Here is a 56,676-nt window from a genome sequence, read left to right on the forward strand (position 1 = left end):
GGGGCGCTTCACATCGGGCCTCTCACGGCGATCACTGACCCGCCAGACCGGTGTGGGCGACGCCCGCCACGATCTGGCGCTGGAAGAAGACGAAGACGATGATCAGCGGGAGTCCCGCCATGAGGCCGCCGGCCATGAGCTGGGCCCACTGGATGCCGTAGGAGTTCATGACGGTCGCGATGCCGTTCGGCATGGTCATCAGGTCGGGGTTGTTGGTGACCATGTAGGGCCACAGGAAGTTGTTCCAGGAGCTGATGAAGGTGAAGATGCCGACCGCCGCGAGGGAGGGGCGGGAGAGCGGCACGATGATGGTGAGGAAGACACGCCAGCGGCCGGCGCCGTCGATGAAGGCGGCCTCCTCCAGTTCGCGGGGGACGCCCTGGAAGAACTTGTAGAGGATGTAGACCATCGCGGCGGGCGCGCACTGGGGCAGGATCATGCCCCAGTAGGTGTCGACCATGCCCATCTGCTGGACGGTGGTGAACAGGGGGACGCCGAGGACGGCCGGGGAGACCATGAGGCCGGCCATCACCACGCCCAGCAGGACGTTCTTGCCGCGGAACTCGGTGCGGGCGAAGCCGTATCCGGCGAGGGCGCTGGTCACCAGCACGATCGCCGTCACGCACACGGACACCACCAGCGAGTTCACGAACCAGTTGGTGATGTTGCCGGTTTCGAAGATGGCCGTCCACGCCTGGCCGGTCCACTCCTTCGGCAGCCAGTGCGTCGGTACCTCGACGGCCTCGGTCTCCGACTTCCACGAGGTGAACAGGGCCCAGGCGAGCGGGGCGAGGAAGACGACGGAGACGGCGGTGCCGAGGAGGGTGAGGACGATCTGGCTGGGTGTCCAGCTCCGGCGGGGCCTGACCCGTGTCTGCTGTGCGGCGGTGGTCATCGGACGCCCTCCTCACGGTTGCGCAGCAGCCACATCCGGGCGAGGGCGACGGCCGCGATGATCACGAAGAAGATGATGGAGACGGCGGAGGCGTAGCCCACGCGGTAGCTGGTGAAGCCCTGTTCGAGGGTGTACTGCACGAAGGTGCGGGTCGAGCCCTCCGGGCCGGGGCCGAAGTCCTGGATCACCACGGCCTGGTCGAAGACCTGGAGCGAGGCGAGGATCTGCAGGGCGACGACCAGGCCCGTGACGTGGCGCAGCATCGGCAGGGTGATGTGGACCACGCGGTGCCAGGCGTTCGCGCCGTCGAGCTCGGCGGCCTCGTAGAGGTGTGCGGGGATGCCCTGGAGGGCGGCGAGGTAGAGCAGGAAGCTGAAGCCGACGGTCCACCACAGGGTGGTGATGACGATGGCCGGCATGGCGTACGACTTGTCGGTCAGCCAGGGCGTCTCGAGACCGAAGACGTGGTTGATCATGCCGGTGCCGGGGTTGAACAGCCACTGCCAGAGGTTGGCGGCGACGGTGGACGGCAGCAGGAACGGCATGAAGAAGCAGAGCCGCCACAGCCACTTCCCGCGCTCGATGTGGTGGGCGAGCATGGCGAGGAGGAAGGCGAGGACGGTGATGCAGGGCACGACCAGGAGCGTGAAGTATGCGCTGTGGCCGAGGGACTCCCACACCAGGGGGTCGTCGAGGGCCTCGGTGTAGTTGTCGAGGCCGATGAAGCTCGTGCCGTCGCCGGAGATGTTGGCGTCGGTGAGGCTGAGGTAGAGACCGCGCAGCAGCGGCCAGATCACGAAGAGCGCGAACAGCACGAGGAACGGGGCGGTGAACCAGACGCCGTGCTGGAAGCCCTGCCCGCGGCGGACGGCGGGACTGCCGGCGGCGGTCTTGGCGCGTGCCGGGCGGATGACGGTCTCGGCGCTGGTCGTCGTCATGCGACGGCACCTCCCTGCGCGGCGGTCCTGCCGTCCATGGGGTTCTTCGAGGCGAGGAGCGTGGTGAGTTCGCTCTTCATCCGGCGGGCTACGGCGTCGGGCTCGGCGGAGCCCATCGTGGAGGAGACGACGATGGGGCCGACACGCTGGGCGAGGATGCCGGTGGAGCCGGCGAACCACGCCTTGGGTTCGGTGGCCTGGTGGTCCATCGCGGAGACGTACTCGCTCTGCGGCTGGAGCTTCCGGTACGCGTCCGTGGTCAGGGTGGGGGTGTAGGCGGGGATGTGTCCGCCGGCGGCCCACTGCTGGGCGTGCCGGACGATGTAGGCGGCGAGCTGGTGGGCGGCCTCGTCGGTGGCGCCGCCGCGGCCGGACTGGTGCGGGAGCACGAAGGCGTGCGACTCGGCGTGGGTGGCCTGCTCACCGAAGACGGGCGGCAGCGGGGTCGCCCCGTACTCGACCTTCGCGGTGTCGAAGACCGGCACCGACCAGTTGCCCTCCCAGGCGAAGGGGGCGCCATTGACGAACTGTTCGGCGCCCGCGCCGCCGCCGAAGTTCGGGTTGGCGTACCCGTCGGTGATGTGGCGGCGCAGGAACTCCAGGACCTGGGTGGCCTTGTCGGTGTCGAAGGTGACCTCGGTGTGGGCGTCGTCGAACCAGGTGCCGCCGAGCTGGGTGTAGAAGGCGACGAAGAACCACCACTGGAAGTTCTGGTCGTTGAGCCACAGGCCGATGGTCTGCAGCCCCTTCCCGGTGGCCTTCTTGGCCTCCTTCAGTACGTCGAACCACTGGTCGGCCGACGTCACCCGGACCATCCGGCCGTCGGCGCCGAGCAGGCCGGCCTTCTTCAGTACGTCCTTGCGGTAGTAGCAGAGCTGGACGTGGATATCGAGCGGGAGGGCGTAGAGCTTGCCGTCGATGACGGCGCGTTTCCACAGCTCGGGGTTGAAGTCGGCTTCCCTCACGCCGTACTTGGCGAGCAGCTCCATGTCCCAGGGGTCGAGGAGACGGCCGGGCGAGAAGCCGGTGACACGGCCCAGGTGCATGACACCGAGGTCGGGTGCGCGGTTGCCCGCGGCGGCCATGGCGAGCTTGGTGTAGAAGGGACTGCCCCACTGGAGGGTGGAGTCCTTCACCTCGATGCCGGGGTGCTCCGCGCGGAAGGAGTCCAGCATCGCGATCATGTTGTACCCGTCACCGCCGCTGAAGAGGTTCCAGTAGCGCACGCGGGTGTCCGCGCCGGAGGCGAGCGCATCGGCCCCCGTTCCGAGCGCCGCGAAGCCGAAGCTTCCGGCGACCGTCAACCCGCCTAATCCGGCGAGGAGTTGCCTGCGGTTCAGGCCAGGTCGTCCCATGCCGTGCCCCATCTGCTCATGGATCGTGCCAACCCATTCACTCGACCCTTGGCGTTCGATATCTCGAATGGCGCTCGTAACTTCGAACGGGACCGTAGGTGTGATGCGCCAACGCGTCAATGGTTCGGACAAGAACTCCGGCAAGAACCCGCGGCGGGACGGCCCGCGCCCGCGCATCGCATGACGCGGGCACTCCCGGCCGCGTAGGCTCGAACGACCCTGTGTGCGGCGGCAGATGAGAGTGAGGGGACACGATGGGGTTCGCGGACGCGGCCATGGGCCCCGCCTCGTCCCTCAGCGCCTTCTACACGTCCTTCTGGTGGATCCCGGCCGGCGTGCTGGCCGCCGCCCTGGCGATCAAACTGCCGACGATCATCCGGCTGTGGACGGACCCGCTGCTGCGCGCGGTCGGCGGACTGCTGCTGCTCGCCTGCGCCGTGTTCGTGTTCGTCGCCCCGTCGACCATCGCCCGGGTCAACCGGGTCACCGGCGTGCCGAACATCTCCGCACCCCTGGTCTACTCACTGCTGACCGCCTTCTGCGCGTCCTGCCTGCTGCTGATCATCGCCTGGCGCGACGGACTGCCCGAGCACTCCCCCTCCACCCGCCGCGCCACCCGCTGGGTCGTCTCCGTCTACGGGGGCGTCATCGCCGCGCTGTGGGTGCTGTTCGCCCTCGCCGACGTGCCGGTGGAGCGGACCCGCGACCTGGACACCTACTACGCCAACACGCCGTTCATGCGCGAGGAGATCCTGCTGTACCTCCTCGCGCACACCACCGCCGTCCTCATCACCTCGAAGCTGATCTGGAACTGGATCCGCACCGAGGGACTCGACGCCTGGCTGCGCTGGGGACTGAAGTTCCTGGGCATCGGCTACGCGCTGAACCTCGCCTTCGACGCCGCCAAACTCACCGCCGTGGGGGCCCGCTGGAGCGGCAACGACCTGGACTGGCTGAGCCTGCACGTGGCCCCGGCCCTGGCCTGCCTGTCGGCCGTGTCGATCGCGGTCGGCTTCATCCTGCCGCACGCCGGCCAGTACCTGCACGAGCGCTGGCGGATCCGGGTGGCCCACCGCCGGCTGCGGCCGCTGTACCTGCTGATGCGCACCGCGCACGGCTCCGGCCTGCCGCTCGTGCTGCGCGCCGGAGCCGAACTGCGGCTGACCCGGCGGGAGACGTTCATCCGCGACGTGCTGCTGCCCCTCGCCCGGCGCACCGACGAACGGCTGCGCGAGCGCTCCTACCGGGCCGCCCTCGGCCTGGGCCTGACGCCGGAGCGGGCCAGGGCGGTCGCCGCGGCCGTGGTGATCCTCGACGCGGTGGACGCCGGGGCCGGCCGGGACGAGGGCGGCCACGAGGCCGACACCACCGAGCTGCTCCGCGAGATCGGGGCGGTCTCCCGCGCCCTGCGCCACCCCGACCTCGTCCGGGAGGTCCGCGCCCGCGCCCTGGCACCCGGGGACACCGTGGCGGTCACCGAGTGACCGTGCCGCACGGGGAACTGGCCGGGACGGCACCCGTCTTGACATATTGCACAGGTGACCGAGCGACGGCCGGCGGAACGAGGAGACAGCGGTGCGTACCAGGAAGGAGATGCGTCGTCTCGCTGACGCCCTCATCGACCCCATCGACGTGGCGGTGCCGGCCGACCCCGACGTGCTGTTCGACGCGCTGGTCGCCTCCGTCAGCGCCTGGCGGGGACGCGAAGTCGTCGTCCACCGGGCCGCGTTCCCGCCCCGGACCGCGAGCGGCCTGTGGCTGGAGCGGGAGGGCCACGACGACGTGGTGGTGGACGAGCGGGCCGCCGTGTGGCACCAGATCGTGATCTTCTGCCACGAGGTGTGGCACATGAACCGCCGGGAGGCCGACCGCGAGGCGGGTGCGCATCCGGGGCCCGTCGCCGCGCGCACCGACTTCAGCCTGGCGGAGGAGCAGGAGGCCGACCGCTTCGGCATGCTGATGGGCCGGCGGCTGCGCACCTGGCTGGAGACCCCCACCGGGCCGGGAGAGACCCCCCGGGCCGGCGACGGGGACCCGGAGGACCTCGCCGGACGCATCGGGGCCGCGCTCAACTACCGCGGGACCAAGAGATGAGCGGCCTGATCAACTACGTCAGCTGCGGGGTGCTGTGGCTCGGGCTGCTGGTGAAGGCACCCGATCTGCTGCGGCACCGGCGCGACCCGTACCTGCGGGCGATCTGCGCGGTGCTGGGCCTGGCGGGGCTGTGCTTCTTCCTCGGGGCGCCGCCGACGGTCGGCGCCGTCAACCGGCTCGGCGGCGTGCCGAACCTGGCCGCCCCCCTCACCTACGCGGCGATCACCGGGTACTGCGCCGCCTCCCAGGTCCTGATCGTGCACTGGCGCGGAGGGCCCCGGGTCCGCCGCACCGCCCGCCGCTGGGTGCTCGCCTACGCCCTCGTCGTCCTCGGCATCGCGGTGACGTTCGCCCTCGGGGACGCGCCGGTGGAGCGCCGTACCGACCTGGACACCTACTACGCGACGACGCCGTTCATCGCACAGATGATCCTGCTGTACCTGCTGGCGCACCTCACCACCGTCACCGTCACCACGGTGTCCGCGCTGCGCTGGGCGCGCCGGGTGCGGGGCGGGCTGCGGGCGGGGCTGGTGCTGCTCGCCACGGGCGCGCTGTGCGGGGCCGGTTACAGCGTGACCAAGCTGATCGCGGTGGGCGCCAACTGGTCCGGCCGGGACTGGTCGGCGCTCGGCACGACCGTCTCCCCGGCCGCCGCGGGACTGGGCGCCCTGCTGACGGTCGTCGGGGTGCTGGTGCCGCTGGTGGCGCCCCGGGCCGACGAGTGGCGGCGGGCCCGGCGGACGTACGCGCGGCTCGCGCCGCTGGAGCGGGCACTGGACGAACTGCTCACCCGCCGGGCGCTGCGGCTGCCCCGTCCCCGGCTCGCCTCTCCCACCACCCGTCTGATGTGGCGCCGCACCAGCATCCACAACGCGCTCGGCCACCTCGACGCCTGGTTCGACCGGGAGGTGTACGACCGGACCCTCGCCGGTGTGCTGGCGGCGACCGGGGACCCGGAGCGGGCGGAGGCCGCCGCCTGGGCCGCGGTGATCACCACCGCGGCGCTGCGGGAGGCGGACCCGGCGGAGCCCCTCCCCGCCGGCGGCGGCGCCCGGCTCCCCGGCCGGGTGCCGGACCCGGCCGTGCTCGACCGGATCGCCGACGTGCTGGCCGGGACCACCCCCGTGCCGCCCGCCCCCGCCGTCGCGAGCGGTACGACGACGGCGGGGACGGCGTGAACCGGCACCCGGCGGAGAGGAGCCGGCCGGCATGAGCCTCGTCGTGTACCTGGCGGCCTTCGTCTTCGGGATGACCCCCGTGCTGCTGTTCCGCCGCCCGCGCAGAGCCCTGCGCAACCCGCTGACCGTCTCCACCTGCGCGGCGATCGTCCTCGGCGCGCTGGTCTTCGTCTGCGCCGCCCCGGCCACCCTGGCCACCGTCAACGAGCTGACCGGCGTCCCCAACTTCGGTGCCCCGCTGACCTACAGCGTCCTGTGCGCGTACAGCTGCGCGGTGCTGGTGCTGCTGATCAACTGGCGCGGCGGGTCCCGCGAGCTGGTGCGGCGCCGGGTGCTGCGCACCGTCACCGCCTACGGCCTGCTGATGACCGCCATCGTGGTGCTGTTCCTGCTCGCCGAGGCGGACACCGAGCGGCTGCGGGACCTGGACACCTACTACGCCAACACACCGTTCATGCGGGAGATGATCCTGCTGTACCTGCTCGGGCACAGCGCGGCGATGCTGGTGATGTGCGCGGTCTGCGTGAAGTGGGGGCGCGAGGTCGGCGGCCCGCTGCGCACCGGGCTGCGGCTGATCCTGGTGGGCGCGCTGCTGGACCTGGTGGGCTTCCAGGTGGCCAAGTACACGGCGATCGTGGCCCGCTGGAACGGGCACGACCTCGACTTCCTGTCCACCACGCTCGCCCCGCCGATGGCCTCGCTGGCCGCGCTGCTGTGCTCGGCGGGGTACCTGCTGCCGTCGGTGGCCGCCCAGCGGCGGGCGTGGACCGACCACCGGCGACTGGCCCCGCTGTGGTCCCTGGTGCGGTCGGTGTCCACCGCTCCGAAACCCCCCACCGCGTGGTGGGAGCTGCCCCGGGCCCGGCTGCAGTGGCGCGAGGTGTCGATCCACGACGCGCTGCTCGCGCTGGCGCCGTACTTCGACCACACGGTCCGCGAGCGGGCGCGGGACGCCGCCCTGCGCGCCGGCCGCTCCCCGCACGGGGCGCGGCTGACCGCGGAGGCGGCCATGGTCGCCGACGCGGCGCGGCGGGCCGCCGCCGGCGAGGAACCCCCCGAGAGCGCCGGCACCTACCGGCTGCACGCCACCGAGGTCCTGGGCACCGGCGGGCTGGTCGAACTGGCCCAGGCGCTGCACCGGTCGTCCGCCCCGGACGCCACACCCGACGGCGCGGTGCCGTCTCCCCTTCCTGGAACCCTGACCGAACCCGAGGAGCCCCATGTCGCGTAGAGCTGTCGTCATCGGTGCCGGTCTGGCCGGCATGCTGGCCGCGGCCGTCCTGTCCGCCGCGGGGGCGGACGAGGTGGTCGTGCTGGACCGGGACGAGCTGCCCGAGGGCCCGGACCACCGCAAGGGGCTGCCGCAGGGGCGGCACGCGCACCTGCTGATGCCGGGCGGCATGGAGGCCATGGAGGAACTGCTGCCGGGCGCGCACCTGCGCAAGCGGCTGCTCGCCGCCGGGGCGCACGAGATATCGCTCAGCTCGGGGATGCTCGCCCTCACGCCCGAGGGCTGGCTGCGGCGGTGGCGGCGCGAGGGCCCCGTCATGCTGACGTGCAGCCGGGCGCTGGTGGACTGGGTGCTGCGGGAGACGGTCCGGGAGCAGACCCCGGTGGAGATACGCCGGGGGGCCGTGGTGGGGCTGACGGGTTCCGCGGGGCGGGTGCGCGGGGTACGGATCGCGGCGCCCGGCGGGGACACGGACCTCGACGCGGACCTGGTGGTGGACGCGAGCGGGCGCGGGACGCGGGTGGTCAGCTGGCTGGACGGGCTCGGGCTGACCGGTGTGCGGGAGCAGGCCGTGGACTCGGGACTGGTCAACGCCTCGCGCGTGTACCGGGTGCCGGACGGGGCGGAACGTTTCCCGCTGACGATCGTGCAGCCCAATCCGTACCTGCGGCGCCCGGGCCGGAGCGCGATGGTCATGCCCATCGAGGGGGGCCGCTGGCTGGTGAGCTGCGGCGGCTCCCGCGGGGGTGAACCGCCGGCCGACCCGGAGGGCTTCCTGCGGTACGCGCTCGCCCTGCCCGACCCGATCGTGGGGCGCCTGATCTCCGGTGCGGAGCCGCTGACGGACGTCCACCTGAGCAGGTCCACCAGCAACGTACGGCGGTACCTGGAGGAACTGCCGCACTGGCCGGAGGGGTTCGTGGTACTGGGGGACGCCCTGGCCACGTTCAACCCGGCCTACGGGCACGGGATGTCGGTGGCCGCGTTCGGCGCGCGGGTGCTCGGCCGTGAGCTGGGCCGTGAGCCGGGCCGCGGCGGTGGCCTCGGCTCGCCCGGTCTGGCGCGGCGGGTGGTGCGGGGCGCGGCGCGCGCGGCGGACGCCGCGTGGTCGATGGCCGTCAGCCAGGACGTGCTGTACCCGGAGGTGCGGGGCGGCCGGCCGTCCGCGGGGGGCCGGGTGCTGACGGGCTACACCCGCCGGATGATGCGGGCGGCCACGGGCTCGTACCCGGCGGCCTCGGCGATCTGGGACGTCACCAGCCTGCTGGCGCCGCCGACACGGATGTTCCGGCCGGGTGCCGTGCTGGCCGCCGCCGCGGGGTCGCCGCTGCCGCCGTCCGTCTCCCCGCCGCTGACGGCCGCGGAGCGGGAGGTGCTGCGCTCGCTGGACCGTACGGGGATGTGACCGCCGGAGGGTTCTCGCCCCCGCTCCTCAGCCGGCGAAGGGGGGCTGGGGGAAGCCCTGGCCCGCGTCGGGGACCACCAGGAGGGAGCCCGCCAGCGGGTGCGGGGCGGTCAGCCCCACCCGGGCCGTGGTGATGTAGAGGTCGGTCAGCGAAGGCCCCCCGAAGGCACAGGCCGTCACCCGCGGCACGGGCAGCCGGATCTCCCGGTCCAGCTCCCCGGACGGGGTGTAGCGGCGGACCGCGCTTCCGTCCCACAGCGCGACCCAGACACACCCGTCCGCGTCCACGCACAGCCCGTCCGGGAAGCCCGCGCCGTGCTCGACGGCGACGACCGAACGCCGGTTGCCGATGCGGCCGTCCGCCTCGCCCACGTCGAAGACGTCGAGGCGGCGGGTCGGTGAGTCGACGTAGTACATCAGCCGCCCGTCGGGGCTCCAGCCGGTGCCGTTGCTCACCGCCACGTCGTCCAGGAGCACCTTGACCGTCCCGTCGCCGGAGACCCGGGAGAGGGTGCCGCCGCACGGGGCCTCGTCGTAGCGCATGGTGCCCGCGAAGAGGCTGCCGTCGGGGGCGACCGCGGCGTCGTTGCCGCGGCGGCCGGGGACGGGCTCGCGGTGCAGCCAGCGGAAGGTGCCGTCGGGCTCGGTCAGGCCGATGCCGTCCCGCAGGTTGAGGACGAGGCCGCCGCCCGCTCGGGGCTTCACCGCGCCCACGTGCTGCTCGGTGCGGCGCACCGTGCGCCGGCCGGTGGCGGGGTCGTAGGTGTGGACGCGGGAGCCGAGGATGTCGATCCACAGCAGGCGTTCCGCGGCCGGGTCCCAGGTGGGACCCTCGCCGAGGGCCGCCTCCGCGCGGACCGCCACGTCGAAGGTGCTCGTCATGCCGCGCTCCTGTGGCCCAGCCGCTCGGACAGTTCGGCGGCGCCCTCGACGGCGAGCCGTTCCAGCTCGCCCAGCCGCTCGTCGCTCCAGCGGATCATCGGTACGGAGATGGACAGGGCGGCCACCACCTGTCCCGTGCGGTCGCGCACCGGCGCGGCGACGCAGGAGACGTCCGGGTTGGACTCGCGGCTCTCCACGGCGACGCCCCGGGCACGGATCCCGGCGAGGGTCTCGCGCAGGGCGGCCGGGTCGGTGATGCTGTTGGGGGTCATCGCGGCCAGCTCGGCGTCGTCGGGCAGGCGCGCGGCGATCTCCTGTTCGGGAAGGGAGGCCAGCAGCATCTTGCCGACGGAGGTGCAGTGGGCGGGCAGTCTGCGGCCGGCCGCCGACACCATCCGCACCGCGTGGGTGGAGTCGACCTTGGCGATGTAGATGACGTCGGTGTCCTCGAGTATCGCCACGTGCACCGTCTCGTCACAGGTCTCGGCGACGGAGCGGGCGACCTGCTGGCCCTCGGCGGCGAGGTCGAGGTGTTCGGCGTAGCGGGCGCCGAGCTGGTACGGGCGTACGCCGAGCCGGTAGCGTCCGGGCTGGCCGGCCACCGGGACGATGTACTTGCGGGCGGCGAGCGTGGTCACCAGCTCGTGGACGGTGGTGCGCGGCAGTTGGAGCCTGCGCACGATGTCCGGGGCGGAGAGCGTCCCGTCCCCGTCGAGGAAGAGCTCGAGAATGTCGAGAGCCCGGGTCACGGCTGGTACGAGGCGTCCCACGACCGGCCCCCTCCCTTGTGTGTCTCAGGCGCCTGCCCTCGTTCGAGATTTCAACAGGCGATCGGCATGACGAACACAGGCTAGCCACAGCCCGCTCGGAGGGGCAATGGGTGAGCGGCCGACGGCGCGGGACGTGGAGATAGTGTGTGCCCGTCTGATCATCATCATGAGGCTCCCTGGGGGGGAGCTTTCCCGAGCTGGAGTGGTGAATGAAGCAGGATTGCTCCGCGTCGCGCCGTGTCCGTCTCCGCGCCGGCGCGGCCGCCGTCGCCGTCGTCGCGCTGACCGTGTCGGGCGGCTGGATGTCCGTACCGGCCACCGCGGCCGGTGCGGCGCCGACCGGCACGGTGTGCACGCCCACCGAGGGTTTCGTCGGCTGCCGGCTGTTCACACCGCCCGTCACCGGCGACGGCAAGGGCACCTTCGCGGTCCCGGCGAACGTCGAGGCGCTGGACGTACGGGTCTGGGGCGAGGGCGGAGCCGGCGGCCCCGGTACGACGGGCGGCGCGGGCGGTCTGGTCCGGGGCACGCTGAAGGTCACGCCCGGCGAGTCGCTGACCGTCGCGGTGGGCGGGCGCGGCACGGGTGACGCGTTCGGCGGTGCCTCCGGCGGCTCCCACGCGAGCCGGGGCGGCAACAGCAGCGCCATCCGCACCGCGGACGGCGCGGCCCTCGTCGTCGCCGGTGGCGGCGGCGGAGGCAGCAGCAACGTCTCCTCGGGCGGAACGGGCGGCAACGCCGGCGGCGAGAGCGGCACGGACGCCACCGAGGCCGAAGGCGGCGGCAAGGGCGCCGTCAAGGGGACCGGCGGCGCCGGGGGCGGCGGCGGTGCCGCGGGCAAGGACGCCTCCGAGGGCGGTGCCGGCGGCGCCGGCGAGAAGACCAGCCGTTACGGGGGCGGCGGCGGTGGTGCCGGTTACGCGGGCGGTGGCGGCGGTGCCGGGTCGGCCGAGGACGACCGGCGCACCGCCGGCGGTGGCGGCGGCTCCAGCTACGCGCACCCGGAGCGGATGAGCGACGTGCGCCTGCTGACCGGCGAGGGCAGCAGGGCGCCCGCGGAGGACGACCCGTTCTGGGAGCCCTCCGACAACCCGGTCGACTCCGGCGTCGCCGAGGGCGGCCCGAACGCCCCGGGCGGGCCCGGGCGGGTGGTGCTGCAGTGGAAGGGCACCGTCCCCACGGAGCTGAGCGCCGTCTCCGGTGACAACCAGGTCGTCGACCCGGGCCACACGATCGAGCCCCTGGCCGCGCTGGTGCGGGACAAGGACGGCAAGCCGGTCGAACGGGCCTCCGTCACCTTCGAGATCGAGGACCCGGACAAGCTCGGCGTCACCTTCGAGGACGACCGGCTGAGCAGGAAGGTCGTCGTCGCGACCGACGCGCAGGGCCGCGCCGGGACCCCGCACATCTCAGCCGCCCGCACCGAGGGCGCGTTCACCGTGCGCGCCACGTCCGCGGGTCTGACGAAGGTGTTCGAGCTGCGGGTGAAGACCCAGGCCAACGAGGTCGAGGCGGTCGGCGGCGACGGCCAGCGGACCCTGCCCGGGCAGCCGTTCCCCGAGCGGCTCCAGGTCCTGGTGACCGACGACGGCGAGCCCGCCCCCGGCGCCCGGGTCGACTTCCTCATCGAGGCGAGCCGCTTCGACGGCGCTCCCGTGTTCAGGGGCGGCGTCTCGGGTGTCGCGGCCACCGCCGACGCCGAGGGCCGGGCCACCGCCCCGCGGGACATCGTCGCCGGTGACGTCCCGGGCACGTACACCGTCACCGCGAAGGTGCCGGGCGGCGCCGGAACGACCTTCACCGTCGAGGTGGTGGACAAGACGGCGGAACCGTCCGCCACACCCTCCCCCGGCGCCTCCGACGGCACGGGCGGCACGGGCGGCGACGGTGACCAGGGCGGCACCGGCGGCACGGGTGACGGCACCGCCGGCGGCGGCTCCGGGGACGGCGGCTCCTCGACCGGCCTGCTGGGCGGTCTGGCCGACACCGGTGCCGGCGGCATCGGCCTGCTGGTGACGGCCGCCCTCGGCCTGGCCGCCGTGGGCTTCGCGGCCGTGCGGTTCTCCCCGCGTCTGCGGCCGCGCTCCCGCCGCGGCTGACCCGCCGGCCGGGGCGCGGGACACGACCGTGTTCCGCGCCCCGGCCGTCTCACGGGCTCGGGGCGCCGAGGGCGCCGCGCAACCGCTGGGCGCGCAGCACCAGTTCCAGTTCGAAACGGCGGTCCGGATCGTCGATCGCCTCGCCCCACAGTTCGCGGATCTGCCGCAGGCGGTAGCGGACGGTCTGCGGGTGGACACCCAGCCGGGCCGCGACCTCGGGTGCCCCGCCCCGGGTCTCCAGCCACGCCAGCAGCGTCTCCGCGAGGCGCCGCCCGTGCGCGGAGCCGCAGTGCGCCAGCGGGGCCAGGCACCGCGCCGCGAGGTCCTCGATCAGCTCCTCCGGCTGGAGCAGCACCAGCGCCTCGGTGTGCTCGGTGCAGTACAGCACCTCACCGGCGGGCAGCAGCCCGCGCCGCATCAGCTTCACGGCCGCCTCCGCCCAGCGCAGCGACTTCGCCGCGTCGGCGACCGGTACGGGCGGTCCGATCGCCCCGGACCAGCCGGTGAGCGCGCGGTGCAGCAGTTCGGGGCGGCCGGCCGCGTCCGGTTCGGGCACGACCATGCGGGGCTGCTCGTACTCCATGTCCAGCAGCACCCCCTGCCCCACCGCGGGCGCCATCGCCTCCCGCGCCGGGCGCAGCAGGACGCCGACCGCGACCTTCGCGGGCAGCGGCCAGCCGATCCGGGCGGCCCGCTCGGCGAGCGCGTCGGAGGGATCGCCCCGGTGGTGCTCCACGAGCAGCAGTTCCATCAGCCGGCGCTGCAGCCGCAGCCGTTCCCCGGCCTGGCGGGCGGCGGCCTCGGCGTAGCCGCGCACCGACTGGTCGACCAGACCGTCCAGGTACTCGTAGCCGGCGTCGACGAGCTCGTACATGGCGGGCGCCGGGATGTCGATGCGCTGGCCGATCTCGGCGAAGCGGCGCCAGGCGAGGCGGACGCCCATGCGGTAGGTCGCCTGGAGCGAGTCCAGTGACCTGCCGTTGAGTCCCTCGCCCCGCCCGAAGTCCTGGAAGACGCCCGGCGGCACGGTGGGCCGGCCCGCCGGGTAGTCGTGCGCGACGTGCTGGACGAAGGCCTCGATGGCACGGCGGATGCCGACCAGGGCCATGGGTTCGCCCGAGTCGTCGAGGACGACCGGCAGGTGCGGGTACTCGCGCTGGATCTCGCTCATGATCTCCTCGGCCAGCGCGGGCACGTCGGCCATGGCGATCTCGGCGAAGCGGCGCACCTGGTGCCGCGGTACGTCCTGCCAGGCGGAGCGGGCCGTGAGGGTACGGGGCGCCGTCACGGGTCAACTCCCCTGGCCGGCCTGCTCATAGGTGATCAATGGGGTGTTCGGCTGGTCGGGCGTGGCTTCGAGCAGGGCCACGACACCGACCGCGGCGCCCACGGCGAGGGCGGCGGCGAGCGCGACCGTCAGGGCGGCGGCGAACAGTCTGGACATCTCCGGGTCAGCCTCTCAGTCGGGAGGTTCCCCACCCCCACGGTGACCGGCCACCCCCGTGTGTCGTGCCCACAGTGTCGACATGACATTGACACTCCGTCAAGGGGCGCATACGGTTCCCAGCCCGTAGGGGGTGGGGACTCCCGCACGCGCACCTTCCCGAACGGCTCCGGCCCGAACGCGCCGAGCCGCCCCGATTCCATGGAGCACCCGGATGCGCCGTACAGCTTCCCCCTTCTCCCTCGTCCTGCTGGGTCTCGGCACGTTTCTGCTGGTCCTGGCGCCGCTGTTCGCCTGGTACGTGAAGCCACGCGCGGCAGTGAACCCGGTGGACATCGACACCACCGCCGTCTACACCGGCCGGGGCAGCGTCTTCGACCTGGAGAAGGTCGAGACCGTTCCCGACCAGCGGATCACCATCACCCAGCGGGTGCGCGGCAACGTCGCGGAGAGCGAACGCAGCGGCAACGCGGTGTGGGACATCACGACCTCCGTCGACACCGACAAGTCGCTGCCGGCCGCCGACCCGCACGACGCCCTGAGCTTCACCCCGCACCGGTGGGTGCTGGACCGCAGGACCACCAAGCCGGTGCGGTGCTGCGACGCGAAGCCGCGCATCGAGGGCGAGGCGTACCTGAAGTTCCCCTTCGACGTGCAGAAACGCTCCTACCAGTGGTGGGACAACACCCTGCGCGACACGGTCGTCATGCGCTACCGGGGCACGGAGAAGGTCCAGGGCTACACCGGCTACCGGTTCACCGCCTCGGTGCCGCCGACCAGGTCCGGCACCCGGATGGTGCCGGGCAGCCTCGTCGGGCAGCCCGGGCGGTCGCAGGTGCTGGCCGAGGAGTGGTACTCCAACCACGGGGTGGAACTGGTGGTCGACCAGCGCACCGGACGTGTCGTCTACGCGCGGACCAGCCCCCGGCAGACCCTGCGGGCGCCGGGTGGCCAGAAGGACGCGGCGGTGCTGCTGGACGCCGAGAAGGGCGTCGCGTTCACGGAGGAGACGCAGAAGGAGGCCGTGCGGCAGGCCAAGCGTGACAGCGGTCAACTCGAGCTGGTCGGCGAGACGTTGCCGATCGGTTCCGCGGTGGCGGGATTCGTACTCGCGGTGATCGGTGGCGCTTTGGTGATACGCGGGCGGAAGATCACCGAAGATTCCGATGCGTCCGGTTCGCCCCACCCGACCCTCACCCGATGAAGTGACTGGCGAGTAAGAAAAGCCGGAAATTGTCACGCGCGTGAGTAGCCGTGGGGAACGGCTGGGCGAAAACTGTCCAATCCCCACCCAACCACGGTCCGTCCACACCCTTCACCCAGGAACCCGGCGAGCCCCGCGAGGGGCTCGTTCCCACCCCACTTCCTCACGTCCTCACGTCCTCACTTCCTCACTTCCTCACGTCCTCGCGTTCCCCACGCCGAGTTCCCCGAGACGAGTTGGAGCACCGATGCCCCAGCACGTGCCGTCCCGTCCCCCGCTCCCGCCCTCGCTGGAGCAGGGGGACGTCCACCCCACCACGCTCCCCGGCGCGTCGCAGCACGCCCCGGCGCTCCCCCCGCATCCGCGCCGGATCGTCTTCCTCGCCCACCGCGACCTGGGCAATCCGTCCGCAGGCGGCTCCGAGCTGCTGGTGGACCGCCTCGCCGACGGCCTGACCCGACTGGGCCACCAGGTCACCCTGCTGTGCGGAGGGCCCGCGGCCTACCGCGACTACCGGGTGGTGTCGGCGGGTGGGGCGTACGGCCACTACCTGCGGGCCCGTTCCGCCTTCGTCCGTCAGGTCGGTGACTGCGACCTGCTGGTCGAGGTGTGCAACGGCATGCCCTACCTGGCCCCGCTGTGGCACCACGGGCCCACCCTGTGCCTGGTCAACCACGTGCACACCGACCTGTGGAAGATGCGGTTCGGCGGCCCGCTGGCCCCGGCCGCGCGCATCGGCCGGCGGCTGGAGCACTGGGCGCTCGCCGGTTCCCGCCGGCACGGGCTGGTCGTCGCGGTGTCGCCGTCCACGGCGCACGCGCTGCGCGGCATCGGCGTGCCCCGGGAGCGGATCCGCGTCGTGCACAACGGCGTGGCCGAGCCGGGACCGCTCACCGAGCGCTCCCCGGAACCGCTGTTCGTGGCCGTGGGCCGGCTCGTCGAGTACAAGCGGATCGACCTGCTGCTGCGGCTGTGGGAGCGGGTGCGGCCGGTCACCGGCGGCCGGCTGGTGATCGTCGGCGACGGCCCGGAACGGGAGCGGCTGGAGCGGCTCGCCGGGCCCGGCGTGCACTTCACCGGGCACGTCTCCGAGGCGGAGAAGCACCGGCTGCTGTGCGCGGCGTGGCTGCTGCTGCATCCCTCCGCCGTCGAGGGGTGGGGGCTCGTCGTCACCGAGGCGGCGGCGCGGGAGACCCCGGCGGTCGCCTTCGACGTGCCCGGGCTGCGGGACTCCGTGCGGGACGGCGAGACGGGCGTGCTGGCGCACGGCGAGTCCTCGTTCGCGGCCGCCTGGATGTCGCTGACGCTCGCCGAGGACCGGCGGGAGCTCATGGGCAAGGCCGCCCGGGAGCACGCGGCGGCCTACCGCTGGGAGCACACGGTGCAGCGGTTCCGCGCGGTCGCCCGTGAGGCGGTCCGGGGCTCCGCGCCGTGACGCGTCGTCGCCCCGTCGGGGAGCGGGCCGCGCGGTCGCGGGGCACGGCGGTGAAGGATCCCTCGCTCCGGCGGTCCGTCGCCCTCTTCCGTGCCTTCCTGCGCGAACAGGAGGAACCCGACGCCTGTTACTCGCTGCTGGCCCGTGACGCCGCCGACCAGGTCGAGGCGTACGGCGGGCCCGTGGCCGGGCGGGTCGTCGTGGACGTCGGCGGCGGCAGCGGGTACTTCACCGACGAGTTCCGCCGGCGCGGGGCCCACGCCTACCTCTTCGAACCCGATGCGGCCGAGCTGGGCGACAAGCCCCCCGAGGGGACCGTGGTGGCGGACGGGTATCTGCTGCCGCTGGCCGACGGGTCGGCGGACGTCACCTTCTCCTCCAACGTGCTGGAGCACGTGGCCGATCCCCAGACCTTCCTCAGCGAGCTGGCCCGGGTGACCAGGCCCGGCGGACTGATCTACGTGTCGTTCACCAACTGGCTGTCCCCCTGGGGCGGTCACGAGTGGGCGCCCTGGCACTACTTCGGCGCCGAGCGGGCCCGCGCCCGCTACCGGCGCCGGACCGGCAGACCCGCCAAGCACACGCTCGGCGAGAACCTCTTCCCGGTGCACATCGGCACCACCCTGCGGCAGGTGCGGTCCCGCGACGACGTGCGGATCGTGTCGGCGCGCTCCCGTTACTGGCCGTTCCTCACGCGGACCGTGGTCAAGGTGCCCGGTCTGCGCGAGTTCGCCACCTGGAACCTCCTCCTCATCCTCCGGCGGTGTCCCGAATGACGACCACGGTCCAGGCTCCCCCTCCGGCAGCCGTTCCTTCACGCAGAGCCACCGCGGGCCCTCCCGAGGGCCCGCGGTCGCGCCGCTGGCTGCTCGGCTTCTGGGCGGTGGTGTTCATCCTGTTCCTGGTGGCACAGCCGGGACGGCAGACCTTCGACACCAAGCTCGGCGTCACCGTCGACCCGGGCCAGTTCCTCGCCGACCTGGGCCAGTTGTGGCACAACCGGGGCTCGTTCGGCGGGATCTCCGACCAGTACATCGGCTACGTGTGGCCGATGCTGCCGTTCTACTGGCTGGCCGACGCGGCGCAGCTGCCCGTGTGGCTGGCGGAGCGGCTGTGGATGTCGCTGATCGTGTCGGTGGCGTTCTGGGGCGCGCTGCGGCTGGCGGAGCGGCTGCGGGTGGGCAGCGGGGCGTCCCGGCTGCTCGCGGCGGCCGCGTACGCGCTGTGGCCGGTGTTCACGACGGTCGTCGGCTCCACGTCGGCCGCCGCGCTGCCGGGCGCGCTGCTGCCGTGGGTGCTGCTGCCGCTGACGGACGAGCGCTACACGGCCCGGGTCGCCGCACTGCGCTCGGCGCTGCTGGTGCCGTTCATGGGCGGGGTCAACGCCGCCTCGACGCTGGCGTCACTGCTGCCGGTCGGGCTGTACCTGCTCTCCCGCCCGCCGGGTCCCCGGCAGCGCAAGCTGATCGCCTGGTGGACGCCGGCGGTGATCGTGGCGACCGCCTGGTGGTGGATACCGCTGCTGCTGCTCGGCGCGCACGGCGAGAACTTCCTCCCCTACATCGAGACGTCGCGGACGACGACGGACACCATGGCGGCGACCGAGGCGCTGCGCGGCGCGGGCAACTGGGTGGCGTACCTGCACTTCGGTGAGGCGTGGCTGCCGGCCGGCTGGACGGTCGCGTCGTCGGCGCTGGTGATCGTCTGCTCGGCGCTCGCGGCCGGTCTCGGACTCGCCGGCCTGGCCCGGCGGGACATGCCCGAGCGGCGCTGGCTGGTGCTGACCGTGCTGGTCGCGGCCCTGGTGCTGCTGGCCGGGTACGGAGGAGCGTTCGGTGCCCCGTTCCACTCGGTGGTGCAGGGCTGGCTGGACGGCTGGCTCGCGCCGTTCCGCAACATCTACAAGTTCCAGACCGGGCTGGCGCTGGCGTTCTTCCTGGGGCTCGCACACCTGGTCGGGGTGACGGCGCAGGCGCGCGGGACCCACCGCGTGCGCGCACGGCGGTTCGCGCCGCTGGTCGCGGCGGTACTCGTCCTGCCGGGGCTGCTGTGGCCGTACCTCAACGGATCGATCCTCACCCCGGGTTCGTTCCAGGAGATCCCCAAGTACTGGCAGGCGACGGCCGACTGGCTGGAGAAGAACTCCCCCGACTCGCGTGCCCTGGTCGTCCCGGCGACCGCGCACGGCATCCACACCTGGGGGTCGACCATCGACCAGCCGCTGGACGTGGTCGCCGACTCCCGCTGGGCGCAGCGCGACTACGTGCCCTTCGGCACCCCCGGCAACCGGCGCGCCATGGACGCCGTGGAGCGGGCCCTGCTGACCGGCAGCGCGGTCCCGGGTCTGGCCGACTACCTGAGCCGGGCGGGCATCCACTACGTCGTCGTCCGCAACGACCTCGACCCCGACCAGATCGGCCAGGTGCCGACGGCGACGGTCAAGCGCACCCTGGAGCAGTCCGGCTACCAGCGGGCCAAGGGGCTCGGACCGGTGATGACCGGCGGGGTGATCGCGCCCGGCACGCCGCTCCAGGTCGAGGGCCTGTACGCGCAGCAGCGGGCGGTGGAGATCTACCGTCCGGCCGGTACGAACGTCCAGCGCCCGGGGCAGGCCCGGCTGCTGCCGGTCGCCGACACCGCCGTGGTGTCCGGCGGGCCCGAGGCGCTGCTGCCGCTCGCGGACCGGCTGCGGGGCCGGCCGGCCGTGCTGACCGGGGACGCGCACCCGGGGCTCGGCACGCCGCCGGTGCAGGTGGTCGGCGACGGGATGCGGCGGGCGGACACCCGGTTCGGCCTTGTCAACGCCAACACGTCCTACACGTACACCGCGGACGAGCGCAACGCGCCGGACGCCGCCCAGGACGCGGGTGAACGCCCGCACCAGATCCTGCCGAGCGAGGGCCTGGAGCACCAGACGGTGGCCGAACTGCGCGGCGCCGAGGCGGTGACGGCGTCCTCCTACGGCAACTGGCTGTTCCACCTGCCGCAGTACGACCCGGTGAACGCCTTCGACGGCAACCCCGACACCGCGTGGGCCGAGGGCGCGGCCGGCTCCCCGGACGGGCAGTGGCTGCGGATCGCCTTCGACGGCGCCTACGAGATGCCGGACTCCCTCGGCCTCACCCCGCTGCCGCAGGACGGCGTGCGGGCGGCGGCGACCCGGGTACGGGTGGAGACGGAGAACGGCTCCACGACCGGGATCCTGCGGGCCAACGGCACCGAGCAGCGGGTCAAGGCGCCCGCCGGGCCGACGGACTGGATGAAGCTGACGATCGTCGACTCGACGGCCGAGCGCCCCGGACTCACCGGCGCGGGCTTCTCCGAGGTCGACCTGCCCGACGTGCGGGTGACACGGCTGCTGCGGCTGCCCACCGACGCGGAGCGGTCCACCGCCACGGCGCAGGTCGTGTCCCTGCACCGTGCCGCCGACCCCACCGGGCTCTCCCTCACGGGCAGCGAGGCGGGGCTGCGCCGGCAGTTCGACACCGGCACGCCGGGCACCTACGAGGTGCGGGCGAGCGCGGTGGCGGTGCCCGGCGAGGCACTGGACCGGCTGCTGTACGAGGTGGCGCCCGAGCAGCGCGACCGGATCACCGCCACCGCCGACTCCACGGCCCGGCTCGGCGCGGGCCTGTCCGCGCGCAACCTCACCGACGGGGACCTGACCACCGCGTGGATCGCGGGCGCGAAGCCGACCGTCCGGCTGAGCTGGACCGGCAAGCAGGCGATCGACGAACTGGTGCTGGCCCCGGCCGGCGGGCTGTCCGCCCGGGCCGCCGAGGTGCACATCAGCTCCCCGGACGGCGCGGCGATCGCCGCCGTCGACGACAACGGCTGGGTCCGCTTCCCCGCGATCACCACCGACCGTCTCGACATCACGGTCACCCGGACCGCCCCGCTCACCGTGCACAACCCGGCGGTCGACGCGGACATGCAGCTGCCGGTGGGCCTGACCGAGGCGTACGTCCCCGCCCTCGACGCCTACCGCACCCCGCAGCCGGACGCCGGCAGGGAGTTCGCGCTGGAGTGCGGCAAGGGCCCGGTGCTCGCGGTGGACGGCACGCTGCACGAGACGAGCGTGCGGGGCACCGTGCGCGACCTGGTGGAGCGGCGGCCCGTCCAGGTGACCCTGTGCCAGAGGGGCTCCGACGCCCCCGCGCTCGAGCTGCCGGCCGGAACGCACCGGGTGGAGGGCGGTGACGCGGGTCCGCTGGCCCTGACCGAGGTGACCCTGACCCGCGGGACCGTGCCGGAGGCCTCGGCCGCCGAGCGCGAGCTGAGGATCCAGGACTGGCTCGGCGACCGGCGCGAGGTGCGCGTCGGCGCGGGAGCGGCCTCGTACCTCACGATGTACGAGAACCACAACGACGGCTGGAAGGCCACGCTGAACGGTGAGGAGCTCACCGCGCTGCGGCTGGACGGCTGGCAGCAGGGCTGGCAGGTCCCGGCGGGCGAGGGCGGCACGGTCAAGCTGTCCTACGAGCCGGCGACCACGTACGACGCCGGGCTGATCGGCAGTGCGGCCGGCATCGCGGTGCTGATCGGTCTGGCCCTGTGGCGCCGCAAGGCCGGCAACCCCGACGCGCCGCAGCCGGCACCCCCGGCGCCCGGGCTGTGGCTCGGCGCGGTCGCGCTGACGCTGGTGGGCGTGGTGATCGCGGGCTGGTGGGCGCTGCTGGTGCCGGCCCTGGCGGTGCTCGCCTCGCGGCGGCCCGCGCTGCTGGTGCCGATCGCGCTCACCGGGCTCGCCGGAGCGGGCGTCGCGGCGGCGCTCGGCGCGGGCGAGCCGGTCGGCGCGGGCCACGGAGCGTACGGCCACGTCGCCCAACTGCTGGCCCTGATCGGCCTGTTCGCCGCCCTGGTGAGCCTCGGCGGTTCGCGGGAGCGGGACCCGGACGGCGTCCGCCGGGACGACGGACACCCGGACGACAAGACGGGTACCACGGCGGTCCTGCCGCCGGTCGCCGCGCCCGCGCCGGCCGCCGGACCGCATCCGGGGCCCCCGCCGCCGTCCGCGCCGCGCGCGCGTCCGTTCGTGCCGCCGCCCCCGCGGGGGAGCGGCCCGGGAGGGGGCGGGGCCGTATGACCACGCCCCTGCGCATCCCCTTCCCCGTCGTCGACGAGGTGTCACGGCACTGCGACCGGGAGGCGGAGCCGAACACGGTGCTCATCGAGGTGCACCTCCCCGGTGACCTCGACCCCGGGCGCCTGCGCAAGGCGTTCACCGAGGCGCTGCGGCGCCACCCGCGCAGTCTCGCGCGGGAGGCGCCGGGGCCCTGGTACCGGCGCCGCTACGAGTGGGAGCTGACCGACGAACCGGACGTGGAGGTGGTGAGCTTCCCGCCGCCGGGGAAGGACGCGCTGCGGGACGCCCGGGCCCGGGCGCTCACCCAGGCGCCCCCGCTCGCCCAGTCCCCGCCGGTCCGGCTGGAGGTGGTCGCCGGGGAGGAGGGCACCGCTCTCGTCCTCACCGTCAACCACACCGCCCTGGACGGCCCCGCCTGCCTGCGCGTGCTGGCCACGGCCGCGGAGCTGTACGGCGGCCGGGACAACGCCCCGGCCGCCCCGCCGGTGCGTCCCCCCGACGTGCCGCAGGGTCCGCCGGACACGCCCTCCCACTGGACCCCGCCGGCCCGGGTGGCGCGGGGCACGCCGGAGGCGACGCGGGGCAACGGCCTGCTCCTGACCGAGCTGGCGCTGCCGCACCGGCCGAAGGGCTCCCCGTACACGGTCAACGACCAGCTGATGGTCGCCACCGCCCTGACCATCGCCCACTGGAACCGGGAGCGGGGGGCGGCGCGCCGCCCCCTGCGCATCACCATGCCGGTCGACGACCGTCCCCGGGACGCCTCGATGCCCATCGGCAACGGCACCCGGCTGGTGGAGGTGCCGTTCGCGCCCGAGGAGCTGGACGGGGACGACCTGCGGGAGCTGCTGCGCCGCACCGCCCTGCGCACCCGCGCGCTGAAGGCGCTGCCGCGCCCGCAGCTCGGCCACGGCGCCCGGCTGCTCACCGCCCCCTGGGCGCCGGTCACCTGCCGGGCCGCGTTCATCAGGGGCCTGCGCAGGGCGGCGGCGCCCTGGACGTCGACGACGCTGCTGAGCAACATCGGCCGCATCCCCTACGCGCTGGACTTCGGGGACGGGGCGGGCCGGGCCCGGGCGGTGTGGTTCTCGGCGCCGGCCCAGATGCCCCGCGGCCTCACCTTCACCACGGCGTCGACCGAGGGCCGGCTCCACCTGGCGCTGCGCTGGTCGCGGGCGCTGCTCGGCAGCGGTGACGGCGACCGTCTGCTCGACCTGTTCGCGCACCACCTGCACTCCACGGAGGCGACCGAGTGACCAGCACCGCTTCCCCTCCCCGCGACCTGCGCGACTTCTACGAGAACCCGTCCGTGCCGGTCGCCTCGGGCCCCTCCCGCAGCCGCCGCCAGGCCCGCATGCTGGCCCGCGCGCTCGGCCCGGCCTCCGCCGGCCCGCGCACGGTCCTCGACATCGGCTGCGGCGACGGTACGGCGGCCGCGACCGCCGCCCCGTACCTGCGCGGTCACCGGCTGGTCGGCGTCGACTGGTCGCAGGACGCCCTCGCCCGTGCCCGCACCCGGCTGACCCACGCGGTGCGCGGTGAACTCAGCGGCGGCGGACTGCCGTTCGCCGCGGAGTCGGCGGACGCGGTGCTGTTCAGCGAGGTGATCGAGCACCTCGTCGACCCGGACGCGGCGCTGGACGAGCTCCGGCGCGTGCTGCGCCCCGGCGGCCACCTGATGCTGTCCACGCCGAACCTCGCCGCCTGGTACAACCGCCTGCTCCTGCTGGCCGGGGTGCAGCCGGTGTTCTCCGAGGTCAGCCTGCGCGGCATCCACGGCCGGCCCGGCTCGGAGGTGGTGGGACACCTCCGGCTCTACACGGCGCGCGCCCTGCGGGAGTTCGTCGCCGCGTCCGGCTTCACCGTCGTACGGCTGGAGGGCGCCCCCTTCCACGGCGTGCCCCGTGCGCTGCGGCCGCTGGACCGGCTGGCGTGTGCCAGACCACCGCTCTCCTCGATCCTGCTGCTGCACGCGCGGCGCACGTAAGGGGGGCCGGGGGAACATGTGGTGGGGAGTGGCCGCGGCCCTGTTGGCGAACGTCCTGTACAGCGGCGGGTTCGTCCTGGAGAAGCGGGCGCTGGCGAACCTGCCCGAGGTGTCGGTCCGCCGGCCGGTGCGGCTGCTGGGGCTGGTGGTGAGCAGCCCGCTGTGGATCGCCGGCTCGCTGGCCCTCGCGTCCGGCTTCGCCGCCCAGCTCGCCGTGTACCGCACGCTGCCGATCGCCGCCGCGCAGGGCATCTTCGTCTCCGGGCTCGTCCTGCTGGTGCTGCTGTCCGCGCGGCTGCTGGGCGAGGAGACCAGCGGCCGGGAACGGTACGCGCTCGGCGCCATCCTGCTGGCCCTGCTGATGGTGGTGCTGTCGCTGCGGGAGAGCGGCACCGGCGCCGACGCCGTGGGACAGGACGCGCCCTATCCGCTGATCCTGCTGGTGTGCGTGCCGGCGCTGGCGTCCGGGGTGTGGCTGTACCTCTCCGCCGAGCGCAACGCCCGCCACCGGCACCGGCGGCCCACCACCGGTGTCGAGTACGGCGTGGCCGTCGGCCTGCTCTACGGGGTCAGCTCGCTCGCCGTCAAGGGCGTCTCCAGTCACCTGGTGTCCGACGGGATCGGCGGCGCCGTCCTCGGCCTGCTGGGCTCCCCGTACCCGTACCTGCTGGCGTTCACCGGCGTGTTCGGGCTGGTGATGTCGCAGGCGGCGCTGCAGCGCTGCCGGGCCTCGCTGATCGTGCCGGTGTGCACGACCGTGAGCTGCGTGTTCACGGCGGTGCTCGGCACCCTGTCGTTCGGCGAGCAACTCCCGGACGATCCCCTGCGACTGGCCCTGCGCGTCACCGGCACCGTGCTCGCGGTCGCCGTCCTGCTGGCCATGCCCAAGCACGACACCGCACCACAACCCGCTGTTCCGGCGAAGGAGTTGACCCGTTCGTGAAACCCGACGACCCGCTGCTGAGAATCCTGGCCTGCCCGCTCGACAAGGGGCCGCTGCACCTGCTCGCACCGGACGACGACGGCGAGGGGGCGCTCTACAACCCGCGTCTGCGCCGCCGCTACCCCATCGTGGACGGCATCCCCCAGCTCCTGCCGTCGTCCGGGGAGCAGGTGCCGGAGGAGGAGCACGAGACACTGCTGACACGGGTGGCCGGAACGCCGGGGACGAGACCATGACGACGACACGGCGCACGCTCGCCGCCCGGGTGGCCTCCTTCCTGCCCACGCGCGTGGTGGCCGCCACGGCCAGGGCGGTCTACCCCCGCTACGAACCCGAGCTGGCCCGCCTCGGCGACCTGTGCCCGGCGGACTGCGGCACGGCGGTGGACGTCGGCGGCTGGTACGGCCCGTGGACCCACCGGCTGGCGTCGCGCGCCCGCCGGGTGGTCACCCTCGAACCGGTCCCCCACCTGGCCCGGCTGCTCACCGCGACCGCCCCGCCGAACGTGCGGGTGATCCGCGCGGCGGCCTCCGACGAGCCCGGCACCGCCCGCCTGTGGCTGCCCCCGGGCGACGGCGGCGACCGGGGTGTGTCGTCCCTGATCCGCCGGGACATCCACGGCCACGGCGTCGACGTCACCTGCCTGGCGCTCGACGACCTCGAACTGACGGACGTCGGCTTCATGAAGATCGACGTGGACGGCAACGAGGCGGCGGTCCTGCGCGGGGCCACGGGAATCCTGACCCGCGACCGCCCGGCCCTGTTCGTGGAGCTGGAGTCCCGCATCCAGCCGATCGGGCCCGTGGTGACCCAGCTGGCCGAGCTGGGGTACGCGGGCTGGGTGCTGCCCGCCGACGCCTGGGTCCCGCTGTCGGACTTCCCGCTGGAGGCCCACCAGGAGCGCACCGCGTACGTCGTCGACCACGGCCTGCTGCGCCGGGTGCTGCCCCACGACGCGCTCCGGGGCCCGCGCTACGTCAACTCCGTGCTGTTCCTCCCGGACGGCCGCCGCCCCGGAGCGCCCCCGGTGGGCGACGATGGTTCCCGTGCCGACCGGAAGACGCCCCAGTAGACCGTTCACCCCGCTGGACTTCCAGCTCGTCCTGCTGCGCCGCATGGCCGACCACAGTCCCGGCCCGGTGGAGGACGCCCGGCGCTCGCTGGGCGCCTCCCTCGCGGACATGCGCGAGGCCAACCGGCGCTGGCAGGCGATGGTCCGCTCGCCGCACCCCCGCCCGGCCCTGTCGCGGTACCGGTCGGTGCTCGGCGAACCCGAGTCGCGGTCCCCGCGCAGGATCGGCGACCTGGACTGCGAGGCATGGCGGTGGCCGCTGCCGCTCTGGCCCGGCCTGCGCTTCGAGGTGCTGGCCCCGGCGGCCGGCGGCGCGGTGTGGAACGCGTGGCTGGTCCGCGCGCCGGGCGCCCCGGCGCCCGTCCTGCGCACGGTGGAGGACCTCACACCCTGGTCCTGCACGGTGGACGAGGCCGCCCGCGCTTTCGCACCCGCCCGCCCTCTGGAGGGCTCGGCCCCCACCCGGTGGGGACTCGCCTTCACCGCCCCCGACGCCGGCGGCCTACCGCGCGAGGTGGTCGCCGAGTTCACCTGGGGGCTGCTCCAGCGGACGGCGGTCAGCGGGCCGCGGCCCTGAGGATCTCCTCCACGACCCGCGGCACCGACTCCGGGTGCAGCCACAGGAACAGGTTCGGCTCGACGAGCTCCAGCTCCATCACGCGGGGCAGGCCGTCCTCCCCGTCGACGAGGTCGACGCGCGCGTACAGCGGCTCGGACGTGCCGGGCACACAGGCCAGCGCCTGCCGGGCGACGGCGGTCTCGGCGGGGCTCGGGGTCCAGTCGGTCAGCCCGGGGTGCGCCACCTTGCGCCGGTCGTAGGGGGTGCCGGGGGCGAGCACCGGCCCCTTGCGGCTCGCGTGCAGCAGGGTCCCCCCGACGTACTGCAGCGCCCGCTCGCCGGTGGTGTCGATGCCGCGCACGTAGGGCTGCACCATCGCGGTGAACCCCTCGGCGTGCAGGCGCCGCACGTGCCCCGCGGCGGCGGCGTGCTCGCCGGGTGCGTAACGGGCGGCGAACCGGGCACCGGCCCCGGACGCCGGCTTGACCACGTACTCGTGGCCGTCGGGGAGGTCGAGGGCGTCCCCGGGCGCCAGGTACCGGGTCTCCACCACCGGCACCCCGGCGGCGGCCAGGTCCCCCAGGTAGCGCTTGTCGGTGTTCCACCGCACCACGTCCGCCGGGTTGGCCAGCCGGGTCACCGCGCCGCACCGCTCGGCCCACGCGGTGAACTCCGCCGCCCGCCAGCTGTAGTCCCAGGTCGAGCGGATCACGACGAGATCGAACCCCGCCCAGTCCACGTCACCGTCGTCCCACACCTCGGCGGACGCCTCCGCCCCGGCCTCCCCCAAAGCCCGCACCAGCCCCGGCAGATCCCGGTCCTCGGCCACCTCGGGCCCGGGCCTGCAGGTCACCAGCGCGACACGGGACACGACGACCCACTCCCCACACGAACGACACGAACGACACGAAGACCGCAACGACCGACCGGCGAGCAGGCTAACAACCGTCCCCGGGAACCACGAGAGGCGGCTTGACCTTCACCTTCGGGGAAGCCCCAGCATCGGTGGCGGAACGCGAGAACGGCGAGGGGGAGATGGACGTGCTGACGATCGGCGCCTTCGCGAAGGCGTGCCGGCTGTCCCCGAAGGCGCTGCGCCTGTACGACGAGCTGGACCTGCTGCGCCCCGCCCGGGTGGACCCGGACACGGGTTACCGCCACTACGCGGTGGAGCAGCTCGAACAGGCCCGTCTGGTGGCGTGGCTGCGCCGCGTGGGCATGCCGCTGGCCGGCATCCGCCACGTGTGCTCCCTCGGCCCCGGTGCCGCCGCGGCCGAGATCCGGGCGTACTGGGCCCGGGTGGAGGCGGAGACGGCGGTGCGCGGGGACCTCGCCGCGTTCCTGGTCGATCACCTGACGGAAGAGTCGAGAAGGGACACCACCATGACCATGCTGGAGCTGCGTCACCGCGCCCACTCCGACCGGGGCCGGGTCCGCCCCGCCAACCAGGACACGGCGTACGCGGGGGCCCGGCTGCTGGCCGTGGCCGACGGCTTCGGTCCGGCGGGCGCCACGGCGAGCGCCGCGGCGGTGGAGGCGCTGCGCTCCCTGGACACACCGGAGGTACCGGCGGGCGGCATCCTGAACCTGCTGGAGGACGCGGTGCAGGGGGCCGCGCGGGCGGTGCGGGACGCGGCCGGGGGGACGGAGGAGGCGGGGACCACGCTGACCGCCCTCCTGTGGACGGGCTCCCGCCTCGCCCTGGTCCACATAGGGGACTCCCGGGCGTACCTGCTCCGCGACGGCGAACTGTTCCGCATCACCCACGACCACACGGTGGTCCAGTCGATGCTCGACGAGGGCCGCCTGACACCGGAGGAGGCCGCCTCCCACCCCCGGCGCAGCCTCCTGCTGAAGGCGCTCACGGGTGAGGAGTCCACCACCTCCGTCCCCGACCTCCGCCTCCACGAGGCCCGCCCCGGTGACCGCTATCTGCTCTGCTCCGACGGTCTCCCCGCCGTGGTCCCCGACGACACGATCGGGCAGCTGCTGGCCACGGCCCCCACCCCGGACGAGGCGGTGCACGCGCTGATCACCGGGGCGAACACCGCCGGTGGTCCGGACAACGTGAGCTGTGTGGTGGCGGACGTCCGGGAAGCGGGGGCCTGAGCGGCGGCCGGGCCGGGGTCCCCGGTCGGGGTCTCCGGTCGGCCGGGCGGGGGTTCCGGTGGTGTACCCGTTGTGTACTTCTTTTCCCCGCACGGAGGTTACCCGGGGGTAATCTCCGGTGGTTTGATGTGCGGCGCCGCTCCACGCCCTTCCTCACCCACAGGGAGAACCCGTGACCCACCCCGCACCGCGCCGCACCCCCGGCACGGCCCTGCTCGCGCTCGCCCTCGCCGCCGCGGGCGTGCTCGGTTCGGCCCCGGCCGCCGCCGCGGCCGAACCGGCACCGCCCCTGCGGGTGCTCACGTACAACGTCTTCCTCATGAGCAAGAACCTGTACCCCAACTGGGGACAGGACCACCGCGCCGCCGAGATCCCGCGCACCCCGTTCTTCCGGGGCAACGACGTCGTGGTGCTCCAGGAGGCCTTCGACAACTCCTCCTCCGAGGCGCTGGCGAGGTCGGCCGCCGCCGAGTACCCGCACCGGACGCCGGTCGTGGGCCGCGGCCGTGACGGGTGGGACGCGACCGGCGGGTCCTACTCGCCGCTGACGCCCGAGGACGGAGGGGTCATGGTGCTCAGCAAGTGGCCGGTCCTCCGCCGGGAGCAGTACGTCTACCAGGACGCCTGCGGTGCCGACTGGTGGTCCAGTAAGGGCTTCGCCTACGTGGTGCTGGACGTGAACGGGACCAGGGTCCATGTGGTGGGGACCCATGCGCAGTCCACCGATCCGGGCTGCGGGCCCGGCGAGGCCGCCTCGGTGCGCAGCCGGCAGTTCAAGGCGGTCGACGCCTTCCTGGACGCCAAGAGGATCCCCGCCGGCGAGCAGGTCCTGGTCGCCGGCGACCTCAACGTGGACTTCCACAGCCCCGAGTACTCCTCGATGCTCGCCGACGCCGGGCTGGCCGACGCCGGGGCGCGCACCGGTCACCCGTACTCCTTCGACACCCGTGACAACTCGATCGCCCGCGACCGCTACCCCGGCGACCCGCGCGAGGACCTGGACCACGTGCTGCACCGGGCGGGCCACGCCCGGCCGGCGTCGTGGACGAACGAGGTGCGCGAGGAGACGAGCACGCCCTGGACGGTGTCGAGCTGGGGCAGGCAGTACACGTACGACAACCTCTCCGACCACTACCCGGTCATCGGCTCCGCGGACTGAGTGCCGGACCGGTCGCCGACGACGCAGAGTAGGGGTAAGGCACTCTGCGGCCGACGGTCCCGACAGCGAGTCAAGGAGTACGACGCGTGTCCTCTCTCTTCCCCGCCCTGGCCGACGCCCGGGCAGCCCGCCGGCCCGCCCTGCGCTTCGGCGAGCACGCACTGACGTACGGAGAGCTCGCCGGGGCCGCCGGCGCGGTGGGCGAGGCCCTGAGGGGGGCGCGCCGGGTCGCCGTGTGGGCCACGCCGGCGCCGGAGACCGCCGTCGCGGTCACCGGGGCGCTGCTCGCCGGGGTGGCCGTGGTGCCGCTCAATCCGAAGTCGGGCGGGCGGGAACTCGGGCACATCCTCGCCGACAGCGCCCCGGACCTGGTGCTCACCGCGCCCGGCACCCTGCTCCCCGCCCCGCTGGACGCCCTGCCCCGGGTCGAGGTGGACACCGCGGACCGGGCCGCGCCGCCCGACGACGGGGCGCTGGACGCGGAGCACCCCGCCCTGGTCGTCTACACCTCCGGCACCACCGGCCCGCCCAAGGGAGCCGTCCTCCCCCGCCGTGCCGTCGCCGCGACGCTGGACGCCCTCGCCGACGCCTGGCAGTGGACCGCTGACGACGTGCTGGTGCACGGACTGCCGCTGTTCCACGTGCACGGGCTCGTCCTCGGCACGCTCGGCCCGCTGCGCCGCGGCGGGTGCGTGCGCCACCTCGGCAGGTTCACCACCCGGGGCGTGGCGCGCGAGCTGAACGACGGCGCGACCATGCTGTTCGGCGTGCCGACGATGTATCACCGGGTGGCGGAGGCGCTGCCCGCCGAGCCGGAGCTGGCGAAGGCGCTGGCCGGGGCGCGGCTGCTGGTGTCGGGGTCCGCGGCGCTGCCCGTGCACGACCACGAGCGGATCGCCGCGGCGACCGGACGCCGGGTCGTCGAGCGGTACGGCATGACGGAGACGCTGATGAACACCAGCGTCCGCGCGGACGGCGAGGCCCGCCCCGGCACGGTGGGCGTGCCGCTGCCGGGTGTGGAGCTGCGGCTGGTGGAGGACGACGGCTCGCCGGTGGCGGCTCATGACGGGGAGACGGTCGGCGAGATCCAGGTCCGCGGGCCGAACCTGTTCACCGCGTACCTGAACCGGCCGGACGCCACGGCCGCCGCGTTCACCGCCGACGGCTGGTTCCGCACCGGGGACATGGCGGTGCGCGACCCCGACGGCCAGGTCCGCATCGTCGGCCGCAGGGCCACCGACCTGATCAAGAGCGGCGGCTACAAGATCGGCGCGGGGGAGATCGAGAACGCGCTGCTGGAACACCCGGAGGTGCGCGAGGCCGCGGTCACCGGCGAACCGGACGCCGACCTGGGGGAGCGGATCGTGGCGTGGGTGGTGCCGGCGGACCCGCAGTCCCCGCCCACGCTCCGGGAGTTGGCCGACCACGTCGCCGGGCGCCTCGCCCCGCACAAGCGGCCCCGCGTCGTCCGTCATCTCGACGCCCTCCCCCGCAACGACATGGGCAAGATCATGAAGCGGGCGCTGACCCGTGACTGAGCGCCCGACCGCCCGCGGGGCCGTCGCCGCCGTGGCCGACGGTTTCACCGAGCTCCCGCACCCCGGGCGGGAGTCCGCCCCGGACGGTCCGCTCGGCTGGCCCGGCTACGACGCCGCCCGGGCCCGCGCCGCGATACGCACCGGCGAACACGAGTCGGTGATCTGCGGCACGGCGCGGATCGGCGGCACCGAGGCGGTCGTCGTCGCGTTCGAGTTCGACTTCCTCGGCGGTTCCCTCGGTACCCGCACCGGAGACCGGCTGGAGGCGGCGTACCGGCATGCCCGGACGCACCGGCTGCCCGTGGTGCCGCTGGTCGCCACCGGTGGCAGCCGGATGCAGGAGGGCATGCTCGCGCTCACCCAGCTCCAGCGGATCGCGAGGGAGTCGGCGCTCACCCGGGAGGCCGGGCTGCCGCAGGTCGCGGTGGTGCGGGACCCGACGACCGGCGGAGGCTGGGCCACCCTGGGCGCGGGGGCGGACGTCGTCCTGGCGCTGCCCGGCGCCCAGGTGGGTTTCGCCGGTTCCCGGGTCCGGCCGGCCGACGCGGACCCGGCGGCGTACACGGCCGAGGCGCAGGTGGCGGCGGGCGCGGCGGACGCGCTGGTCCGTCCGGAGGAGCTGCGGGAGACCCTGGGCCGCTGGCTGCGGCTGCTGACCCGCCCGTCCACGGCGCCGGCCCCCGTGCCCCACCCGCTCGGCGCGCCGCACCTGCCGGCCACCGGCTGGGACGCGGTACTGCGCGCCCGTTCCCCCGAACGCCCCCGCGCCACGGCCTACCTGGACGCCTACTTCACCTCCCGCGTCGCCCTCGGGGGCGACCGCTGCGGCGGCACCGACCCGGACGGCATGCTCTGCGGCTTCGGCGAGCACGAGGGCCGCAGCGTCGCCTACGCGGCACAGACCGGGGCGGCGACCCGTCCCGCCGGGTACCGCACGGCCGCCCGGCTGGTCCGCCTCGCCGGCCGGCTCGGCATCCCGGTCCTGACGCTGGTGGACACGCCGGGCGCGGCCAACGACGCGGAGGCGGAACGGCAGGGTGTGGGACCCGCCGTCGCCGACCTGTTCGGGGCCGTGGCCGCCGCCCGTACGCCGGTCACCACACTGGTCGTCGGCGAGGGCGGCTCCGGCGGCGCGCTGGCCCTCGCGGCGCCCGGCAACACCTGGGCCACCCCGGACAGCTACTTCTCGGTGATCGCCCCGGAACTCGCCGCGGCCATCCTCAAACGCCCCCCGCAGGAGGTGCGGTCGACGGCGGACCACCTCCGCGTCCGCCCCCAGGACCTGGCGGAGCTGGGCGTGATCCGGGGCGTCGCGGGAGCGGCGGACGGCCGCCGTGCGGCCCGGTGACGGGCGGGACCCCCGTTCGGCGGCCCCCCACCCGGCCCCCCAGGAAAGGCGCGCGCACGGGCCCGCCGCGCACGATGCCTGAGAGGTCCGCCGCCCGGCGGGCCGTCGGGCCGCACTCGGGAGGGTCTGCCGTGACCGCAAGTCTGGAGCAGCTGCGCCGCTGCCACTTCGCCGTCGACCTGGGGGCGGCCCGCACGAGGGTGTACGTCAAGGGGGCGGGGCTCGTCGTCGACCAGCCGTCGGTCGCCGCCGTGAACACCCGTACGGGTGCGCTGATCGCGGTCGGTGAGTTCGCGGAGAAGATGACGGGCCGCACCCCCGGTTACATCCGGGTGGTGCGGCCGGTGTCCGGGGGCACGGTCGTCGACATCGAGATGGCGCAGCGCATGCTGCGGCAGCTGATCGGCGACCGGACCCGTCGCGCGCTGCGCCGCAGGCCCCGGCTGCGGGCGGCGGCCTGCACCCCGCACGACGCCGATCCGCTCGCCCAGCGTGCCGCGATCGAGACACTGGTCGGCCTCGGCGCCCGCCGGGTGGAACTGGTGGACACGCTGATCGCCGCCGCCGTCGGCTGCGGCCTGCCGGTGGAACGGCCCGAGGCGACCATGATCATGGTGTGCGGTGCGGCGGCCACCCAGGTGGCCGTGCTGTCCCTGGGCGCGATCGTGCAGGCCCAGCGCGTCCCGGTCGGCGGTGAGGCGGTGGACAACGCGATCGTGCAGCACCTGCGCCACCAGCACGAGCTGATGCTGCCGAGCCAGTCCGTACGGCCGCTGCAACTGGCGCTGTCCGGGAACGGGCTCACCCCGCAGGGCCCGGAGTCGACGGAGATCCACGGCCGGGACGTCGCCACCGGTCTGGCCCGTTCGGTGACGGTGGACACGGCCGCGGTCCGGCGGGCCATCCAGACACCGCTCACCGCCGTGCTCGACGGCATCGGCAAGGTGCTGCGGGAGTGCCCGCCCGACCTGGTCGCCGATCTCGCCGACCGCGGGATCATGATGGTCGGCGGGAGCGCCCTGCTGCCGGGCCTGGACCAGATGCTGCGTCAGGCGACGGGCATGCCGGTGCACATCGCCGAGCGGCCGGAGCTGTGCGCCGTGGAGGGGCTGGGCGCGATGCTGGAGGGCAGGATCGCGCCGATGGTGCTGGACCCGCTGGGCGCCTGAGCCCCGCGGGCGGGCGTCCGTCAGCGGGAGAACCAGCAGCGGATGGTGGTGCCCTCGTCCCCGGTGTGCACGCGGACCAGGTCGGCGAGCAGGTTGACCATCAGCAGCCCGCGTCCGCCCCGCTGGTCGCGGGAGGCGGGCCGGCGGCCGGCCAGCGGATCGGTGAACCGCCCGCCGTCGCGCACCTCGCACAGCACACGGCCGTCCTCGCCCCAGACCCGCAGCACCCCGGAACCGCCGCCGTGCACCACGCTGTTCGTGGTCAGCTCGGCCGTGGCGAGGGCCAGGTCCTCCAGGGCGGTGCCGGTGAGGCCGAGCCGCCGCCCCGCGTCGGTCGCGGCGTGCCGGGCCTCGGGCAGCGAGTCCGCCACGAAGGCGAAGGTCATGGCGTCCGCGGCGAGCGGCAGCGGCTCGTTGTAGCGGGCGACGGCCACGTCCGGGGCGTAGGCCCCGCTGGGCCGTGCGGGGCCGGAGCCGCCGGGGATGACGGTGGGGTGGGTGGCGCGGGCGTCCTCCAGGACGTGACCGGGCAGCCGTGCGGCGTCGTAGGGGCACAGGATGGTCACCGTACGGCCCCGGAAGGCCGCGTTGATCAGCGCCTCGTGCTGGACGCAGGCCGGGTACTCGCTCGGGGAGCGGCCGGCCCAGATCGGCTCGCCGACGATCCGCACCCGGTGCCCGGCCGGCTGGGCGTCGGCGAAGGCGCGCAGCACGCCGGGGATGATCCGGCCGGGGTTGCGCCCGGCCTCCCGCATGTCCAGCAGCCGGACGTGCCGCGCGTCGGCGCCGAGCGCGTCGCGCAGCAGCCGCAGCCGCTCGCCGGGCACGGCGGCCGCGACGGGCTCCCCGGCGGCGAGCCCCTCACGCAGGAAGGGGGCGATGCCGTCCAGGTACTCCCGCTCGTCGCGGTAGAAGAGGGCGGGGTGGACGAAGGGGTCGGGGGTGACGTCCGGGGACGCGGCGGCTGTTCCCCTCACATCGTCACCTCGATCGCAGGCAGGCCGGGCCAGAACGCCTCCAGCGTCCTGCGCAGGGCGGGCGGCGGCCGGCGCACCACGAGCCGCCGTCCGGCGCCGAGCCGGCCGGCGGCCGCCGCGAGCGCGCCGGCGCCCGCGACGTCGACGAACGTCACCTCGGACAGTTCCAGGTAGTACACGTCCTCACCTTCGCGTACCGCCTGCTCCAGTACGCCTTCCCAGATCGTGTGCGTGGCCAGGCCGACCTCCCCGGCCGCACGGATCCCCCGGCACCCCTCCAGGGGGTGCACGGTCAGGGACGCCCCCGGATTCCCGGGTCCGTACGGCGTCCGACGCCGACTGCCCATCACGCGTCTCCCCACGCTCCCGGCTCCCTGCACGCGGCGGTTTCCGGCCGTTCCCCGGCACGGTGTGTAGCACGCGGCAAGGCGGGCAGGCGCACCCAAAGCGCAGCCGGGACCGTGCGCAGCCTACCTCTCCGGTGCCGGCGGTGCCCCGGGTCACCCCGAACGCCCCGACGAACCACGAGCACCGACAAGGCGGTGACATGGCCTCCACGGCGTCACCGCCCCCAGCGGGAAGGCAGGAAACCTTGGTCATCGGCGGTCGCATGGACGCGGACCGGGCGCTGCTCACCCCGCGCGGCGAGCTGGTCCGCGGGTCCGCCCGGGCCCTGACCGAAAAGCTGGCGCAGCTGCCCGCCGGCACGGCCCGGATCGATCTCGACATGTCCGGCGTGCACTTCATGGACACGACCGGGCTGGACTTCCTTGAGGTGCTGCGCGACCACGGCCGGCGCCGGTCGGTGCCGGTCACGGCGACCCGGTGGAACGGTCAGCCGCGCCGCATCCTGGAGCTCGCCGGCCTCGACACCACCGATCCGCTGTCCTCGCCGGTCCTGGACCACACGCCGTCGCCGGTCGTCTCCGCGGTGGTGCGGGAGCGGGAGGAGCGGCTGCACCTGCTGCAGGAGGAGGTCGAGCAGCTCCGGCGGGCGATCGTCTCCCGCCCGGTCATCGACCAGGCGCGCGGCATCCTGATGGCGACGTACGGCTGCACCTCGGACGACGCCTGGCACATCCTGCGTGAGGCGTCCCAGCTCTCCAACACCAAGCTGCGCGACGTCGCGGAGTCCCTGACCGCCTCCGCGGGGACGGAGGGCGCTCCCCCGCCCGAGGAGGTGCGCACGGCGCTGTCCCGGGCGCTGGCCCGCCACTCGTCCCGGTGAGCCCGCCCCGCGCGGGGTACCCGGCGGGCACCGACCCCCGCGATTCAGGAGGCACGATGAGCGAGCACACTCCCTCCCAGGCCGAGGGCGACCGGGACGAGGACGAGTGGACCACCCCCGACGTACCGCACACCACTCCGTCCCAGGCGGAGGGCGAGCGCGACCCGGCGGACGCCACCGATCCGTCGCACGACAACGCGGAGCGCGGCTGAGGCCGGCCGTACGGCAGGATGCCGAGGTGGTGGGGCGGGTGGGACTCGAACCCACGGCCGACGGATTATGAGTCCGCTGCTCTAACCGGCTGAGCTACCGCCCCATAGCGGCGTGTCGCGTACATGTGTGCGCGCCGTCTGCCGCAGCATAGCCGCTCATACGATCTCCTGCTTCGGCTGGTCGGCTGCTCACGGCGTTCTCGACCACGGAGACTTCACCGAACCCCGCACGGTTCCCCCGGACATGAAAAAGGACCCCTACGGGGTCCTCGTTCACCATGCTCCCCCGACTGGACTCGAACCAGTAACCTGCCGGTTAACAGCCGGCTGCTCTGCCAATTGAGCTACGGAGGACCGAGCTCCCCCGACTGGACTCGAACCAGTAACCTGCCGGTTAACAGCCGGCTGCTCTGCCAATTGAGCTACGGAGGAATGCCTCGTGCATCGAACGCACCCACCTGGGTATTCGCCAGGGGGCGCGCGCTCGCTGCGACACATACATTAGCGCAAGCAGGGGGGTGCTCCGCCAATCGGTACTCCCCGGCGCTGTCGCCGTGCCGTAGACCTTCGCAGACTGGAACAACGGGAAGGGTGGCCGTCATGAGGTACCGGCTCACGTTCGTCGCCGGAGCAGCCCTGGGTTACGTGCTGGGCACGAAAGCCGGGCGGGAACGCTACGAGCAGCTGAGGAGGTCCGCGCAGCAGCTCACACAGAACCCCGCGGTGCGCAACACCGCGGAGAGCGCGGGCCGGCAGAGCCGCGAGTTCGCGGACAAGGCCTACCAGGCGGTGAGCCACAAGATGGGCGACCGCATGCCCGACTCGGTCGCCCAGCGCGTGTCGGCCCTGCGTGAACGCACGGCCCACGGCTCGGCGGAGGACGACTGGGGCACCAGCAACACGTAGTGGTTCCGCCGGCCGTCACTCCAACACCGCCCGCGCCCCCACCTTGTGGGGAGCGTGCGGCAAAATTGCAGCATGGGGATAGTCGCCGGGCTGGACAGTGCGCCCGATTTCACTCGCATCGTCGTCTGTGACACGGACACCGGGGCCGTGGTCAGGCAGGGCTACGCCCCGCATCCGGTACAGGGCCCCGACGGCGGCGGACGTCCCTCCGACGTGGACCCGCAGGCCTGGCTGCTGTCGCTGGGAGAGGCGGCGGGCGGCGGGCTGTTGGAGGGCGTCCAGGCCATCGGCGTGTCGGCGCAGGCGAACGCACTGGTGCCGCTGGACTCGCAGGGCAACACCGTGCGCCCCGCGATGACCGGCGGGGACAAGCGCGCGCAGGTCGCCGCGGCGGACCTGATCGACGCGCTCGGCGGGCGCGAGGCCTGGGCGCAGGCCGTGGGCTGTGTGCCCGGGGCCGCGCAGCCGGTGACCAAGCTGCGCTGGCTGGCCCGCAGCGAACCGGAGAACGCGGCACGCGCCGCCGTGCTGCTCCAGGCGCACGACTGGCTGGTCTGGCAGCTGCTGGGCCGCCCGGTGCGGCGCACCACCGACCGGGGCGGCGCGTCCGGCACCGGCTACTGGGCGGCGGCGACCGGCGGTTACCGGCCCGACCTGGTGGAGATGGCGCTCGGCCACCAGGCCATGCTCCCCGAGGTGATCGGCCCGGCGGACGCGGCCGGGACCACACCCGAGGGGCTGCTGATCTCCGCGGGTACGGGCGAGACGATGGCGGCGGCGTTCGGGCTGGGCATCGGGCTCGGCGACGCGGTGGTCTCGCTCGGCGCGTCCGGGTCCGTGATGGCGGTGCACCCCGAGCCGCTCGTCGACCACCACGGGATGATCACGTCCCTGGCCGACGCGACCGGCATGCACCTGCCCGTCGTCACCACCCTGAACGCCGTCCGGGCCCTGCGCGGGACCGCGGAACTGCTGGGGCTGCCGGACCTGGAGAGCCTGTCCGAGCTGGCGATGAAGTCGACGCCCGGCTCGCACGGCCTGGTGCTGCTGCCCTATCTGGAGGGTGAGCGCACCCCGAACCTGCCGCACACCGCCGGGACGCTGGCGGGTCTGCGGCGCGAGTCGATGAAGCCGGAGCACCTGGCGCGGGCCGCGTTCGAGGGCATGCTGTGCGGGCTGGCGGACGCCCTGGACGTGCTGCGCGGCCGGGGCGTGGACGTACGGCGGGTCTTCCTGCTCGGCCCGGCCGCGGAACTGCCGGCCGTGCAGGCGGCGGCACCCTCGCTGTTCGGGGCGCAGGTGGTGGTGCCGCAGCCGGCGGACTACGCGGCGATCGGCGCGGCCCGGCAGGCGGCGTGGGCGCTCGGCGTGTCGCAGGGCGCGCTCGATCCGCGCAATCCGCCCGTCTGGCAGGGCCCGGTGGCCCAGGTGCTCGATCCCGGCGAGGAGCTGGCGGTGGGCCAGGCGGTGCGCCAGCAGTACGTGTCGGTGCGCGAGCAGACCCACCCGGGGGCGTTCCGTCCGTAGCGGCGCGCCGATTAAATCGGTTGAGGTAACGCGGGTGGAGTGTTCGACGATAGGGGCCACGGGCAACCATGCGCCCTCGCCGACCACCCGAGAGACTCAGCGTGCTCATACGACTCCTGCGGACCCATCTCCGGCCCTACAAGAGACCCATCACCCTGCTGGTGCTGCTGCAGTTCCTGCAGACCTGCGCCTCGCTCTACCTGCCCACGCTCAACGCGGACATCATCGACGACGGCGTCGTCAGGGGCGACGCCGGCTACATCCTGAGCTACGGCGCCCTGATGATCGGCATCTCGCTGGTGCAGGTCGTCTGCAACGTGGGGGCCGTGTACTACGGCGCCCGGACGGCGGCGGCCCTGGGACGGGACGTCCGCGCCGCCGTCTTCGACCGCGTGCAGTCCTTCTCCGCGCGGGAGGTGGGTCACTTCGGCGCGCCCTCGCTGATCACCCGCACGACGAACGACGTCCAGCAGGTGCAGATGCTGGCCCTGATGACGTTCACCCTGATGGTCTCGGCGCCGATCATGTGCGTGGGCGGCATCGTGATGGCGCTCGGACTCGACGTCCCGCTGTCCGGGGTGCTGGTCGGGGTCGTCCCGGTGCTGGCGATCTGCGTGACGCTGATCGTACGGAGGCTGCGCCCGCTGTTCCGGACCATGCAGGAGCGGCTGGACACGGTGAACCGGGTGCTGCGCGAGCAGATCACCGGCAACCGGGTGATCCGGGCGTTCGTGCGGGACACCTACGAGCAGCGGCGGTTCCGCGAGTCCAACACCGAGCTGACCGACGTCTCGCTGCGCACGGGCAATCTGCTCGCGCTGATGTTCCCGGTGGTCATGACGGTGGTGAACCTGTCGTCGATCGCGGTGGTGTGGTTCGGTGCGCACCGCATCGACAGCGGCGGGATACAGATCGGTGACCTGACGGCGTTCCTCGCCTACCTGATGCAGATCGTCATGTCCGTGATGATGGCCACCTTCATGTTCATGATGGTGCCGCGCGCCGAGGTGTGCGCCGAGCGCATCCACGAGGTGCTGGACACCTCCTCCAGTGTCGTCCCGCCCGTGGCGCCCGTGACCGAACTGCGCAGTCGGGGGCACCTGGAGATCCGGGGTGCGGGCTTCCGCTACCCGGGCGCCGAGGAACCGGTGCTCAGGGAGGTCTCCCTCCAGGCACGGCCCGGCGAGGTCACGGCCGTGATCGGCTCGACCGGCAGCGGCAAGTCCACCCTGCTGGGGCTGGTGCCGCGGCTGTTCGACGTGACCGCCGGCGACGTCCTGGTGGACGGGGTGCCGGTGGCGGACATCGAGCCCGCGCTGCTCGCGAGGACCGTCGGCCTGGTGCCGCAGAAGCCGTACCTCTTCGCGGGCACGGTGGCGACGAACCTGCGCTACGGCAACCCGGACGCCACCGACGAGGAGTTGTGGCACGCGCTGGAGGTGGCGCAGGGCAGGGACTTCGTGGAGCGGCTGGAGGGGGGTCTCGACGCGCCGGTCGCCCAGGGCGGGACGAACGTCTCCGGCGGTCAGCGCCAGCGTCTGGCGATCGCCCGGACGCTGGTGCAGCGGCCGGAGATCTACCTCTTCGACGACTCCTTCTCCGCGCTCGACTACGCCACCGACGCGGCCCTGCGGGCGGCGCTGGCCCGGGAGACGGCGGAGGCGACCGTGGTGATCGTCGCCCAGCGGGTGGCGACCATCCGGGACGCCGACCGGATCGTGGTCCTGGACGAGGGCCGGGTCGTCGGCACCGGCCGGCACCACGAACTGATGGCGGACAACGGGACCTACCGGGAGATCGTGCTCTCCCAGCTGACGGAAGCGGAGGCCGCCTGATGGCCGGGCCGGCAGGACGGATGATGGCCGGGGGCGGCCCCGACCAGCGCTCTCTCGACTTCAAGGGGTCGGGCAAACGGCTGATCGCCCGGTTCCGCCCGGAACGCCTGACGATCTACGGGCTGCTGGCCTGTGTCGTGTTCAGCGTGGGTCTCAGCGTGATCGGGCCGAAGATCCTCGGTGAGGCCACCGACCTGGTCTTCGCCGGGATCGTCGGACGCGAGATGCCGGAGGGCTCCACCAAGGACCAGGTGCTCGACGCGATGCGGGAGCGGGGGGACGGGGACGTCGCCGACATGCTCCGCAGCACCGACTTCACGCCCGGCGAGGGCATCGACTTCACCGCGGTCGGCGACGTCCTGCTGTTCGCGCTGGTGGTCTTCACGGCCGCCGGTCTGCTGATGGCGGTGGCGACCCGGCTGGTGAACCGGGCGGTCAACCACACCATGTTCCGCATGCGCGAGGACGTGCAGACGAAGCTGTCGCGGCTGCCGCTGTCGTACTTCGACAAGCGGCAGCGCGGTGAGGTCCTCAGCCGCGCCACCAACGACATCGACAACATCGGCCAGACGCTCCAGCAGTCGATGGGACAGCTGATCAACTCACTGCTCACGATCATCGGTGTGCTGGCGATGATGTTCTGGGTCTCGTGGATCCTGGCGCTGGTCGCGCTGGTGACGGTGCCGCTGTCGTTCGTCGTCGCCACACGCGTGGGCAAGCGGTCGCAGCCGCACTTCGTGGCGCAGTGGCGCACCACCGGCCGGCTCAACGCGCACATCGAGGAGATGTACACCGGGCACACCCTGGTGAAGGTGTTCGGCCGGCAGGAGGAGTCGGCGAAGCGGTTCGCCGAGGAGAACGAGGAACTGTACGAGGCCGGTTTCCGGGCGCAGTTCAACAGCGGGATCATGCAGCCGCTGATGTTCTTCGTGTCGAACCTCAACTACGTGCTGGTGGCGGTCGTCGGCGGGCTGCGGGTGGCGTCGGGCACGCTGTCCATCGGTGACGTGCAGGCGTTCATCCAGTACTCGCGGCAGTTCTCCATGCCGCTGACGCAGGTCGCGTCGATGGCGAACCTGGTGCAGTCGGGCGTCGCCTCCGCCGAGCGGGTCTTCGAACTGCTGGACGCCGAGGAGCAGGAGGCCGACCCGGTCCCGGCCGAGAAGCCGGCGCGGCCGCGCGGGCGGGTGGCGCTGGAGCACGTCTCGTTCCGTTACGAGCCCGACAAGCCGCTGATCGAGGACCTGTCGCTGACGGTCGAACCGGGCCACACGGTCGCCATCGTGGGTCCGACGGGCGCCGGCAAGACGACCCTGGTGAACCTGCTGATGCGGTTCTACGAGGTGTCCGGCGGGCGGATCACGCTCGACGGGGTGGACATCGCCCGGATGTCCCGGGACGAACTGCGCGCCGGGATCGGCATGGTCCTCCAGGACACCTGGCTGTTCGGCGGCACCATCGCGGAGAACATCGCGTACGGGGCGTCGCGGGAGGTCACCCGGGAGGAGATCGAGGAGGCGGCGCGCGCGGCGCACGCCGACCGGTTCGTGCGGACGCTGCCCGACGGGTACGACACCGTGATCGACGACGAGGGGGCGGGGGTCAGCGCCGGTGAGAAGCAGCTGATCACGATCGCCCGGGCGTTCCTGTCCGACCCGGTGATCCTGGTGCTGGACGAGGCGACGAGTTCCGTGGACACCCGGACGGAGGTGCTGATCCAGAAGGCGATGGCGCAACTGGCGCACGGGCGGACGTCGTTCGTGATCGCGCACCGGCTGTCGACGATCCGGGACGCGGACACGATCCTGGTCATGGAGAACGGGGCGATCGTCGAGCAGGGCGCGCACGAGAAGCTGCTGGCGGCGGACGGCGCGTACGCCCGCCTGTACAAAGCCCAGTTCGCGGAGGCGGTGGCGGAGGTCGACTGAGCCGTCCCCGTCCGGCACCTCGGACTCCCCCCGCGGAGGCGGCTCGTCGGGGGGAGTCCGGGGCGCGGGGTCAGTCGAGATACCCGCGCAGCTGGTCCGCGAACGCGTGGTCGCGGAGCTTGTTCAGCGTCTTGCTCTCGATCTGCCGGATCCGCTCCCGCGTCACCCCGAAGATCCGGCCGATCTCCTCCAGCGTCCGCGGACGCCCGTCCACCAGCCCGTAGCGGAGCTGCACCACCTTGCGCTCCCGCTCCCCCAGCGTGGACAGCACCGCCTCCAGGTGCTCCCGCAGCAACAGGAACGCCGCCGACTCGACGGGACTCGCCGCGTCGCCGTCCTCGATGAGGTCGCCGAGCGCCACGTCGTCCTCCTCCCCCACCGGCGCGTGCAGCGACACCGGTTCCTGGGCGAGCCGCAGCACCTCGCCGACCCGCTCGGGCGGCAGGTCGAGCTGCGCCGCGACCTCGACCGGCGTCGGCTCGTACCCGCGCTCCTGGAGCATCCGCCGCTGCACCCGCACCACGCGGTTGATCAGCTCGACCACGTGCACCGGCACCCGGATCGTGCGGGCCTGGTCGGCGAGCGCCCGGGACATGGCCTGGCGGATCCACCAGGTGGCGTACGTGGAGAACTTGTAGCCGCGCGCGTAGTCGAACTTCTCCACCGCCCGGATCAGCCCGAGGTTGCCCTCCTGCACCAGGTCCAGCATGGTCAGGCCGCGGCCCACGTACCGCTTGGCCACCGACACGACGAGCCGGAGGTTCGCCTCGATCAGCCGCCGTTTGGCCACCCGGCCCATGACGACGAGCCGGTCCAGGTCGAGGGCGAGTCCGCTGTCCAGGTCGGGGGTGCGGCGCAGCTTCTCCTCGGCGAAGAGTCCCGCCTCGACCCGGCGGGCGAGCTCGACCTCCTCGGCGGCGGTGAGCAGCGGGATGCGGCCGATCTCGCGCAGGTACTGGCGGAACAGGTCGGAGGAGGGACTCCCGGTCTCGGTCCGGACGGGCGCGGGCGACCCACCGGGGCCGGCTGCTCCGGCGGCCCCGACCGGACCGGCGGGTCCGGCCGGCTCGGCGTCGTCGTCCGGGCCGGTGTTCTCGTCCGGGCCGGCGTTCTCGTGCGGCCGGGTGTTCTCGTGCGGCCCGGCGTTCTCGTGCGGCCGGGCGGGCGGTTCGGCCGCCCGCGCCGGTTCCGGCGGTGTCGTGGCGGGGAGCGCGACACGGCTCCGCGCGGGCATGGCGACGAGCACGTCCGCGCCGGGCTGGGTGAGGGTCTGGGTCTGGGTCTGCACGGGGGCGACCTCCAGGATGATCGCTGCCGGGGGGTGGGGCAGCGGTACTTCCGGGGCGGAGTCGACGGCCTCGCCGCTGTCCGTCCCGTACTCGATGAGCCGGGGACTCAGGCACCGCTCCCAGTGTGGGGTACGACACATCGTCCCCACGAGGGGCGTGCGGTGACTTTTTGCGTCCGCCGCGTCACCGCGCGCTGACGCGGGCCCGGTCCTGGCCGCCCTCGGCCGGCCCTACAGGGCGGCCGCGCCGTGCTCCCGCAGCGCCTGGTCGTACTGCTGGAGGACCCACAACTCGTTCTGCACGGCCGTCAGTTCGGCCGGGTCGCCGTGGGCGCCGAGCCGGGTGAGGCGGCCGGCGATGTCGCGGATGCGGCGCTCGACGGCGCGGCGGCGGACGGTGACCAGCTGGGCGCCCGCGTAGGTCTCGTCGACCTCCTTGACGCCCCGGTGCAGCATGATCGCCTCGACCGCGAGTTCGGTGACCATGGCGCGCACGGTGTCGTCGGGGGCCGCGTCGCGCACCCGGATCAGGTACTCCTGCGGGTCCCCCACCCCGTGCTCGGCGCCGCCCGCGTCCAGGATCGCCTGCCGCACGGCCGCATAGGGAGGAGCGGTGAACTCGTCGACGCCGTACGCGTCGAAGGCCGGGGAGACCAGTTCCGGACGCTGGAGGGCGAGCTTCAGCAGTTCGCGTTCGGTGGCGAAGACGGGGTTGCGCAGGTTCAGGGCGGGCCCCCGCGGGGCGGCGGGAGCGGCCCCGTACTGCTGCGGGGCGCCGCCGCCGTCCGGCCGGCGACGGTCCGGGGCGGGGCCCTTGCCGCCGCGGTCACGGGCCCAGCGGGCCAGCTGGGCGACCCGCTTGACGACGAACTGGGTGTCGAGGATGCCGAGCATGCCGGCGAGTTCGACGGCCACCTCGTGCTGGGCGCCGCTGTTCTTGATGCGGGCCACGATCGGGGCGGCCTCGTCGAGGGCGCCGGCGCGGCCGGCCGGGGTGTCCAGGTCGTAGCGGCGGACGATCTGGCGGAGCGCGAACTCGAAGAGCGGGGTGCGCGGTTCGACCAGGTCCGCGACGGCCTCGTCGCCCTTGGCGAGGCGCAGGTCGCAGGGGTCCATGCCGTCGGGGGCGATGGCGATGTAGGTCTCGGCGGCGAACTTCTGGTCGTCCTCGAAGGCGCGCAGGGCCGCCTTCTGGCCGGCCGCGTCGCCGTCGAAGGTGAAGATCACGCGGGCCGAGCCGTTGTCCATCAGCAGCCGGCGGAGGATCTTGATGTGGTCGCCGCCGAAGGCGGTGCCGCAGGTGGCGATGGCGGTGGTGACGCCCGCGAGGTGGCAGGCCATGACGTCGGTGTAGCCCTCGACGACGACCGCGCGGGAGGCCTTCGCGATGTCCTTCTTCGCCAGGTCGATGCCGTAGAGGACCTGGGACTTCTTGTAGATCGCGGTCTCGGGGGTGTTCAGGTACTTCGGGCCGTTGTCCGCCTCGTAGAGCTTGCGGGCGCCGAAGCCGACGACGTCGCCGCCGATGTCGCGGATGGGCCACATCAGCCGGCCGCGGAAGCGGTCGATGGGGCCGCGGCGGCCCTCCTGGGCGAGTCCGGAGAGGATCAGCTCCTTGTCGCTGAAGCCCTTGCCGCGCAGGAAACGGGTGAGGTGGTCCCAGCCCTGGGGGCTGTAGCCGACACCGAAGTGCAGGGCGGCGTTCTGGTCGAAGCCGCGCTCGGCGAGGAAGACCCGCCCGGTGTCGGCCTCGGGGGAGGTCGCGAGCTGTTCCGCGTACCACTCGGCGGCGATCTTGTGGGCCTCGACCAGCCGGATGCGCTCACCGCGCTGGTGGGCGGGGTTGTACCCGCCCTCCTCGTACCGCAGGGTGATGCCGGCCTGACCGGCGAGCCGCTCGACCGCCTCGGAGAAGGAGAGGTGGTCGATCTTCATCACGAAGGTGAGGGTGTCGCCGCCCTCCTGGCAGCCGAAGCAGTGGAAGAGTCCCTTGCTCGGGCTGACCTGGAAGGACGGCGACTTCTCGTCGTGGAAGGGGCACAGGCCCTTGAGGTTCCCGCCGCCCGCGTTGCGCAGCTGGAGGTACTCGGACACGACGGCGTCGATCGGGACCGCGTCCCGAACCGCCTTCACGTCCTCGTCATTGATCCGCCCAGCCACAGGTGAAGTCTACGGGTGCGCTGTGACACCTCAGGTGGCCCGCTTTCCCCCGCGGCGCTCCGGCACCCCGGCGCGACGCTTCCCGGCCGCCGCCTAGGCGGCGACGCTCTCCAGCGGCACGCGCGGATCCGCCAGCGCCTCCGTGTCGACCCGCGCGCGCGACCGGATCAGCTCCTGGATCGGGGCCGTGACGTCCCACACGTTCACGTTCATCCCCGCGAGCACGCGTCCCTCCTTCACCCAGAACGCGATGAACTCGCGCTTGCCCGCGTCGCCCCGGATGACCACCTGGTCGTACGAGCCCGGCGGCGCCCACCCGGAGTACTCCATCCCGAGGTCGTACTGGTCGCTGAAGAAGTAGGGCACGCGGTCGTAGGCGGCGTCCCGTCCCAGCATGGAGCGGGCGGCCGCCGGACCGCCGTTCAGCGCGTTGGCCCAGTGCTCCACCCGCAGCCGGGTGTCGAAGAGGGCGTGCGGGAACGCCGCGACGTCACCGGCCGCGTAGATGTCCGGGTCGGACGTGCGCAGCCGCTCGTCGACCAGGACTCCCCCGCCGGCCTCCGGGCCGGCGAGCTCCAGGCCCGCCGCCTCCGCGAGGGAGACCCGCGGGGCCGCGCCGATCGCCGCGAGGACGGCGTGCGCGGGGTGCTCCTCGCCGTCGTCGGTGCGGGCGGCGAGGACCATGCCGTCCTGCCCGGTGATCCCGGTGAGCGTGGCTCCGAAGTGGAAGCGCACGCCGTGCTCGCGGTGCAGCTCGGCGAAGAGCTGGCCGAGCTCGGGGCCGAGGACGGAGTGCAGCGGGGTCGGTCCCCGGTGGACGACGGTGACCTCCGCGCCGTACTGGCGGGCCGCCGCCGCGATCTCCAGGCCGATCCAGCCGGCGCCGGCGATCACCAGGTGCCCGTTGTCCCGGCCGAGGGAGGCCAGCACGCCCTTGAGGCGCTCGGAGTGGGCGAGGCGCCGCAGGTGGTGCACGCCGGCGAGGTCCGTGCCCGGGATGTCCAGCCGGCGCGGTTCGGCGCCGGTGGCGAGCAGCAGCTTGTCGTAGCGGACGGTGGTGCCGTCGTCGCCGAAGCGGACCGTCCGCGCGGCCCGGTCGACGGCGTCGACGGTCTGGCCGAGGTGGAGTTCGATGTCGTGCCGCGCGTACCAGGCGGGTTCGTGCACGAAGACGCCGTCGCGCTCCTCCTTGCCGAGGAGGTAGCCCTTGGACAGGGGCGGCCGCTCGTAGGGGTGGTCGCGTTCGTCGCAGATCAGTATCACCCGGCCGGTGAAGCCCTCCGCTCTCAGCGTCTCGGCCGCCTTGGCGCCGGCCAGTCCGCCTCCGACGATGACGAAAGTCTGATCCGCGTCGACCACGTGATGCCTCCTCGTAAGGGTGTCGCCACCTGTGAGCCTCCCGCACGCAGAACTATGCCGTAAGGGGGAGTGAGCCGATCAGGCCATGCGGGTCACGGCCGCACCGCTCACGACTGCCTCGTGAGGCGGGCGTGAAGCGAACGGGCCGAGATGTCGGTGAGGGACGCGATCTGGTCGACGACCACCCGCTTGCGGGCGCGGTCGTCCGGAGCCAGGTCGAACAGGGCGCGGAACTGCGGGTCCAGGCCGTCGGGGGCGCGGGCGGTGAGCGCCTCGGCCAGTTCGAGGACGACGACGCGCTGGTCGGCGCGGAGCTGTTCCTGCTCGGCGCGCTGCATGACGTAGCGGTCGGCGACCGCCTTGAGGACCGCGCACTCCGTGCGGGTGCTGCGCGGTACGACCAGTTCGGCCCCGTACCGGGTGAGGCGCCCGGTACCGAAGGCCTGCCGGGTGGCGCCCTCGGCGGCGAGGCAGAAGCGGCCGATGAGCTGACTGGTGGCGTCCTTCAGACGGGCCTGGGCGACGGCGGTGCCGTCGTAGCCGTGCGGCCACCACTCCTGGGCGAGGAGGCGGTCGAGGGCCTCGGCCAGTTCGGCGGGGTCGGTGTCCGCGGGGACGTAGCGGCCGATCGCGACCGCGAAGACGGCCTCCCGCTCGGGGTCGGCGTGCAGGCAGTTGGGGTCGATGTGGCCGGCGTGCAGGCCGTCCTCCACGTCGTGCACCGAGTAGGCCACGTCGTCGGCCCAGTCCATGACCTGGGCCTCGAAGCAGACGCGGGCGGCGGGGGCGTCCTCGCGGACCCAGTCGAAGACGGGACGGTCGTCGTCGTACACCCCGAACTTCGGGGAGGCCGGGTCGGTGGGGTGGGCGCCGCGGGGCCAGGGGTACTTGGTGGCGGCGTCGAGGGCGGCACGGGTGAGGTTGAGGCCGACGGAGCCCTCGGGGGTGAACCGTTTCGGTTCGAGGCGGGTGAGCAGGCGCAGCGACTGGGCGTTGCCCTCGAAGCCGCCGCAGTCACCGGCGAACTCGTTCAGCGCCTGTTCGCCGTTGTGGCCGAAGGGCGGGTGGCCCAGGTCGTGGGAGAGGCAGGCGGCCTCGACGAGGTCGGGGTCGCAGCCGAGGGCGGCGCCGAGCTCGCGGCCGACCTGGGCGCATTCGAGGGAGTGGGTGAGGCGGGTGCGGGGGCTGGCGTCCCACAGCGGGTGGTGTGCGCCGGGGGTGACGACCTGGGTCTTCCCGGCGAGGCGGCGCAGGGCCGCGGAGTGCAGGACGCGGGCGCGGTCGCGCTGGAAGGCGGTGCGGCCGGGGCGTTTGTCGGGTTCGGGGGCCCAGCGGGCGACGGACGTGGGGTCGTAGGCCGGGGGGAGCGCGGTGCCTTCCATGCCATGACAGTACGGGGAAGGGGTGACAGCCGGGGCGGGGTGGGGTCGTGCGGTTCGCCGGGCCCCGGTTCTCCGGCTCCTTCCCGGCCCCGGCGCCGGTCAGGAGGCCGGTGCGAGCTCCCGGGGCGCGGCGGACGGGGTGCGCAGGGCCCGGTCGTAGCGGTGCAGGAGGAGGCGGGCCATGGCCTCGTGGGTGCCGAGGGGGGCGGAGGCGATCCACGGGGCCGCCGCGGCGCACTCCGTGGCGAAGCGGCCGGGGGCGGTGAAGTAGGAGGCGACGGCGACGCGGGTGCGGCCGCGGGCGGCCAGGGCGCGCAGGGCGTCGGGGACGGTGGGGGCCGCGGCGGAGGCGTACGCGGGGACCACCGGGACGCCGAGCCGTTCGGCGAGCAGCCGCGCGGTGCGGTGGGTGTCGACCCTCGACTCCGGGTCGCGGGACCCGGCGGCGGCGAGGACGACGCCGGTGGCGCGGCGGGCCGTGCCGTCCACCGGGGTGCGCCAGCCGGCCTCGGTGAGGCGGGCGTGCAGGGCGTCCACGAGCAGGGGGTGCGGGCCGAGGGGGGCGGCCACCCGCGTGTGCAGCCGCGCCCCGGCGGCCATCTCGGGGATGTCCCGCTTGACGTGGTAGCCGCGACTGAGCAGCAGCGGCACGAGCACCGCGGCCCCGGTGCCGCGGGCGTCCAGCCCGGCGAGGGTGTCGGGGAGCAGGGGCGCGTTGAGCTCGATGTGGCCCAGGTGCACGGGCAGGCCGGGGCGCAGGGCGCGGACCCCGTCCAGGAGCTGCCGTACGGTGCCCAGCGCACGGGGGTCGCGGCTGCCGTGGGCCACGACGACGAGAGCGGGAGGGTTCGTGGTGTACGCCGTCATGCACCGATCGTGGCGGCGGCACGTTGCCTTCCTGTTGCGCGGGCGTGTCCGGTGTTTTCCGGCGGTTCACCGCGGACCGCGAGGGGTGTGAGGGCGTCCGGCCCCGGGGTTCGCCCGGCGGCGTGAAGCCGGTCACAGGGTGCCGGGTGAACCGCGGGGTGCGCGGGGGCGTCTCCCAGGGTCGGGGAGCGACCGGGAGGGGCCCGTCCGATGCGCCGTTTCGAGGTTCGCCGTCCGCGCCTGCCCCGCACCCGTACGGGGTGGCGGCGGCTGGTGCGGACGGTGGTGGCGGTGTGCGTGCTGGCGCTGCTGCCGGCCACCTGGCTGCGCCTGACGACGGACGGGCGGCTGCGCACCACGGCCGACGTGCCGCGCACCGGGGTCGCCGTGGTGTTCGGCGCGGGCCTCTGGGACGGGGAGCCGTCGCCGTACCTCGCGCACCGGCTGGACGCGGCGGCGGAGCTGTACCGGGCGGGGCGGATCGAGGTGGTGCTGGTCACCGGGGACAACAGCCGCGAGGAGTACGACGAGCCCGACGCGATGCGCGCGTACCTGACCCGGCACGGCGTGCCGGACGCGCGGATCGTGAGCGACTACGCGGGCTTCGACACCTGGGACTCCTGCGTCCGCGCGAAGAGGATCTTCGGTGTCGACCGGGCGGTGCTGATCAGCCAGGGCTTCCACGTCCGGCGGGCGGTGGCCCTGTGCGAGACGGCGGGGGTCTCCTCGTACGGCGTCGGCGTGGACGAACCGCACGACGCCACCTGGTATTACGGGGCCGTCCGGGAGGTCCTGGCGGCGGGGAAGGCGGCGGCGGACGCGGCGTTCCGCCCGGACCCGCGCTTCCTCGGCCCCCGGGAACCGGGCGTGGAGCGCGCGCTGGCGGCGGCCCGCGCGGAGCGGGCACGGGCTCGGGCGGCCGTACGGCCGCCCGGGCCCGGTGCCTCACCGCGGGCCCACGGCGGCGGGGAGGTCGCCGTTCCGGGTGTGTAACAGGGACCGGTGCGGTGCGTAACACCGGCGGCGCAGGGTGGCGGCATGCAGAACACCGTGACGCCCACGCACTGCCCCTACTGCGCGCTGCAGTGCGGGATGAACCTGACGCGGACCCCGGACGGGAGTTCCGTCGAGGTCGGTGAGCGCGCGGACTTCCCGGTGAACCGGGGGGCACTGTGCGGGAAGGGGCGCACGGCCCCGGCGGTGCTGTCCTCGCGTGTGCGGCTGACCTCGCCGCTGGTGCGGGACGCGGGGGGCGCGCTGGTGCCCGCCTCGTGGGAGGAGGCGCTGGGGCGGGTCGCCGAGGGGCTGGGGCGGGCCCGGTCGGAGTTCGGGGCGGACGCGGTCGGGGTGTTCGGCGGGGGCGGGCTGACCAACGAGAAGGCGTACAGCCTGGGGAAGTTCGCCCGGGTGGTGCTGGGCACCTCCCAGATCGACTACAACGGGCGGTTCTGCATGTCGTCGGCGGCCGCGGCCGGCAACGCGGCGTTCGGACTGGACCGGGGGCTGCCGTTCCCGCTGGAGGACATCCCGAGGACCGGCTGCGTGATCCTCGTCGGCTCCAACCCGGCGGAGACGATGCCGCCGTCGCTGCGCTACTTCACCGAGCTGAGGGAGAACGGCGGCACGCTGATCGTCGTCGACCCGCGCCGCACGAAAACCGCCGAGCACGCCGACCTGCACCTGGCGCCCCGCCCCGGCACCGATCTCGCGCTGGCGCTGGGCCTGCTGCACCTGGTCGTCGCCGAGGGGCGCACCGACGAGGCGTACGTGCGGGAGCGCACCGCCGGCTGGGAGGAGACCCGGGCGGCGGCGATGGCGCACTGGCCGGAGTACGTGGAGCGGATCACCGGCGTGCCCGTGCCCCGGCTGCGGGAGGCCGTGCGGCTGTTCTGCGAGCCGGAGGCGGCGATGGTGCTGACCGCGCGGGGACCCGAGCAGCAGGCCAAGGGCACCGACACGGTGGGCGCCTGGATCAACCTGTGCCTGGCGACGGGGCGGGCGGGCCGCCCGCTGTCCGGGTACGGCTGCCTCACCGGGCAGGGCAACGGGCAGGGCGGGCGCGAGCACGGCCAGAAGGCCGACCAGTTGCCCGGCTACCGCAAGCTGACCGACCCGGCGGCGCGGGCGCACGTCGCCGAGGTGTGGGGGGTGGACCCCGATTCGCTGCCCGGACCGGGGCGCAGCGCGTACGAACTCCTCGACGCGCTCGGCACGGACATCCGCTCGCTGCTGCTGATGGGGTCCAACCCGGTCGTCTCGGCGCCCCGCGCGGCGCACGTGGAGGAGCGGATCCGCGCGCTGGACTTCCTCGCGGTGTGCGACGTGGTGCTGTCGGAGACGGCCGCGCTCGCCGACGTCGTCCTGCCGGTGACGCAGTGGGCGGAGGAGACGGGCACCACGACCAACCTGGAGGGGCGGGTGCTGCTGCGGCGGCGCGCGATCACCCCGCCGGAGGGCGTCCGCAGCGATCTGGAGGTCCTGCACGAGCTGGCCGCGCGGCTGGGGGGCGGACGGAACCTGGAGAAGGGCTTCCCGACCGACCCCGAGGAGGTCTTCGAGGAACTGCGCCGGGCGAGCGCGGGCGGCCCGGCCGACTACTCCGGCATCACCTACCGGCGGCTGGCCGAGGAGAACGGCGTCTTCTGGCCCTGCCCGGCGTCCGGCGGCCCGGAAGGCGGCGTCCATCCCGGCACCCCCCGGCTCTTCCACGACCGGTTCGCCACCGGGGACGGGCGGGCGAGGTTCGTCCCGGTCTCGCACCGGCCGGTCGCCGAGGAGCCCGACGAGGAGTACCCCCTGCTGCTGACCACCGGGCGGGTGGTGGCGCAGTACCAGTCCGGCGCCCAGACGCGGCGCGTCGACGAGCTGAACGCCGCCGCCCCGGGGCCCTTCGTGGAGCTGCACCCCCGGCTCGCGGAGCGGCTCGGCGCCGCCGAGGGCGAGCCGGTGGCGGTGGTGTCCCGGCGGGGGCGGGCGGTGGCGCCCGCGCGGATCACCACCGCGATCCGCCCCGACACGGTGTTCATGCCGTTCCACTGGGCCGGTGAGGGCCGCGCCAACACCCTCACCAACCCCGCCCTCGACCCGACGTCCCGCATGCCGGAGTTCAAGGCGTGCGCGGTCCGCGTGGAGGCCGTGGGGGCCGGAGAGCCGGCCCGCGCGGCACGCTAGGCGGACGGGGGGCGGTCCCGCCCGCCGGGCCCCGGCGCCACGCCGGGGTGCCGCCAACCGTCCACGCAGGTGAGACCAGTGATCCTTCCCTTCTTCGTCTACGGGACGCTCCGCCCCGGCGAGCGCAACCACGACCTCTTCCTGCGCGGCCGCACCCTCGGCGAGGAACCCGGCAGGCTGCGGGGCGCGACGCTGTACGAGGGGCCGGGCCACCCGTACGCCGTCGAGGAGCCGGGCGGTGCGGTGCGCGGGGAACTGGTGACCGCGCTGCCGGACGCGTACCCGGCGCTGCTCGTGGAGCTGGACCGGCTGGAGGAGTACGTACCGGGCGATCCGCGCAACCTGTACGAGCGGGTGGTGCGGGAGGTCGTCCGGGACACGGACGGAGCGGCGGTCCCGGCGTGGGTGTACGTCGCCGCGCCCGCCGTCGCCGCCCGGCTGCGGGCCCGGGGGACGCCGGTCGGGGGCGGTCAGTGGCGCGGGCGGCGGTGAGGCGGCCGGGCGCGGCGCGGCGGCGGTGAGGCGGCCGGGCCCACCGCGTCCGTCGCGCCCGCCCCGGTCACCCGTTCACAGCCGCGCCGACCGCCCTTCGGGTACTTTCGCCCGCCCGTCCGGCACGGACGCGGTGACCTGCTGAAACACGGTGCGGGCCGCGCGCGTCCGTCGGTGTCCGACACCCGTTCGGCCGCCGCCCCGGCTGCTCCTCGGGGAGCGGTACCGACGCGGTGGCACTTACCTCGGAGAGGCAGGGACGCGTTCGACGGCGGCACATGGGGGCCGCGGGCCGGGTCCCCTTCGTGAGCTCGAGGGAGCATCGATGCGACGTACCGCCCGGCTGCTGACCGGTACCGCCGGTCTGACCGGTCTGACCGGCGCCGCGCTCGCCGTGGCCACCGCGGGGCTGCTCGCCGCGCCGCCCGCGTACGCCGTGGAGTCCCGCGGGCCGTCGGCCGGGAGCCTGGAGGTGTACCCGTCGTCGGTCGCGCCGGGCTCGCAGGTCACGGTGAACACCGACGCGTGCGGCGACGACGACACGGCCGCGGGCGACGCCTCCGCCGTGGGCGCCGGCCGGTTCACGCTCGCGCCGAGCACCCACGAGCGGGACGCCATCGGGCAGTTCCAGGTGCCTCCGGGCGCACAGCCGGGCAGGTACGAGATCGTCGCGACCTGCGCCGGGAGCGGCCGGCGGATGGCGGGTGACCTGCTGGTGACGCTGACGCCGGAGGCGCAGCTGGTGCATCCGCGGGGCAGTGTGAAGACGGGGGTCGGTGGCGCGCTGGGCACCGACCCCGTACAGACCGCGGCCGGTGTGACGGCTCTCGCCGTCGCCGCCGCGGGCGGTACCTGGCTCCTGCATCGCCGGGCGAGAGGCGACGGGATCTGACGGGCACCCTCCGCTGCCCGTCCCGCCGGTACCGCAAGTCCCCTCCCCCTCCGGGTCCGACGCCCCTCGCGGCCCGGAGGGGGGCACGGGGCCCGTTCGGAGAAGAGGTCGGTCCGTGACGCGCCGCAGGTTCCGCCGGGCCGGGGGCCCGGGCAACGCAGTGACAGCCGCCGTCACGGTGGCCGCCCTGTGTGCGGGGACGTGGCTGCTGAGCGACGGGACCGGCGCGCACCCCCCGCCGCAGCCCTCCGCCGCCCAGGCGCACACCGGCGCCGGCGACCGCAGCGCGGTGGGGTCCCCGGCCCCGGCGCTGCCGCCCTCCCCACCGGTGCGCGTCCGCATCCCCGCGATCGACGTGGACGCGCCCCTGACCGGCCTCGGTCTGACGTCCACCGGCAGCCTCGACGTGCCGCCCGCCGACGACGAGAACCTCGCCGGCTGGTACGAGGCCGGCACCACCCCCGGCGAGCGGGGCACCGCGATCGTGGCGGGCCACGTCGACAACGCCGACGGCCCCGCCGTCTTCTACGCCCTGGGCGCCCTGCGCAAGGGCAGCACCGTCGAGGTGGACCGGCGGGACGGCGGCGTCGCCGTGTTCACGGTGGACGCCGTCGAGGTCTACGACGCGGCGGCCTTCCCCGACCGGAAGGTGTACGGCGCGGCGGCCCGCCCGGAACTGCGGGTCATCACCTGCGGCGGCGGCTGGTCCCCCACCACCGGCTACCGGGGCAACGTGGTCGTCTACGCCCACCTGACCGGCAGCCGCTGACCCGGCGGACGGGAGCGGCGAAGGCTCCCGCCGCGGTGCGGCGACGGCTCCCGCGCCGTGTCACCGCGCGGACGGGGCTCACGGGGCTCACGGGGCTTCCCCCAGCAGCTCGGCCGGCAGGACGCGACGTGCCCCGGTCACCTCGATCCCGAGCAGCTGTCCGCCCTCGTCCAGGTCGAGGACGACCTCGGCGTCCTCCGCGATCCCCTCGACGGGGACCTGCCGGACGGCGGCGCCGTCCGGGATCCGGGCGAGGAGGGAGACGTAGGCGGTGTCGTTCTCCCGGTCGTACGCGATGTGCATGGTCCGGCTCCCCCGTGATCGGTTCTCGCCAGCGGCCCGCGGGGACGACGTCGCCCGCCGGCCCGCGTGCGGGCGGTTCAGGCCAGCCACTGTTCGTAGGCCAGGTTCGCCACCAGGGCGAAGACGACCGTGAGCAGGACGACGCGGACGAAGCCGCTGCCCTTCTTCAGGGCCGTGTGGGCGCCGAGCGTGCCGCCCGCCAGGTTGAACACCGCCATGAGGGCCGCCAGCTGCCACAGCACGGCGCCCTGCCAGGCGAAGGTCGCGAGGGCGCCGGCGTTGGTGCAGCAGTTGACGATCTTGGCGGTGGCGGAGGCGGTGACCAGGTCGAGGTGGAGCAGGGCGGTGAGCGCGAGGACGAGGAACGTGCCGGTGCCGGGGCCGATGAGGCCGTCGTAGAAGCCGATGCCGAGGCCGGCCAGGCCGATCGCGGCGAGGATCTGGCGGCGGGTGGCGGGGCCGGTGGCGGGGGCCGCGCCGAAGGCGGGGCGCAGGATCACGAAGGCGGCCACGGCGAGCAGCACCACCATGATCACCGGTTTGAGGACCTCGGTGCTCATCCCGGCCGCGAAGAACGCCCCGGCCGACGATCCGGCGAGGGCGGCCAGGCCGATGCGCACGGCGGTCCGCACGTCGACCGGTGCCTTGCGGGCGTAGGTCACCGCGGCGCCGGTCGTGCCTACGATCGCGACCGCCTTGTTGGTGCCCAGGGCGTGCGCGGCCGGGGTGCCGGCGGGCAGGCCGAGCAGCAGGGCCGGCAGGAGCAGCAGCCCGCCTCCGCCGACGACGGCGTCGATCCAGCCGGCGGCGAGGGCGGCCAGACAGAGCAGGACGACCGTGGTCAGCGAGATGTCGGGCATGGTCATGACCCTAGGGACGGGGTAGATGCTGCGTCCATCAAGATGAGCGTTTGTTGAGGTTGCCGCCCGGGTCGGCTTCCTCACACCCCTCGCGCTCCCCCGCTGAGGGCAGCGTTCCGCGCGGGAAACAGGGGGGATGCCGACGGGTAACACCCGCACCGCACGCTCGGGGACATGACCTCGAACGAGCGTGTGGTGGTGATCGGCTCCGGCCTCGCGGGCGTACGGCTCGCCCGGCGGCTCGGCGAGCTCGGCACGCCCGTGACGCTGATCGGCGAGGAGGAGCACCAGCCGTACAACAGGGTGCTGCTCGCCGAGGTGCTGGCCGGGCGCTACAGCCCCGAGGTGATCGCCCTCCCGGCGCCCGCCCGGCTCATCCGGGCCCGGGTCACCGGCATCGACCGCGCGGCCCGCACCGTCGCCTGCGCGGACGGTTCGGTGACCGGGTACGGCCGGCTGGTCCTCGCCACCGGCTCCAACCCGGTGCTCCCCCCGCTGCGCGGACTGTTCACCGCCGACCACGAGCTGCCCGAGGGCGTACACGCCTTCCGCACCATGGACGACTGCCTGGGGCTGGACAAGGCGGTGCGGCCCGGGGTGCGGGCGGTGGTGATCGGCGG

Annotated in this window: 50 protein-coding genes and 3 tRNA genes (1 of these 53 only partly in view); 33 read left to right on the plus strand and 20 right to left on the minus strand. The window is 74.1% G+C overall.

From position 1 onward, the window contains the following. Nucleotides 1-31 precede the first annotated feature (31 nt). Genes IE118_RS03120 through IE118_RS03130 form a run of 3 tightly spaced genes read right to left on the minus strand, consistent with a single transcriptional unit; the run spans nt 32 to nt 3,188 of the window. A complete protein-coding gene (locus IE118_RS03120) occupies nt 32-895 on the minus strand; it encodes a carbohydrate ABC transporter permease (RefSeq protein WP_189555664.1) in 864 nt (287 codons plus the stop codon). Then, nucleotides 892-1,833: a carbohydrate ABC transporter permease gene (locus IE118_RS03125; protein ID WP_189555665.1), complete on the minus strand. Its 942-nt coding sequence runs from the start codon at nt 1,831-1,833 to the stop codon at nt 892-894. The genes IE118_RS03120 and IE118_RS03125 overlap by 4 nt, the downstream gene beginning before the upstream one ends. After that, a complete protein-coding gene (locus IE118_RS03130) occupies nt 1,830-3,188 on the minus strand; it encodes an extracellular solute-binding protein (RefSeq protein WP_189555666.1) in 1,359 nt (452 codons plus the stop codon). The genes IE118_RS03125 and IE118_RS03130 overlap by 4 nt, the downstream gene beginning before the upstream one ends. Nucleotides 3,189-3,442: 254 nt before the next feature. Between IE118_RS03130 and IE118_RS03135 the strand changes: the two genes are divergently transcribed. The 5 genes from IE118_RS03135 (at nt 3,443) to IE118_RS03155 (ending at nt 9,096) form a co-directional block, all read left to right on the plus strand. After that, a complete protein-coding gene (locus tag IE118_RS03135; RefSeq protein ID WP_189555667.1) occupies nt 3,443-4,672 on the plus strand; it encodes a DUF6545 domain-containing protein in 1,230 nt (409 codons plus the stop codon). Nucleotides 4,673-4,763: 91 nt separating this feature from the next. Continuing rightward, nucleotides 4,764-5,282 carry a toxin gene (locus IE118_RS03140; protein ID WP_189555668.1) on the plus strand — a complete coding sequence of 173 codons (519 nt, stop codon included), beginning with the start codon at nt 4,764-4,766 and terminating at the stop codon, nt 5,280-5,282. Next, the gene (locus tag IE118_RS03145; protein WP_189555669.1) at nt 5,279-6,460 is read left to right on the plus strand and encodes an MAB_1171c family putative transporter; all 1,182 of its coding nucleotides are present in this window, start codon (nt 5,279-5,281) and stop codon (nt 6,458-6,460) included. Before IE118_RS03140 ends, IE118_RS03145 begins: the two co-directional genes overlap by 4 nt. 31 nt (nt 6,461-6,491) lie before the next feature. Beyond that, entirely contained in the window at nt 6,492-7,691 is a 1,200-nt protein-coding gene (locus IE118_RS03150) for an MAB_1171c family putative transporter (RefSeq protein ID WP_189555670.1), read from the plus strand. Continuing rightward, complete coding sequence (locus IE118_RS03155) at nt 7,681-9,096, plus strand: NAD(P)/FAD-dependent oxidoreductase (RefSeq protein WP_189555671.1); 1,416 nt, start codon at nt 7,681-7,683, stop codon at nt 9,094-9,096. Before IE118_RS03150 ends, IE118_RS03155 begins: the two co-directional genes overlap by 11 nt. A 27-nt stretch (nt 9,097-9,123) precedes the next feature. Here IE118_RS03155 and IE118_RS03160 read toward each other — a convergent pair whose 3' ends face one another. Together IE118_RS03160 and IE118_RS03165 are read right to left on the minus strand one after the other, a co-directional pair. Then, nucleotides 9,124-9,978, minus strand: coding sequence for an SMP-30/gluconolactonase/LRE family protein (locus tag IE118_RS03160; protein WP_189555672.1), 855 nt, complete (start codon nt 9,976-9,978; stop codon nt 9,124-9,126). Next, nucleotides 9,975-10,748 carry an IclR family transcriptional regulator gene (locus IE118_RS03165; RefSeq protein WP_189555673.1) on the minus strand — a complete coding sequence of 258 codons (774 nt, stop codon included), beginning with the start codon at nt 10,746-10,748 and terminating at the stop codon, nt 9,975-9,977. Before IE118_RS03165 ends, IE118_RS03160 begins: the two co-directional genes overlap by 4 nt. 209 nt (nt 10,749-10,957) lie before the next feature. On the opposite strand from IE118_RS03165, the gene IE118_RS03170 reads away from it, so the two are divergent. Further along, nucleotides 10,958-12,847: a glycine-rich domain-containing protein gene (locus IE118_RS03170; protein ID WP_189555674.1), complete on the plus strand. Its 1,890-nt coding sequence runs from the start codon at nt 10,958-10,960 to the stop codon at nt 12,845-12,847. A 49-nt stretch (nt 12,848-12,896) separates the two neighbouring features. On the opposite strand, the gene IE118_RS03175 is transcribed toward IE118_RS03170, so the two are convergent. Both IE118_RS03175 and IE118_RS03180 read right to left on the minus strand, forming a co-directional pair. Beyond that, on the minus strand, nt 12,897-14,135 hold the full coding sequence (locus IE118_RS03175) for a PucR family transcriptional regulator (protein ID WP_189555675.1): 1,239 nt from the start codon (nt 14,133-14,135) through the stop codon (nt 12,897-12,899). 3 nt (nt 14,136-14,138) lie between these two features. Further along, the gene (locus IE118_RS03180) at nt 14,139-14,291 is read right to left on the minus strand and encodes a hypothetical protein (protein WP_189555676.1); all 153 of its coding nucleotides are present in this window, start codon (nt 14,289-14,291) and stop codon (nt 14,139-14,141) included. Between the two features lie 214 nt (nt 14,292-14,505). Here IE118_RS03180 and pgfA point away from each other — a divergent pair, with 214 nt between their 5' ends. The 10 genes from pgfA (at nt 14,506) to IE118_RS03230 (ending at nt 26,595) form a co-directional block, all read left to right on the plus strand. After that, complete coding sequence (pgfA, locus tag IE118_RS03185; RefSeq protein ID WP_189555677.1) at nt 14,506-15,495, plus strand: cell envelope lipid trafficking protein PgfA; 990 nt, start codon at nt 14,506-14,508, stop codon at nt 15,493-15,495. A gap of 247 nt (nt 15,496-15,742) precedes the next feature. Further along, a complete protein-coding gene (locus IE118_RS03190) occupies nt 15,743-16,930 on the plus strand; it encodes a glycosyltransferase family 4 protein (protein WP_189555678.1) in 1,188 nt (395 codons plus the stop codon). Nucleotides 16,931-16,980: 50 nt separating this feature from the next. Further along, a complete protein-coding gene (locus tag IE118_RS03195) occupies nt 16,981-17,706 on the plus strand; it encodes a class I SAM-dependent methyltransferase (RefSeq protein ID WP_189556062.1) in 726 nt (241 codons plus the stop codon). After that, entirely contained in the window at nt 17,703-22,016 is a 4,314-nt protein-coding gene (locus IE118_RS03200; protein WP_189555679.1) for an alpha-(1->3)-arabinofuranosyltransferase domain-containing protein, read from the plus strand. Before IE118_RS03195 ends, IE118_RS03200 begins: the two co-directional genes overlap by 4 nt. Then, nucleotides 22,013-23,272: a condensation protein gene (locus IE118_RS03205; RefSeq protein ID WP_189555680.1), complete on the plus strand. Its 1,260-nt coding sequence runs from the start codon at nt 22,013-22,015 to the stop codon at nt 23,270-23,272. Before IE118_RS03200 ends, IE118_RS03205 begins: the two co-directional genes overlap by 4 nt. Next, nucleotides 23,269-24,003, plus strand: coding sequence for a class I SAM-dependent methyltransferase (locus IE118_RS03210; protein WP_189555681.1), 735 nt, complete (start codon nt 23,269-23,271; stop codon nt 24,001-24,003). The genes IE118_RS03205 and IE118_RS03210 overlap by 4 nt, the downstream gene beginning before the upstream one ends. Before the next feature lie 16 nt (nt 24,004-24,019). Next, a complete protein-coding gene (locus IE118_RS03215) occupies nt 24,020-24,946 on the plus strand; it encodes a hypothetical protein (RefSeq protein WP_189555682.1) in 927 nt (308 codons plus the stop codon). Beyond that, on the plus strand, nt 24,943-25,182 hold the full coding sequence (locus IE118_RS03220; protein WP_189555683.1) for a Trm112 family protein: 240 nt from the start codon (nt 24,943-24,945) through the stop codon (nt 25,180-25,182). The genes IE118_RS03215 and IE118_RS03220 overlap by 4 nt, the downstream gene beginning before the upstream one ends. Then, on the plus strand, nt 25,179-26,018 hold the full coding sequence (locus IE118_RS03225) for an FkbM family methyltransferase (protein ID WP_189555684.1): 840 nt from the start codon (nt 25,179-25,181) through the stop codon (nt 26,016-26,018). Before IE118_RS03220 ends, IE118_RS03225 begins: the two co-directional genes overlap by 4 nt. Further along, nucleotides 25,984-26,595, plus strand: coding sequence for a hypothetical protein (locus IE118_RS03230; protein WP_189555685.1), 612 nt, complete (start codon nt 25,984-25,986; stop codon nt 26,593-26,595). The genes IE118_RS03225 and IE118_RS03230 overlap by 35 nt, the downstream gene beginning before the upstream one ends. Here IE118_RS03230 and IE118_RS03235 read toward each other — a convergent pair. Further along, nucleotides 26,576-27,448, minus strand: a complete 873-nt coding sequence (locus tag IE118_RS03235) for an ATP-grasp domain-containing protein (RefSeq protein ID WP_189555686.1) — start codon at nt 27,446-27,448, stop codon at nt 26,576-26,578. The genes IE118_RS03230 and IE118_RS03235 overlap by 20 nt on opposite strands. Nucleotides 27,449-27,612: 164 nt before the next feature. Between IE118_RS03235 and IE118_RS03240 the strand changes: the two genes are divergently transcribed. The 5 genes from IE118_RS03240 (at nt 27,613) to IE118_RS03260 (ending at nt 33,900) form a co-directional block, all read left to right on the plus strand. Next, nucleotides 27,613-28,686, plus strand: coding sequence for a MerR family transcriptional regulator (locus IE118_RS03240; protein ID WP_189556063.1), 1,074 nt, complete (start codon nt 27,613-27,615; stop codon nt 28,684-28,686). A 172-nt stretch (nt 28,687-28,858) separates the two neighbouring features. Continuing rightward, nucleotides 28,859-29,845, plus strand: a complete 987-nt coding sequence (gene sph, locus IE118_RS03245; RefSeq protein WP_189555687.1) for a sphingomyelin phosphodiesterase — start codon at nt 28,859-28,861, stop codon at nt 29,843-29,845. A gap of 86 nt (nt 29,846-29,931) precedes the next feature. Beyond that, complete coding sequence (locus IE118_RS03250; RefSeq protein WP_189555688.1) at nt 29,932-31,383, plus strand: acyl-CoA synthetase; 1,452 nt, start codon at nt 29,932-29,934, stop codon at nt 31,381-31,383. Then, nucleotides 31,376-32,731 (plus strand): carboxyl transferase domain-containing protein, encoded by a 1,356-nt coding sequence (locus tag IE118_RS03255; protein ID WP_189555689.1) that lies wholly within the window; start codon nt 31,376-31,378, stop codon nt 32,729-32,731. The genes IE118_RS03250 and IE118_RS03255 overlap by 8 nt, the downstream gene beginning before the upstream one ends. 131 nt (nt 32,732-32,862) lie before the next feature. Next, nucleotides 32,863-33,900, plus strand: a complete 1,038-nt coding sequence (locus tag IE118_RS03260; RefSeq protein ID WP_189555690.1) for a rod shape-determining protein — start codon at nt 32,863-32,865, stop codon at nt 33,898-33,900. 20 nt (nt 33,901-33,920) lie between these two features. Here the strand turns inward: IE118_RS03260 and IE118_RS03265 are convergent, their stop codons facing one another. Together IE118_RS03265 and IE118_RS03270 are read right to left on the minus strand one after the other, a co-directional pair. Continuing rightward, nucleotides 33,921-34,877 carry an anti-sigma factor RsbA family regulatory protein gene (locus IE118_RS03265; RefSeq protein ID WP_189555691.1) on the minus strand — a complete coding sequence of 319 codons (957 nt, stop codon included), beginning with the start codon at nt 34,875-34,877 and terminating at the stop codon, nt 33,921-33,923. After that, nucleotides 34,874-35,224: an STAS domain-containing protein gene (locus IE118_RS03270; protein ID WP_189555692.1), complete on the minus strand. Its 351-nt coding sequence runs from the start codon at nt 35,222-35,224 to the stop codon at nt 34,874-34,876. The genes IE118_RS03265 and IE118_RS03270 overlap by 4 nt, the downstream gene beginning before the upstream one ends. A gap of 200 nt (nt 35,225-35,424) precedes the next feature. On the opposite strand from IE118_RS03270, the gene IE118_RS03275 reads away from it, so the two are divergent. Together IE118_RS03275 and IE118_RS03280 are read left to right on the plus strand one after the other, a co-directional pair. Beyond that, complete coding sequence (locus IE118_RS03275; protein ID WP_189555693.1) at nt 35,425-36,105, plus strand: ANTAR domain-containing response regulator; 681 nt, start codon at nt 35,425-35,427, stop codon at nt 36,103-36,105. Between the two features lie 56 nt (nt 36,106-36,161). After that, nucleotides 36,162-36,317: a hypothetical protein gene (locus tag IE118_RS03280; RefSeq protein ID WP_189555694.1), complete on the plus strand. Its 156-nt coding sequence runs from the start codon at nt 36,162-36,164 to the stop codon at nt 36,315-36,317. 27 nt (nt 36,318-36,344) lie between these two features. Here IE118_RS03280 and IE118_RS03285 read toward each other — a convergent pair. The 3 genes from IE118_RS03285 to IE118_RS03295 form a co-directional block, all read right to left on the minus strand. Beyond that, nucleotides 36,345-36,421, minus strand: a tRNA-Ile gene (locus IE118_RS03285). Between the two features lie 177 nt (nt 36,422-36,598). Next, nucleotides 36,599-36,671 (minus strand) — tRNA-Asn (locus tag IE118_RS03290). A gap of 5 nt (nt 36,672-36,676) precedes the next feature. Further along, nucleotides 36,677-36,749: transfer RNA gene (locus tag IE118_RS03295), tRNA-Asn, on the minus strand. Nucleotides 36,750-36,917: 168 nt separating this feature from the next. Between IE118_RS03295 and IE118_RS03300 the strand changes: the two genes are divergently transcribed. The 4 genes from IE118_RS03300 to IE118_RS03315 all read left to right on the plus strand — a co-directional run bounded on the left by IE118_RS03300 (nt 36,918) and on the right by IE118_RS03315 (nt 42,513). Continuing rightward, nucleotides 36,918-37,223 (plus strand): YtxH domain-containing protein, encoded by a 306-nt coding sequence (locus IE118_RS03300; protein ID WP_189555695.1) that lies wholly within the window; start codon nt 36,918-36,920, stop codon nt 37,221-37,223. 72 nt (nt 37,224-37,295) lie between these two features. Then, entirely contained in the window at nt 37,296-38,750 is a 1,455-nt protein-coding gene (locus IE118_RS03305; RefSeq protein ID WP_189555696.1) for an FGGY family carbohydrate kinase, read from the plus strand. A 101-nt stretch (nt 38,751-38,851) separates the two neighbouring features. After that, nucleotides 38,852-40,585 (plus strand): ABC transporter ATP-binding protein, encoded by a 1,734-nt coding sequence (locus IE118_RS03310; RefSeq protein WP_189555697.1) that lies wholly within the window; start codon nt 38,852-38,854, stop codon nt 40,583-40,585. Then, on the plus strand, nt 40,585-42,513 hold the full coding sequence (locus IE118_RS03315; RefSeq protein WP_189555698.1) for an ABC transporter ATP-binding protein: 1,929 nt from the start codon (nt 40,585-40,587) through the stop codon (nt 42,511-42,513). Before IE118_RS03310 ends, IE118_RS03315 begins: the two co-directional genes overlap by 1 nt. Before the next feature lie 70 nt (nt 42,514-42,583). Here the strand turns inward: IE118_RS03315 and IE118_RS03320 are convergent, their stop codons facing one another. From IE118_RS03320 to IE118_RS03340, 5 genes are all read right to left on the minus strand, one after another. Continuing rightward, on the minus strand, nt 42,584-43,942 hold the full coding sequence (locus tag IE118_RS03320; protein WP_229846645.1) for an RNA polymerase sigma factor: 1,359 nt from the start codon (nt 43,940-43,942) through the stop codon (nt 42,584-42,586). A gap of 90 nt (nt 43,943-44,032) precedes the next feature. Beyond that, nucleotides 44,033-45,961 (minus strand): DNA primase, encoded by a 1,929-nt coding sequence (dnaG, locus tag IE118_RS03325; protein WP_189555699.1) that lies wholly within the window; start codon nt 45,959-45,961, stop codon nt 44,033-44,035. A gap of 93 nt (nt 45,962-46,054) precedes the next feature. Next, nucleotides 46,055-47,320 (minus strand): NAD(P)/FAD-dependent oxidoreductase, encoded by a 1,266-nt coding sequence (locus tag IE118_RS03330; RefSeq protein ID WP_189555700.1) that lies wholly within the window; start codon nt 47,318-47,320, stop codon nt 46,055-46,057. A gap of 107 nt (nt 47,321-47,427) precedes the next feature. Further along, nucleotides 47,428-48,702 carry a deoxyguanosinetriphosphate triphosphohydrolase gene (locus IE118_RS03335; protein WP_189555701.1) on the minus strand — a complete coding sequence of 425 codons (1,275 nt, stop codon included), beginning with the start codon at nt 48,700-48,702 and terminating at the stop codon, nt 47,428-47,430. 99 nt (nt 48,703-48,801) lie between these two features. Continuing rightward, the gene (locus IE118_RS03340; RefSeq protein WP_189555702.1) at nt 48,802-49,569 is read right to left on the minus strand and encodes a sirohydrochlorin chelatase; all 768 of its coding nucleotides are present in this window, start codon (nt 49,567-49,569) and stop codon (nt 48,802-48,804) included. Nucleotides 49,570-49,779: 210 nt separating this feature from the next. Here IE118_RS03340 and IE118_RS03345 point away from each other — a divergent pair, with 210 nt between their 5' ends. The 5 genes from IE118_RS03345 to IE118_RS03365 all read left to right on the plus strand — a co-directional run bounded on the left by IE118_RS03345 (nt 49,780) and on the right by IE118_RS03365 (nt 54,893). Further along, entirely contained in the window at nt 49,780-50,562 is a 783-nt protein-coding gene (locus tag IE118_RS03345; protein WP_189555703.1) for a SanA/YdcF family protein, read from the plus strand. 45 nt (nt 50,563-50,607) lie between these two features. Continuing rightward, nucleotides 50,608-52,740 (plus strand): molybdopterin oxidoreductase family protein, encoded by a 2,133-nt coding sequence (locus IE118_RS03350; RefSeq protein ID WP_189555704.1) that lies wholly within the window; start codon nt 50,608-50,610, stop codon nt 52,738-52,740. A 78-nt stretch (nt 52,741-52,818) separates the two neighbouring features. After that, a complete protein-coding gene (locus IE118_RS03355; RefSeq protein ID WP_189556064.1) occupies nt 52,819-53,232 on the plus strand; it encodes a gamma-glutamylcyclotransferase family protein in 414 nt (137 codons plus the stop codon). A 325-nt stretch (nt 53,233-53,557) separates the two neighbouring features. After that, nucleotides 53,558-54,124, plus strand: a complete 567-nt coding sequence (locus IE118_RS03360) for a hypothetical protein (protein ID WP_189555705.1) — start codon at nt 53,558-53,560, stop codon at nt 54,122-54,124. Nucleotides 54,125-54,239: 115 nt separating this feature from the next. Beyond that, entirely contained in the window at nt 54,240-54,893 is a 654-nt protein-coding gene (locus tag IE118_RS03365) for a class F sortase (protein WP_189555706.1), read from the plus strand. 87 nt (nt 54,894-54,980) lie between these two features. Here IE118_RS03365 and IE118_RS03370 read toward each other — a convergent pair whose 3' ends face one another. Further along, a complete protein-coding gene (locus IE118_RS03370) occupies nt 54,981-55,196 on the minus strand; it encodes a DUF2283 domain-containing protein (protein WP_189555707.1) in 216 nt (71 codons plus the stop codon). Between the two features lie 77 nt (nt 55,197-55,273). Further along, entirely contained in the window at nt 55,274-56,056 is a 783-nt protein-coding gene (locus tag IE118_RS03375) for a sulfite exporter TauE/SafE family protein (RefSeq protein WP_189555708.1), read from the minus strand. Between the two features lie 174 nt (nt 56,057-56,230). Between IE118_RS03375 and IE118_RS03380 the strand changes: the two genes are divergently transcribed. After that, nucleotides 56,231-56,676 carry the start of an NAD(P)/FAD-dependent oxidoreductase gene (locus tag IE118_RS03380; RefSeq protein ID WP_189555709.1) on the plus strand. The gene runs 772 nt beyond the window's last position, so the window shows 446 of its 1,218 coding nt (coding positions 1-446); it begins with the start codon at nt 56,231-56,233; its stop codon lies beyond the right edge, outside the window.

Origin of the sequence: Streptomyces pilosus (assembly GCF_014649835.1) — a bacterium.
Taxonomy (GTDB): domain Bacteria; phylum Actinomycetota; class Actinomycetes; order Streptomycetales; family Streptomycetaceae; genus Streptomyces; species Streptomyces pilosus.

Bases quoted from the DNA above. Each gene is read 5' to 3' on its own strand.
- IE118_RS03180 (WP_189555676.1), bottom strand. From the start codon at position 14,291: ATGTCCAGACTGTTCGCCGCCGCCCTGACGGTCGCGCTCGCCGCCGCC.
- IE118_RS03145 (WP_189555669.1), top strand. From the start codon at position 5,279: ATGAGCGGCCTGATCAACTACGTCAGCTGCGGGGTGCTGTGGCTCGGG.
- IE118_RS03170 (WP_189555674.1), top strand. From the start codon at position 10,958: ATGAAGCAGGATTGCTCCGCGTCGCGCCGTGTCCGTCTCCGCGCCGGC.
- IE118_RS03350 (WP_189555704.1), top strand. From the start codon at position 50,608: ATGCAGAACACCGTGACGCCCACGCACTGCCCCTACTGCGCGCTGCAG.
- IE118_RS03160 (WP_189555672.1), bottom strand. From the start codon at position 9,978: ATGACGAGCACCTTCGACGTGGCGGTCCGCGCGGAGGCGGCCCTCGGC.
- IE118_RS03135 (WP_189555667.1), top strand. From the start codon at position 3,443: ATGGGGTTCGCGGACGCGGCCATGGGCCCCGCCTCGTCCCTCAGCGCC.
- IE118_RS03280 (WP_189555694.1), top strand. From the start codon at position 36,162: ATGAGCGAGCACACTCCCTCCCAGGCCGAGGGCGACCGGGACGAGGAC.
- IE118_RS03215 (WP_189555682.1), top strand. From the start codon at position 24,020: ATGTGGTGGGGAGTGGCCGCGGCCCTGTTGGCGAACGTCCTGTACAGC.
- IE118_RS03240 (WP_189556063.1), top strand. From the start codon at position 27,613: ATGGACGTGCTGACGATCGGCGCCTTCGCGAAGGCGTGCCGGCTGTCC.
- IE118_RS03335 (WP_189555701.1), bottom strand. From the start codon at position 48,702: ATGGAAGGCACCGCGCTCCCCCCGGCCTACGACCCCACGTCCGTCGCC.
- IE118_RS03320 (WP_229846645.1), bottom strand. From the start codon at position 43,942: ATGTGTCGTACCCCACACTGGGAGCGGTGCCTGAGTCCCCGGCTCATC.
- IE118_RS03315 (WP_189555698.1), top strand. From the start codon at position 40,585: ATGGCCGGGCCGGCAGGACGGATGATGGCCGGGGGCGGCCCCGACCAG.
- IE118_RS03225 (WP_189555684.1), top strand. From the start codon at position 25,179: ATGACGACGACACGGCGCACGCTCGCCGCCCGGGTGGCCTCCTTCCTG.
- IE118_RS03190 (WP_189555678.1), top strand. From the start codon at position 15,743: ATGCCCCAGCACGTGCCGTCCCGTCCCCCGCTCCCGCCCTCGCTGGAG.
- IE118_RS03345 (WP_189555703.1), top strand. From the start codon at position 49,780: ATGCGCCGTTTCGAGGTTCGCCGTCCGCGCCTGCCCCGCACCCGTACG.
- IE118_RS03340 (WP_189555702.1), bottom strand. From the start codon at position 49,569: ATGACGGCGTACACCACGAACCCTCCCGCTCTCGTCGTCGTGGCCCAC.
- pgfA (WP_189555677.1), top strand. From the start codon at position 14,506: ATGCGCCGTACAGCTTCCCCCTTCTCCCTCGTCCTGCTGGGTCTCGGC.
- IE118_RS03150 (WP_189555670.1), top strand. From the start codon at position 6,492: ATGAGCCTCGTCGTGTACCTGGCGGCCTTCGTCTTCGGGATGACCCCC.
- IE118_RS03270 (WP_189555692.1), bottom strand. From the start codon at position 35,224: ATGGGCAGTCGGCGTCGGACGCCGTACGGACCCGGGAATCCGGGGGCG.
- IE118_RS03205 (WP_189555680.1), top strand. From the start codon at position 22,013: ATGACCACGCCCCTGCGCATCCCCTTCCCCGTCGTCGACGAGGTGTCA.
- IE118_RS03275 (WP_189555693.1), top strand. From the start codon at position 35,425: ATGGCCTCCACGGCGTCACCGCCCCCAGCGGGAAGGCAGGAAACCTTG.
- IE118_RS03300 (WP_189555695.1), top strand. From the start codon at position 36,918: ATGAGGTACCGGCTCACGTTCGTCGCCGGAGCAGCCCTGGGTTACGTG.
- IE118_RS03375 (WP_189555708.1), bottom strand. From the start codon at position 56,056: ATGCCCGACATCTCGCTGACCACGGTCGTCCTGCTCTGTCTGGCCGCC.
- IE118_RS03125 (WP_189555665.1), bottom strand. From the start codon at position 1,833: ATGACGACGACCAGCGCCGAGACCGTCATCCGCCCGGCACGCGCCAAG.
- IE118_RS03155 (WP_189555671.1), top strand. From the start codon at position 7,681: ATGTCGCGTAGAGCTGTCGTCATCGGTGCCGGTCTGGCCGGCATGCTG.
- IE118_RS03370 (WP_189555707.1), bottom strand. From the start codon at position 55,196: ATGCACATCGCGTACGACCGGGAGAACGACACCGCCTACGTCTCCCTC.
- IE118_RS03360 (WP_189555705.1), top strand. From the start codon at position 53,558: ATGCGACGTACCGCCCGGCTGCTGACCGGTACCGCCGGTCTGACCGGT.
- IE118_RS03130 (WP_189555666.1), bottom strand. From the start codon at position 3,188: ATGGGACGACCTGGCCTGAACCGCAGGCAACTCCTCGCCGGATTAGGC.
- IE118_RS03120 (WP_189555664.1), bottom strand. From the start codon at position 895: ATGACCACCGCCGCACAGCAGACACGGGTCAGGCCCCGCCGGAGCTGG.
- IE118_RS03305 (WP_189555696.1), top strand. From the start codon at position 37,296: ATGGGGATAGTCGCCGGGCTGGACAGTGCGCCCGATTTCACTCGCATC.
- IE118_RS03200 (WP_189555679.1), top strand. From the start codon at position 17,703: ATGACGACCACGGTCCAGGCTCCCCCTCCGGCAGCCGTTCCTTCACGC.
- IE118_RS03230 (WP_189555685.1), top strand. From the start codon at position 25,984: ATGGTTCCCGTGCCGACCGGAAGACGCCCCAGTAGACCGTTCACCCCG.